Origin of the sequence: Burkholderia oklahomensis C6786, assembly GCF_000959365.1 — a bacterium.
In the GTDB taxonomy this organism is placed as follows: domain Bacteria; phylum Pseudomonadota; class Gammaproteobacteria; order Burkholderiales; family Burkholderiaceae; genus Burkholderia; species Burkholderia oklahomensis.
In genome coordinates this window covers 3,128,270-3,185,940 of sequence record NZ_CP009555.1, presented here as the reverse complement: position 1 = coordinate 3,185,940, position 57,671 = coordinate 3,128,270, and the positions used below count along the sequence as shown (strand labels likewise).

Here is a 57,671-nt window from a genome sequence, read left to right as displayed (position 1 = left end):
GCACCATCGGCCGGAACCTCGTCGGGCACGCCGAACGTGCCGATCCCGCGTACCTTGTCGAGGCCCACCACGGTGTCTTCCGGGCAGAAGTAGAGATAGACCTTGCCGCGATTGTCGCGCTCGTCGAACGTGATCCAGTTCTTGCCGCTCTTGTCCAGCCGCGTTCCTTGCGTCTTGCTCCAGTTCTGTCCGGCGCGCCCGCATGAGTGAGCCGAGTCGATCATCAGCTTGGCCAGGTCCGGAATCGTATGCGGCTCGCTTGTCACCGCGTTGACGATGTCGACCAGCGTCTTGAGCTTCGCGTGCCCGGTTTGATGGCTACCGTCCTTGGTGAACTGAAGGCTGTACGGCGTGTCGACCATGATGATGCAATCGACGCAGCGTTGACCTTGCTGCTTGAGCATCGCCTGCGCGAGCAGCGTGATGATCGTGCCCTGGCTGTGCCCCATCACGGTGATCGTTTCGTGCTGAGGATCCATTCCGTGTTCCAGCGCGAGCGCGGACGGCTGGATGGTCCGAATGGTCTTGATGAGGTTCGCCAGGCGAGCGGCGGCCAGCACGAAGTAGCGGCGATCGGGCGACTTGCCGGCGAAAATCGTATTGCCGGCAAGCGCGTTTTGCATGACCGTGCGCTCCAGCTTGTCCGGTTCGAATCCGCGGCTGTACATCTGAGGGATATTGTTCGTCGCGTTGGCGAAAAACCCGCCGCCCTTGCCGAAATGGGCGTCGAGCCGGTTCGCGTGGATGTCCTGATACTGGCCGCGCGTCAGCAGGTTGCCGTCGCTGTCCGCGACGCGGCTCTTGACCTCGCCCGGACTGTTGATCTTCGCGATCTCGTTGTCCGCCGCGCGATAGCCCCAGTAGAACGGCAGGAACATGCTGTGGGCGCCGCCACTTTCCGAACGTCGATACAGATACATGTCCGGATCGTTGGCGATTTTGCTATCGAAGAACGGGCTCTTTTGGCTTTTCGCTTTGATGGCTTCGGCATATTCGTTGCCATACTCCCCCGGCCGCAGATCGCTTCGCGACAATCGCTCGTTGAGCCCCTGGCACAGCCCGCGCTCCACGGTGAAAAAAGCCGCACCGGGATCGTTGACGCCGTGTATGAAGATCACCACGCCCGGCAGATCACGCGGAATCGGCACGGGCCGATCGCCCGGCCGATTCGCCATCGTGACGCCCGCCCCATGGGCGGCGGTGAAGCACTGATCGTTGATACCGTTCATCGTTCGCTCGGGTTCAAAGCTTCGGCTTCAGATAGTCGATCTTCGCGATACGCATCGCGTCGTCCTTGACCAGATCCGTCAGGCCGCTCGCATCGGTCTTGCCCTCGATGACGCGCCCGTCGTCCAGCGTGATCCGAAATGGCTTGTTCGCCGCCGCAGGCAAATCGCCGTCCTCGCCCGGGTAGTGCAGCTTGAAACGCTGATCCGTCGGCTGATTGTTGAACGCGGTCTTCGTCGCTTGCGCGGTCGACGGCCCGCCCCACTGATGCGACGCCGACAGCAGCTTGATGTCACCGTCCGTGCCCAACGTGACGCCGTTGCCGATCTCGATGTAGCTGCCGTCCTCCGCGACGAGCCGGATCTTCGGCGCGCTCACCAACACTTCGCTCTCGTTCGTCGTGATCTTGACGCCCTTCTGGGCATTCGCCGTCAACGTGCCGGATTGCGCCTGCAGCAGCACGGGTCCTTCGCCCGCCACCGCCTGCACGCCCGTGCCGCGAGCGAACAGCTGCATCCCCTGTCCCGCCGTCGCGTTGAACCGCTGGCCGCTCATCAGTTGCAGGTGCTGCTGCGCGACCTGGTCGATGTTCTCGCCCGCGTACGTGACATGCGTCTTCGGCGTGACATTTACCGACCCAGCCTGGGCGCCGAACGCCATCAGCGCCTGTTCGCCGGTGGCGTCCGCCGTGCCGGAGTCGGCCGCTCCCGCGCCCGTTCCCGGCGCCCAGTTCTTGAAGGTCGCGGCAACGGCCTGCTGGCCGGCCGTATCCGCCGCCTGCCCGCCGTGCTGCCCCGCGTAGTCGCCCAACGCCTTGAACAGCTCCGCGCATTCGCCGAGCAATCGAATCAGTTCGTCACGATCGAGTTGCCCGCCACTCGCCTGGGTGCGCGCGTAGGTCGTCAGCAAGATGCCTTGCGCCGCCCGCAGCGCCGCCGCCGCGTCGGTGCGCAGCTCGGCGCCTTCTCCGCGATCTTTTCCGTGGCCGTTGTCGCGCGGCTGAGTCAGGTAGCCAAGGTTCAACTGCGAATGCGCGTGTTCGCTCGCGAGCTGCGCGCTGATCTGATTGGGCGTGTCGTCGAGACGCAACTGGTTGTACCGCTGCCCCTTGATTTCCTTCGTCTTGATGCCCGATAGATAGCGGTTGCCGGGCAGCCTCCCCGTGTGGCTGAACGTCGCCGGCGGATTCGCGCCGTTGCCCAGCACCCCGATGATCACCAACCGGTCCGGATCGCCCGAAAGGCAACCCAACAGAACTTCCATGCCGACGCGCGGCAGGAACGATGCGCCGAAGTTGGTCCCGGCTAGACTCGTCGCGACGCGAATCGGCGCGCTGTCGCCCGCGTTGTCGTTGGTGCCCGCGCCCTGCGCGTGCGCGTGATCCGCCGGATCGAGGCCGTGAATCCGCACGCGCACCCGGCCGTCCTCGTCGCAGAACACTTCCTCACCCTCTGCGCCGACGATCGTGCCCGTCAGCAGATGCACGGGCGGCAAGTCGGTCCGCGGGTCGTACGCGGGCGCGAGCGGCACGCCGCGGCGCACGCAGGTGAACGTGTTCTCGTAACGCGTATCCGCATCCTTCGCGAGCGCGCCCGGCAATGCAGCGGCTGCCTGCGCGAGATTGCGACTCGCCGCGAACAGCGCCTGTACGCGTTCGTTGAGTCCTTTTGGCAGGTTGTTCCAAATATCGTGGTCGATCGACGTGATCACGAACTGGCGCTTGTCGGCAAGTTGCACGTCCCAGTCCGGGTCGCCCGTCAGCGTGATCCACGCGCCCACGGCGAGATCCCGCACACTGCTGACGCCGTCGTAGCGTTCGGCTTCGAACTCGTGCGCGAGCATGCGCGCGTGCGTGAGCCGCTCGTGATCGCTCCACGAATCGCCCGCGTGCGGGATGTCGATCGCGACGTCGGTCAGCAACCTGGCCAGGTCGTTGCCCGACTCGCCCTGATCGAGACTCGAACCGACGGTCGATTCGTCGATCCGCGCCTTCTTGTAATCCCATGACGGCCGGCCAGCCTTGCCCGGAACCAACTGCCGGCGCAGCGCGAACAGCGTCACCGTGTCGCGCTGTTCGGTGCCGGCGTCGCGCGGATGCAGCCGAACCGTGCCCGCCGGCGCCGTCGGCAGCGACATCGGATCGTCACAGCATACGAGCGTATGCACCGGCGTTTCGTCGTGAATGTTCTGCGCGCGCCTGGCCGGGCCGGCCTTCGCGAATACGGTGATCCCTTCGCGGCGCAACAGGCGACGCACGAAGTGCGCGTCCGATTCATTGACCTGGCGGGTCAGTTCGCGAAGTGGATAGCGGTCGGCGCGAAGGCTGGATAGATCGAATTCGAACGCGCGCGCGAGGGCCGGGCTGCGTTGCTGCCATTCGTTGAACAGCGTGGTGAGAATTTCGACGACGTTCCGCTTTCGAAACACCCGCGAATTGGTGCGCTTGTCCATCAACGACAGTACGTCGCACACGGTCAGCTGGTACACGCAGAGTTCGCCGTCGCTTTGTCCGATCTGGACGTCGCTGATGATCGCGTTCACCAAGTGCAGCTGTCCGCGGTCGGTCACGAGCCGGATCGAAACCGGAATGCCGAGGAACACGCCGGGCGGCAGGTCGTGGCGGGTCGACACGCAGGTCAAACGCCCCCGTATCCCGGTCATCAGTCCTTCCTGAACGCTCGCGTGCTGCAGCGCCAGGAGATGGCCGATCGCGGCATGCGCGGCGCCGAAGTGCAACGCGACTGGACGTTTATTCCAGTCGACCGCCCCCGACGCGAAACCGCGTAGCGTATCGTTCAAATTGGTCACGGCAGACTCTCAGGTTTCTGCTTGGATTCGAATTGGAGGAGTATTGATTTTCGAGGCGATTGAGGCACTCCTCACGGCGCGTTAATTTTAGCAAGATCGGGACAAAAGGCCGCCAAATTGACGAAGGTTCACGATCGCCCTGATGGTGGGGCATCGGACAAAGTGGGACCGACCTGTCAGAATTATCAGGGCAGTCCCGTCTATGGACGAGCCGAGCGGCTGCCGGACGGCCCGCGGCAGCAAAACTGAGCTTGCGGATGGATCAATTTTTGTCTACTGGCTCGGATTCTCTTATGACAGTTGCAGGCAACGTGTGGACTTGATTATCGTCCGGGCGCTCGGTTTCTGATTACGTTGACCGATCGATTAGGAATTCGTCACGCGGCAAGCCAGCCATCCATTTTGGGGATCGGCCTCGACCGCTCCACGTTTCCCCCGTCACTGGGTTTCGATACTTCGGAGAAAGCGGGCCACGTCGTTTGTCGGGTGAGCGCAGGCGCGTCCAGTTCGGAAAGATATGTTCAGGGCGAATTTCATACTTCAGAATGGCTTCGCGGATTTTTGATAGAGCTCCAGCTATTTCCCGTTGACGAGCGACCTCAGTTTCTTTATTGAGCTCATCTAGCTTAGCCTTCAGCTCATCGTATGTTGACGCCATGTTCTCTCCAAAATTTCGACCCCTCAAAAAAACTGCCGCCCCACTGATAAATTGAGATTTTTACTTAACACAATAATTACATTCTCTCAATGGTCGCAGAATAAAAAGGCAATCGCGGTAAACTGCGATCGCGAAACCGCCTGCTCGGAGGCAGAAGGAATGCGAGCAGGCATCGATCAGATAAACGCTTGAAAATTAATCCACAACGAAATGCAGTAGTATTTGGTTAAATTAAAATTTAAAATTTGACAGGACAAGAATAATCAAGCAAAAATTCGCCCCCAAGCTCTACTTACTCGATATCGTCGTGTGATCTATATGATCCGCATAGAGAATCACTACGCAACGAAGTCGCGAGACATTTAGATCGCGCCGAAAATGGCAAAGCTCAATCAAGCTTGAGACGGTAAATGTGAAAGTGATCCATCATTTACCACCATAAAATTCCACCCGACGTAATTCATAAGAACCGCTGCAAGCAAGCGAAACAACGTCAATCTTCGCGGACGCGCTTCATTGAAATTTTTTATGCAAACAAAAAATCAATAGTCAACGCAATAAATTACAATATGTTAGAGTGTTTAATGATGCATCTAATCTCGGCGTAGCGTCATACACCCCACCGGCGTCGGTAAATCGTTCTGCCTCGAAACAATTCGCCTACAGTGTGAAAGTCGTCTTGTCGAGTATGAATTTTGATATACGGAAATCATGTATCAGCCGATCTCGTTTGAGATGTTTTTAAATTCCTCAAGCGAGCCATCTTTTTGGCGACCATTTTTCCCTTCGGCCGCTCGTCCGTCAAACAACTAATATTGCAACGCATCATCAATTTCAGTGATAGCCGCCAAATTTCATATTATGAAAGAGCGCTAAATCTCCACGTGGTAGTTGCCGGTACACGCGCCTTTCGGATCGTCGACACCTCGGTGATTTCGCTTTCAGCACACGCCACAGCGTGCAATTCGTCCTCGGAGAACCCGATCGTCGCCTTTCGCCCATATGACTGTGGACCTCAATGAAACACTGACTCATCATGCAACACCCCTGACCGTCGACGATGCCAGGACGCTCGCGCGCGGCGTTTATGGTCTGCGAGCCGAGGCAACTCCATTGAGCGGCGAGCGCGACCAGAACTTCTTACTCCAACTCGAAGACGGTAGTACCTATGTACTGAAGGCTACGCATCCGGCGGAAACACCCGGCGTCACGGACTTTCAGACGCGAGCTCAACTCCACATTGAACGGGTCGCGCCGTCTCTTCCTGTAGCCAGACTGGTTCCCGCGCTGAACGGGGAGATCGTTCATTGGCACGTCATGGCAGCGTCGGAGCGTCGAGCGATTCGACTATTCACGCGGCTTCAAGGCGCGTTGGTGTGTAACGTCGCCCGCACTGCGGGCCTGCGCCGTGCCCTCGGCATTGCACTCGCGCGCCTTGACCTTGCCCTGTGTGACTTTAGCCATCCGCAGGCGGGACACGTGCTACTTTGGGATTTGCAACACATGCAGCGACTGCGCGGGCTATTGTCGTTCATCGCGGACGATGTGAAGCGCGAGCTCGCTGCGCGCTATATGGATAGATTTGAAGTCGATGTGTTGCCACGTCTTCCGTCATTACGAAGGCAGGTGATTCACAACGACTTCAACGCGCACAACGTGATGGTCCATCATTACCAACACGATCACGTGACCGGCATCTTCGACTTCGGTGATATGGTGGAAGCGCCGCTCGTTCAAGATCTCGCCGTTGCATGTGCATATCAGCTCTCGGAGAACGGCAACCCTTTGATGACCGCGGCGCAGTGCGTCGCCGCCTATCATGGAATATGCCCCCTTACCGTGGGGGAAATCGAGCTTCTACCAGATCTCATCGCTGCGCGGCTACTCGTCACCGTCGTTATAACAGGTTGGAGGGCCACCCAGTATCCCGAAAATGCCGCGTATATCCTCCGAAATAACGCCTTGTCGTGGAGCGGGCTGCGCGACTTGGCAATGCTCGACGAGTCCTGCGCGAGAGATACGCTTTATAGTGCCTGCGAAAATCGCTCCATCGTTAAGGATGACTCCCCTTGAATGCCGACAAAATCGCACCTAAAGTGTTCGACCGAACCTCACTCGGTGGCGTATCGGCCGGTCACGATGATCTTATTGATCGTCGGCATCGTGTTCTCGGACCGACATACCGGCTCTTTTACGACCAACCTCTTCACATAGTGCGGGGCGACGGGGTTTGGCTCTATAGCCACGATGGAACACGATATCTCGACGCCTACAACAACGTTGCGTCGGTTGGTCACTGCCATCCGCATGTGGTCGCGGCGATTGCACGCCAGGCGGCTACCCTCAACACACATACCCGCTACTTGCACGAGGGGATCGTGGACTATGCGGAACGGCTATGCGCCACGTTTCCGAGCGAGTTGTCGCAGATGATTTTTACCTGTAGCGGGAGCGAAGCGAACGACCTTGCGCTGCGGATTGCCCGCCGCTACACCCGCGCTACGGGAGTCATCGTGACCACGCTCGCATACCACGGAGTCACGTCATCGGTGGCTGCAGTTTCACCATCGTTGGACACTGGTGCGCCGCTTGGTCCCGATGTACGGACGGTCGAGCCGCCAGACAGCTATCGGCAGGACCCTGCACACGTGGGAGAAAAATTCGCCGCTGCCATACGGGACGCCATTGAAGATCTTGCTCGCCATGGCGCCCGTCCAGCAGCTTTGCTAATAGATACCGTCTTTTCGAGCGACGGCGTTTTTACCGCGCCTGCTGGATTTCTCGCACCAGCAGTCGCAGCTATTCACGAGGCCGGGGGAATCTTCATCGCAGATGAGGTGCAAGCTGGGTTCGCCCGCACTGGTTCGCAGATGTGGGGGTTCAAACGGCATGGTGTCGTGCCTGATCTTGTGACGATGGGTAAGCCGATGGGCAACGGCCACCCTATCGCCGGCCTTGCGGCGAGATCAGAACTGCTTGAGGAATTCGGCAAGGAGTCCCGCTATTTCAATACATTCGGCGGCAATCCGGTGTCATGCGCTGCCGCGGCTGCAACGCTCGACGTCATTGAACGCGAAGCGTTACAGACAAACGCGGCACGTGTTGGCGCCTATCTACAGGCTGGATTCCGGCGTCTCGCTGATCGGTACGATCATATCGGTGACGTACGCGGTGACGGGTTGTTCTTAGGTGTCGAAATCGTCAATACCCGTCGCGATCGCGTTCCCCAAGCCGACCTCGCCGTTCGCATCGTCAACGCCATGCGCGAAAGGCAAGTACTGATCAGTGCAACCGGCACGTACGGAAACGTGCTCAAAGTGCGCCCCCCACTGTGCTTTAGGCAAGACAACGCGGATCGCCTATTGGAGGCGGCCGACGAGGCGTTACGGGCGCTGGGCTAATAGAGAGGTGGCCGCGCAAATTCGGACGATCAGTGGAGCGGCCGAGGCCTGATACACGAGCGCACATTGCGCCGTTGGCGATCGTAGGCGGAACGCTTGCACGCCCGTGCCTCTCGAGCTTAATCGGATACACGCGCTCGCTCAAATGCCCGCACGAGACGCATGACTCCGGGCCCAATGTGTTCGAGCGGCACACCGCCATAGCCGAGTACAACCGCTGGCGTCTGGGTATCCTCCGGAATGGCCACGAAATGCGGCAAGCCGACCACGATCCCCTCCGACAACGCCGCGCCAGCTAACCGTCTGGGTGATATCCGGTCGGTCAGCCTTGCAAAAACGTGAAGTCCTGCCTTCGCATGCGACAGCTCAACCGCCCCGCCAAGTTCTCGGTTGAGCGCATCCCTAAGTAGCAGTTGGCGGCGGGCGTACTCTTCGCGCATGCGGCGGATATGATGCGCTAAGTGGCCGTCTGCAATGAAGTCGGCGAGCGCCGCTTGCTGATGTAGCAGGCCGGGACGGTAAACTTCCGCGCAAGCGTTGGAAAACGCGTTCGCGATCTGTGGGGGGACCACCAGATACCCCATTCGCATTCCCGGAAAGGTCGCTTTGCTGAACGTTCCCATATAGATTACGTGACCATGATCATCCAATCCCTGTAATGAGGGAATTGGCATGCCGTCGTAACGAAACTCACTATCGTAGTCATCCTCGATTATCCAGATGCCACGCCTATTGGCCCATCGTAATAGCTCGAGGCGTCGCACGAGGGGCATTACCAGGCCAGTTGGATACTGGTGGGACGGACTCGTCACCACCAGTCTTAAGCGCTTCGGAAGATAGCTCGATTCTGGATTTAGTCCCGCGTCGTCCAATTTACCGGCGCCAATGCGTAAGCCAGCGGAGGATAGAACTGACGGGAATGCCCAATGACAAGGATTTTCCACGATCGCGGCGTCGCCAATATCCGCTACCATTCGTGCGCAAAGATCGATCGACTGGTGGGTTCCAGAAGTGATGATGACTTGTTCAGCAGAACAAACGACAGATCGCGAAATCCTGAGGTAGTTCGCGATCGCCTCTCGTAATGGAAAGAAGCCAGCTCCATCCTTCGAATATCCGGCAAGCGATAAATTCGATTTATCGAGATAGCGCGTCACAAGGCGTCGCCAAATGTGAAACGGAAACCACGCGGCGTCGGCTACGCCGGGCACGAACGCACCACTATGCTGCCCAATTCCACCTCGACCTTTCCCGAGAACATCGCCACGCCGCGATAATGTTGGCCCGGACGCGGAAGGCGCGAGTTGTTCTGGCACCACCACACGAGGCCGGACCCCTATGTCCGCGACGAAGGTTCCGCTTCCGCTTACCGTGATCAAATAGCTTTCAGCTGCTAGTCGTTCGTATACCAGCGACACAGTAAGCCGAGAAACTCCAAGTTCAGTCGCCAAAACTCGGGTGGCTGGTAATTTCTGCCCTGCGATCAGCAATTGATCGAGAATTCCTCGGCGGATTGTCTCGTATATCTGGCTTTGCAGTGATCGGTCAGATTTCCTCGACAGCGTCTGACTCAGCAGGTCGGACAGCAACACTTCCTTCATCGAAAGCGGCCTTATAAAGAGAGTGATTATGGCTATATATGCTATAGCCAGTTGTCGCTAGTATGCTCGAAACGGCCGACAAGTCGAGGGGGATCGGAATGTCAAGCCAACACTATACCGGCGGCCGTGCACCAAATAATGGAGGAGACCCACTACCGGAATGATAATTTCCGGTAACCGAACAATTAGTGGGCGCCGCTTGCATTATGTGTGCAATCGAGGTGAATCGATTTCTTTCTCGATGCTAATAGTCCACTCTCACTTTCTGGCGCTAGCCCCACTCTGGCGCACCGCCTGCCGTAACCGTGGCCCTCGGATGTAGGCGGACTTGCCGTGCAATAATATGCACGGCTCTTTTTTATTCAGCGCTCCCGTGGGTCGTCCGCAGGAGCTAGTTTGAGATTGTGTCGCTTGAGATATAAAAACTCATTCGTCTACAAATTAAACGCAGAATGCTAGTGAACGAAGCGATGCTCTCGTTTGCATGAGGCTGGGATGACATTGACAAATCATTTTATTATGGATCGCATAGACTGGAATCTCTTGCGAACCTATAGGGTTATCATGCAAGAGAAGAGCATTAGTCGTACGGCGATTCGAATGCACCTCACCCAGTCAGCAATTAGTGCTTCACTTCGTCGCCTTGAGGAAACTGTCGGTAGTGTCCTTATTTATCGCCAAAGAGGGCAATTTAATCCCACTCCCGCAGGTCAACGAATTTATGACATTGCCAGCAACATATACGAACAGATGTCGCTTATCGAGGCAGATCTTAACGCCCACGATGATGAGAAGGTCACCGGAACGGTCAGAGTTCTATCTATCGGCGACTTGATAGCCCCGAAATATGAACATTTTCTAGCTGATTTTCGAAAAGCATATCCGCACGCGATGGTAAGCGTAGAGCTATTTCCATCTGACGACATTAGTACAGCAATAGCCCAGCGCACCGCAACTTGCGGGATAACGTTTGATCGAGAACCCAGGCTGTCGGTCGAATATGCTCCACTGGCCAGAGAGAGCTATTCGTTTTTTTGCGGAAAAGATCATCGCCTGTTTGGTATAAATGAAATATCAGTGACCGAAATTCGAGAGGAAGCGCTTGCCGTGATTGCGGGTGATAAGACAGGACGAAATTCGTGGCCACTGCAGATTGCAAAAAATAGATTTGATCTTATTGGCGATGTCGTTGCGCGATCAGAAAGCATCAATGAAGTTAGACGTCTCGTAGTAGCCGGATACGGCATCGGACTTCTTCCCAATCATAGTGTGCAGGAAGATGTCGTAAACCGTCTATTATGGAGGTTGCCCATTGAAAACTGCCAGATTGATATTGGAATAAATTTCATCTGGAACAGCAAAAAGCGCATGAACAAAAGCGAAAGAATATTTATCGATCAATTTTCTAAATTTCTTGCACATAGCAAGGCTGTATGAAACTCCGTGCATTCGAGCCGCGATGATGGCGGGAGCGGCCCGCGTGCGCCGGGTAGGCTGTTTGCCCTTAGGGAATCGGGCGCATTCAAACAGCGACCACCGGCTGCTTGCGCCGCAGAAAAATTCAACTACCCTTCTAACGTGATTTTTACAGGCAAGTAATCGTCGGCTCATCTCTCAAACGATATGATGACAGCTAGCGGCGCACATGGCCTATAATTTTATCGCGCCTCAAATGTGGGGCGCATCGACTGATAAAATCGGAGCGATACGAACGATCTCGAATGCCATTCTGGAGTCGCTTCTGTATATGAGGTACGGAATGTCGACGAATCGAGTGACACATCAATCAACGGCACGATAATTTATCGCCTTAACTTATCTGAAAATCGCGATGAGCCAAAGAGATATAGTCGTAAGTTTCCAAGGTGTACGCAAAACATATGACGGTAAGACACTAGTTGTCAAGAATCTTGATCTGGATGTCCACCGAGGGGAATTCTTGACATTACTTGGCCCTTCTGGCTCGGGTAAGACGACCTGCTTGATGATGCTCGCTGGATTCGAGTTTCCTACTAGCGGCGAAATCTGGTTTGACAACGTTTTGCTCAACACGATACCTCCACAAAAGCGAGGTATCGGCATGGTGTTTCAAGACTATGCATTGTTTCCACATATGACGGTCGAGCAAAACGTCGCCTATCCGCTCGCAGCGCGTCGAATCCCTGTCCGCAGACGCATAGAACAGGTACAAGACGCTTTAAGGATGGTTCGCATGGAGCATCTTGCCAAACGCTACCCATCGCAACTCTCCGGCGGACAACAGCAACGCATCGCCCTCGCCCGCGCGCTCGTGTTCGAACCAAAGCTTGTTTTGATGGACGAGCCACTAGGTGCCCTAGACAAGCAATTGCGTGAGCAAATGCAACATGAGCTGAAATCGTTGCATAGTAAGCTTGGAGTTACATTCATATATGTGACACACGATCAGAACGAAGCATTGGCCATGTCCGATCGAGTTGCGGTTTTCGATAAAGGTAACGTGCAACAAATTGATTCGGTCGAACGGCTGTATGAAACTCCAAGGAATCCGCTCGTTGCGTCATTTGTTGGTGATAGCAACAGATTTTACGGCACCGTGATCGAAGTAGACGGTCGCTTCTGTGGATTGCGCTTAAAAGACGGCACCAACGTGCGCGGCGTGAAAATTGGCGATATTCAGATGGGTGAGGCGGTGACCGCAATTATTCGCCCAGAGAGAATGCGGCTAGTCGACGACCATCACAAAAACGAACACAACACTATCAGCGGGAAGATTAAGCGCTCCGTTTACTTTGGCGACCATATTAGATTACACTTTTCACATTCCGGCCTGGATGACTTGTTTTTGAAAATTCCGCTCAACGCGCATATTCATAATGAACTGATTCCCGGGAAAATTATTCATGTCGCTTTTGATTGCCGTCATTTTCGGATATTTAGCTGATTCCGAATAGACATATCCATTGCTATTTTATTTTAAAAAGAGAGGGCATCGCAATGATATATTCTATTAGATGTTGGTTTATTAATCTGACTATAGTGGGCGTCTTCGTTTTGATGGTGACTGGCGCGGCGGCCAGAGGATTGACAGTTGTGAATTTCGGTGGTGCGAATGGAGCGGCTCAAGAAATAGCATTTAATCGGCCGTTTGAAGTTGAAACTGGCGTCAAGGTGCAAGCCATTGCATACAACGGCGAGCAAGCCAAAGTGAAGGCGATGGTTGAGGCGAAGCACGTCGATTGGGACGTCGTTGCAGTCGAGTCGGGAGACCTGGGGCGAGGCTGCGACGAAGGGCTGTACGAGAAACTCGATTGGTCCAAAATTGCGAGAAAGAGTGACTTGATTTCCGTTGCCCCACAAGCCTGTGGCGCGGGGATCTTCATCTGGTCTACGGCGCTTGCATATGACGCTGATAAGCTGAAGGTTGCACCTACGAGTTGGACCGACTTCTGGGACGTACGGCGCTTTCCAGGGAAGCGTTCGCTGCGTAAAGGTGCGCGCGGTAATCTCGAGTTCGCCTTAATGGCGGATGGAATCGCGCCGAAAGACGTCTACAAGGTGCTCGCGACAAAAGCAGGGCAGGATCGCGCGTTCAAGAAGCTCGACGAGTTGAAGCCGAACATCCAGTGGTGGGAGGCCGGCGCGCAGCCACCGCAATTCCTCGTCGCCGGCGACGTTGTCATGGCATCGGCGTTCAACGGTCGAATTGACGCCGCGCAAAAGGAAGGGAAGAACCTGAAGGTCGTCTGGAACGGCAGTATTTATGACCTGGACTACTGGGCGATCCCGAAGGGTTCGCCGAACAAGGCGCTCGCCGAGGAGTTCATTTCATATACGATCTCGCCGGGACCTCAGAAGGATTTTGCAAAGCGTATCGCATACGGGCCCGTCAATCTCGCGGCGATCAAGTCGCTCGACGCGAAGACGCTCGCGAATCTGCCGAATTCGCCGACGAACGGCAAGAGCGCGGTGCTGCAGAACATCACGTTCTGGACCGATCACGGCGACGAGCTCGAGCAGCGCTTCGCCGCGTGGGCGTCGAAGTGACGGCCGCGTGAGCCGATGAAGCAACCGGCCGCGCGCGTCACGGCGGCGCGCGCGGCGTTCCTCCGAACGGCGTTTCGGCCGGAGACTACCGTTGAATACGATGACGATCGCTACGCAGTCGGCGCCGCCGACTCACTCGCTCAAGCGTGAACTGAAAGCGGCCGAGGCCAGGAAGCGCGCGATGGCGTTGCTGCTCGTCGCGCCGCTCGCGATATTCCTGCTGCTCGTGTTCGTGGTCCCGATCGGCGCGCTGCTCACGCGCGCCGTGCAGAATCCCGAGATCGCGACCGCGCTGCCGCATACGGTCGCCGCGCTCGCGGACTGGGACCGCAAGGCGCCGCCCGGCGACGCCGCCTACGTGGCGCTCGCGGCCGATCTCACGCAGGCCGCCGACGGCGAGGCGATGGGCGCGCTCGCGCGGCGCCTGAACACCGAGATTCCCGGCTATCGGTCGCTCGTCGCGAAGACCGCGCGCGCGATGCCGTTGGCGGGCGACGCGAAAGCGGCGCTCACGCCCGCGCAGACGCACGCGAAGCTGATCGAGCTCGACGAGCGCTGGGGCGACCCCGCTTACTGGCAGGCGATCGCGAAGAACGGCGGCCGCTATTCGCCGTTCTATCTGCTCGCGGCACTCGATCACCGGCAGGACGGCTTCGGCCGGGTCGTGCCCGCCGATCCCGATCAATCGATCTATCTCGCGATCTTCGGGCGCACGCTCGTGATCGGCTTCGCGGTCACGCTGTTCGCGCTGCTGCTCGGCTATCCGCTCGCGTACTGGATCTCGACGCTGCCCGAGCGGCGCGCGAATCTCGCGATGATCCTCGTGCTGATTCCGTTCTGGACGTCGGTGCTCGTGCGCGTCGCCGCATGGATCGTGCTGCTGCAAAGCGAAGGGCTCGTCAATCGCGCGCTGATCGACGTCGGGCTGATCTCGCAGCCGCTCGCGCTGCTGTTCAATCGCGTCGGCGTCTACATCTCGATGACGCACATCCTGCTGCCGTTCATGATCCTGCCGCTCTACAGCGTGATGAAGTCGATTCCGCCGAGCTATCAGCGCGCGGCGGTGTCGCTCGGCAGCCACCCGTTCGCCGCGTTCTGGCGCGTGTACGTGCCGCAGACCTATCCGGGCATCGGCGCGGGCGCGCTGCTCGTGTTCATTCTCGCGATCGGCTACTACATCACGCCCGCGTTGCTCGGCGGTCCGAACGATCAGATGGTCAGCTACTACGTCGCGTACTTCACGAACGTGACGATCAACTGGGGGATGGCGTGCGCGCTCGGCGGCCTGCTGCTCGCCGCGACGCTCGCGCTGTACGCGCTCTACGGCCGCTTCACCCGCACGCAATTGAGCCTCGGCTGAGCGAAACCGGACGAACCAGGGAAACGAACATGAAACTGCTTGCGAAGCCGCTCTTTGCACCGCACGCGTCGATTGCCGAGCGTGCGTGGCATTTCGCGCTGCGCGGCCTCGTCGTGCTGACGCTCTTGTATCTGATCCTGCCCGTGCTCGCGATCGTGCCGCTGTCGTTCTCGTCGAGCACGTTCCTCGTCTATCCGATCCCGGGCTTCTCGATGCGCTGGTACGAGAACCTGCTCGCGTCCGACGAGTGGCGGATGGCCGCGAAGAACAGCTTCATCGTGGCGCCCGCCGCGACGCTCGTCGCGACCGTGCTCGGCACGCTCGCCGCGATCGGCCTGACGAAAAGCGATTTTCGCGGCAAGGGCCTGCTGATGGCGGTGCTGCTGTCGCCGATGATCGTGCCCGTCGTCGTCATGGGCGTCGGCATGTATCTGTTCTTCGCGCCGCTCGGCCTCGCGAACACGTACACGGGGCTCATCTGCGCGCACGCGGCGCTCGGCGTGCCGTTCGTCGTGACGACCGTCGCCGCGACGCTGCAGGGCTTCAATCAGAACCTCGTGCGCGCGAGCCTGTCGCTCGGCGCGAATCCGGTGACGACATTCTTCCGCGTGACGCTGCCCGTGATCGCGCCGGGCGTGATGTCGGGCGCGCTGTTCGCGTTCGCGACGTCGTTCGACGAAGTGGTCGTCACGCTGTTCCTCGCGGGCGCCGATCAGACGACGCTGCCGCGCCAGATGTTCACCGGCATTCGCGAGAACATCAGCCCGACGATCGCCGCGCTCGCGACGATCCTCATCGTCTTCTCGACCTGTCTGCTGCTCGCTTTGGAATTGTTGCGAGGCAGAGCCGCTGATCGCGGGGTAGTCTGAGACGATGCTCAAGTTATCACTTATACGCCAGATGCCAGCATCGCCCCTCGGCATCCTAAGGCTCCACAGAGGCAAGCATATTCACGACGGGCCAACTCGGTGACTGGTTCGGCGATTTCCAGTCCGTAGTCGATGAAGAACTTCTCGCCGGAAGCGACGTCTCGAGCCACCTCAATGTAGATGCTGTAGATGCGATTGACCGACTCGATAGCGCGGCAGTTTGGTTCGCATGCGTGGTTGAGCCGCCGCGTGGGCTGGCCCCTGCGAAAACCTGACATGGGGTAACGCTTAAAAGAAAAGCCCCGCAAGTCCGAGAACTTGCGGGGCTTGTTCCGCCACTTCTGGCGGAGACGGAGGGATTCGAACCCTCGATCCAGGTTTTGGCCCAGATGCTCCCTTAGCAGGGGAGTGCCTTCGACCTCTCGGCCACGTCTCCCAAACCTTCGCTCGCGCCAGGGAGGCAGCGCGACGAAACCGAGATTCTATAGGGTTACGGGGCCAAGGTCAATTTCCGCGACGCATTTTCTTTCAGTGCGTCACGGAAATTTCATCACGCCTGATCGAGCTCGAATGCCTTGTGCAGCGCGCGGACTGCCAATTCCATGTATTTCTCGTCGATCAGCACCGAAATCTTGATTTCGGACGTCGAAATCATCTGGATGTTGATGCCCTCTTCCGACAGCGTGCGGAACATCGTGCTCGCAACGCCGACGTGCGAACGCATCCCGACGCCGACCACCGACACCTTCGACACCTTCGGATCGCCCAGCACCTGCTCGGCGTTCACGTGCCCCTTCACCTGGTTCGTCAGGATGTCCATCGCCTTCTGGTAGTCGCCGCGGCCGACCGTGAACGTGAAGTCGGTCTTCCCTTCGACGCTCTGGTTCTGGATGATCATGTCGACGTCGATGTTCGAGTCCGCCACCGGGCCGAGGATCTGGTATGCGATACCCGGCTTGTCGGGCACGCCCATCACCGCGATGCGCGCTTCGTCGCGCTGAAACGCAATACCGGAAATGACTGCCTTTTCCATGGTCTCGTCTTCTTCAAAAGTAATCAGGGTGCCCGAGCGCATCTCGTCGTCGAGCGGAATCAGCGGATCGGTGAGGCTCGACAGTACGCGCGTCTTCACGCGGTACTTGCCCGCGAACTCGACCGAGCGGATCTGCAGCACCTTCGAGCCGAGGCTCGCCATTTCCAGCATTTCCTCGAACGTCACGCTATCGAGCCGGCGCGCCTCTTCGACGACGCGCGGATCGGTTGTGTACACGCCGTCGACGTCCGTATAGATCAGGCATTCGTCGGCTTCGAGCGCCGCCGCGACCGCGACCGCCGACGTGTCCGAGCCGCCGCGGCCGAGCGTCGTGATGTGGCCGTCCGGATCGACGCCCTGGAAACCCGTGATGATGACGACCTTGCCCGCGTCGAGATCGCGGCGCACGCGCTCGTCTTCGATCGAATGGATGCGCGCCTTCGTGTACGCGCTGTCGGTCTTGATCGGCACCTGCCAGCCGGCGTAGCTCACGGCCTCGACGCCGATTTCCTGCAGCGCGATCGACAGCAGGCCGACGCTGACCTGTTCGCCCGTCGCTGCGATCACGTCGAGTTCGCGCGGGCTCGGCTGGCTCGAAATCTCTTTTGCGAGGCCGAGCAGACGGTTCGTTTCGCCGGACATCGCGGACGGCACGACCACCATCTGGTGCCCGGCCTGATGCCATTTTGCGACGCGTTTCGCGACGTTCTTGATGCGCTCGACCGAGCCCATCGAAGTGCCGCCGTATTTATGTACGATGAGTGCCATTGTCGTTCAGAACTGAAGAGAGGCCGCACGGGCGTACTGGACAGACCGCGGTGCCGTTCGGTCACGCGGCTTGTGGCTGTGGACGGACGACGGAGAGAACGGCTGGGGCGCAGCACGCGGGCGTGGCGATTTGCCCGGAAAAGGCGGATCAGGCCGCGCAAACCGGGTACGTCACGCGGAAAACCTGCACAAAACGCTCGAAAATCGAGCCGAGCAAACACTTGAGCGTACCCGATCGACGGCTGCTTGACAAGCCGCGCGGACGCCGGCAGGCCGGGTCGCAACCTTTTTGTCCCGACACCGCATACGCGACCGCCGCCGCATGCGAGCAGATGCGGCGCGTTATGCGATCAGCATGTCCGGTTGCCACTCGATGCACCGCCAGCCGCCCGGCGCATCGGCGCCGTCGTGCACCGCGCGGTTCACGCCGACGCGCGGCACAAACAGCAGTCGATCGCCGACGTACAGCAGCGGCACGTCGCGCTGCCACGCCGGCACGCCGCGCTCCTGGAACAGATTCTTCAGCGTGCGTCCGGGCCCGCCCTGCCACGTGCGCATCCGCTCGCCGCCCGCGCGCGCGCGCGCATGCAGGTCGGCGGCGGCGAGCAGCGCCTCCGGCACCGCGTCGTGCTCATGCGCATGCGCGGGACGGAACACATACGTGCCGCGCCACGCGGGCAGATGCCAGACCTCCTGCCCGCGCCACACGAGCACGCTCTCCGGGTGCGACGCGGCGCGGACGGCATCGGTCGCGTCGTCGTCGTCGAGCGCATCGCGATCGGCTACTTGCGCCCCGGCGGATTGCGCAGCGGCCGATTTCGCGCCCTCGCCCGCTTCCCATTGAACGTCGTCGCGATAAAGACGCAAGCGCCAACCCGCGTGATCGACGCGCAGCGCATGCGCGTCGCGCGCCGCGCGCAACTGCTTCATCATCTCCGCAAGACGCGCGGCCGACGCGCCCGGCAGCCCGAGCGAGCGCATCCAGTAGCGCAGCAGATTCGCGCCGCGCTCGTCGTCGAGCGCGACGAGCGCATCGCGCGACAGCGCGCGGCCGTCTTCGCGTGCGACCGCGCGCAGATCGATCGCGGCGAGGTCGTCGAGCAGCCGCTGCGCGGCCGCCGCGTGCTGCGCGGTGCGGCCGAGCGCGTCGCGAAAACCGGGAAAGTGCGGCGCGAGCGCGGGCAGCACGTCGACGCGCAGCGCATTGCGCGCATAGCGCGTGTTCGCGTTCGATTCGTCGTCGATCCAGCGCAGCGCGTGCTGCTGCGCGTACCGCTCGAGCTGCGCGCGCAGCAAGTGCAGGAGCGGCCGCATGCGCACGACGTCAGTCGATGCCGGCCGATACTGCGGCGCCATCGCCGCCAGCCCGGCGATGCCCGCGCCGCGCAGCAATTGCAGCAGCACCGTCTCCGCCTGATCGTCCGCATGCTGCGCGAGCCACAGCGCGCGCGCGCCGTGCCGCGCGCACATCGTCTCGAGCGCGCGATAGCGCGCGTCGCGCGCGCTCGCCTCGACGCCCTGGCCGCTCGCGCGCGGCACGTCGACGTGCGCCGCGTCGAACCGCACGCCGAGCGCATCCGCCGTTTCCGCGCAATGCGCAAGCCATGCGTCGGCGTTCGGGCTCAAGCCGTGGTGCACGTGCAGCGCGACACAGCGCTCGGCGCCCGCGATGCGCGCGGCCGCGTGCAGCAGCACGGTCGAATCGAGGCCGCCGCTATACGCGAGCGCGATCCGCGCATCGTGCGGCAACGCGGACAGCGCGACGCCGATCGCGTCCAGCACGACGCGATCGGCGGAAAATTCATGCGGAGGGATCACAGCGGGAAGGCGCGTCGCGCCTCGTGAGTCGACGACCCGGCGCTCATGCGCCCGGCGTCGTTTCCTTGAACTTGCCGTAGGCCATCAGGCGTTCGAAGCGGCGCTCGCGCAGCGCGTCGATGCTCATGCCCTGGAACTGGCGCAGCGAATCGGCGAGCGCACGGCGCAGCAGCGCGGCCATCCCCTTCGGATCGCGGTGCGCGCCGCCGAGCGGCTCGTTGACGATCTTGTCGATGAGGCCGAGCGCCTTCAAGCGATGCGCGGTCAGGCCGAGTGCCTCGGCCGCTTCCGGCGCCTTCGCCGCGCTCTTCCACAGAATCGACGCGCAGCCTTCCGGCGAGATCACCGAGTACGTCGAGAACTGGAGCATCATCACCGTATCGGCGACTGCGATCGCGAGCGCGCCGCCCGAGCCGCCCTCGCCGATCACCGTCGTGACGATCGGCGTCTTCAGCTCGGCCATCACGTACAGATTGCGGCCGATCGCCTCGGACTGGCCGCGCTCTTCCGCGCCGACGCCCGGATACGCGCCCGGCGTGTCGACGAACGTGAAGATCGGCAGCCCGAACTTTTCCGCGACGCGCATCAGGCGCTCCGCCTTCCGATAGCCTTCCGGACGCGGCATCCCGAAATTGCGCGCGGCGCGTTCCTTCGTGTCGCGGCCCTTCTGATGACCGATCACCATGCACGCATGGCCGTTGAAACGGGCAAGGCCGCCGACGATCGACTGATCGTCGGCGAACGCGCGGTCGCCGTGCAGTTCGTGGAAATCGGTGAAGAGCTCGCCCACGTAATCGAGCGTGTACGGCCGCTGCGGATGGCGCGCGATCTGCGACACCTGCCACGGCGTCAGGTTCGCGTACAGATCCTTCGTGAGCTGCTGGCTCTTTTTCGACAGCCGCTCGATCTCTTCCGAAATGTCGACAGCCGAGTCGTCCTGCACGAAGCGCAGTTCTTCGATTTTCGCCTCGAGTTCGGCGATCGGCTGCTCGAAATCCAGAAATGTGGTCTTCATGTGTTTGAAATCCTTGAGTCTTGCGGCAGCGCGTATTCTAACCGCGCTTGCCTGCTGCAAGACCGGGCCGCAACTATCGAATAGCGAAAAGCAATAGCCCCAATCAGCTATTGGCCGTCAGCGGATCGAGACTGCGCCACATATACCAGGTGGCGACCGTCCGCCACGGCTCCCAGTTCGCCGCCACTTCGCGCGCCTCGCTGCGCGTGACGGGCTCCCCGCTGAAGTAATTGACGCTGATCGCGCGGATGAGCCCGAGATCGTCGAGCGGCAGCACGTCCGGCCGCGACAGGTTGAAGATCAGGAACATCTCGGCGGTCCAGCGGCCGATCCCGCGGATCTGCGTGAGCTCCGCGATCACGTCCTCGTCGTCCATCGTCGCCCATTTGTCGACGTGAAGCGCGCCCGACACGAAGTGCTGGGCCAGATCGAGAATATATTCCGACTTGCGCTTCGACAGACCGCACGCGATCAATTTTTCCTGGCCGAGCTTGATGACCTGCGGCGGCGCGAGCTTCGGGCAGGCGGTCTCGATCTTGACCCATACCGACTGCGCGGCCGCGACCGAGATCTGCTGGCCGACGACCGAGCGCGCGAGCGTGACGAACGAGTCGCCGCGCTTGACGAGATGCGCCGGGCCGAACTTCGGAATCAGTTTCTTCAGGATCCGGTCGCGCTTGACGAGATCGGCGCACGCCTTGTCCCAGTAAGGCGGGCGCGCGACCATCTCGGCGTCGGTGAGCTGCACCGGCACGGCGGCCTCCGACACGCGCGCCTTGCGCATGCCCGGCTCCGCTGCCGCGGCGACGGTCTCGCGCGGCAGCGCATCGGCGGCCCGCTCGCCGTCGACCTTCGCGCGCGACGACTTCGCGGCCGCCGCACGCAAGCTCGGCTTGTGCGCGGCGCCATTGGCCGCGCCGTTCGGCGCCGCGCGCTTCGCGCTCGCCTTGTGCACCGCCGGCGCACGCGCGCCGGCCCGCTTGGCCGCTATCGGCGGCTGCGCCGCCGCACGCTTAGCCGGCGCTTTTCTGGCCGTTGCCATCTAGCCTCCTACCTGGCGAGTCGATCAGTGGGACAGACAATGCGCGCTCATACGCGACGCCACTCGGTCGATCCGCCCGGTTTGTCTTCAAGTGCGATTCCGGCTTCGAGCAGCTCCGCCCGGATCCGGTCCGCTTCGGCATAGTTCTTCGCCCGCTTCGCCGCGACGCGCGCGGCGATCTTCGCTTCGATCTCTTCGGGCTCGAGCGCGCCTGCGCGCGGCGTGCCCGCCGCCTGCTGCAGGAACTCGCGCGGCTCCCGGCCGAGCAGGCCGAGCAGGCCCGCGAGCCGCCCGAGCTGGCGCGCGAGCGCCGGATCGCGCGTGCGGTTCACCTCGGTCGCGAGCTCGAACAGCACGGCGACCGCGACCGGCGTGTTGAAGTCGTCGTTCATCGCGGCCGCGAAACGCCGCGCATGCGCCTCGTTCCAATCGAGCGGCGCAGAATCGGGCGTCGCGTCCTTCAGCGCCGTGTAAAGACGCGTGAGCGACGCGCGCGCATCGTCGAGGTGAACGTCGCTGTAGTTGAGCGGCGAACGGTAGTGCGTGCGCACGATGAAGAAGCGCACGACTTCGGCATCGAAATTCTCGAGCACTTCGCGGATCGTGAAGAAGTTGCCGAGCGACTTCGACATCTTCTCACTATCGACCTGCACGAAGCCGTTGTGCATCCAATAATTGACGAAAGTTTGTCCGGTCGCACCCTCGCTCTGCGCGATCTCGTTCTCGTGGTGCGGGAACTGCAGATCCTGACCGCCGCCGTGGATGTCGAAATGCTCGCCGAGCAGCGTGCAGCCCATCGCCGAGCATTCGATGTGCCAGCCCGGACGGCCCAGGCCGTACTTCGAATCCCACGAAGCGCCCACCGGCTCTTCCGGCTTCGCGCGCTTCCACAACACGAAATCGAGCGGGTCTTCCTTCGCGTCGTTCGCGGCGACGCGCTCGCCCGCGCGCAGGTCCTCGAGCGACTTGCCGGACAGCTTGCCGTAGCCCGCGAACTTGCGCACCGAGTAATTGACGTCGCCGTCCTTCGCCTGGTATGCGTAGCCGTTCGCCTCGAGCTTCTCGATCATCCCGAGCATCTGCGGAATGAACTCGGTCGCGCGCGGCTCGATGTCCGGACGCTCGACGCCGAGCGCGTCGAAGTCCGCGTTCATCGCGTCGGTGAAGCGGCTCGTCAGCGACCTGATCGTCTCGCCGTTCTCGACCGCGCGGCGGATGATCTTGTCGTCGATGTCGGTGATGTTGCGCACGTACGTCACGCGGTAGCCGATCGCGCGCAGCCAGCGCTGGACGAGATCGAACACGACCACCATCCGCGCGTGTCCGATATGGCAGTAGTCGTAGACGGTGATCCCGCAGACGTACATCCGCACTTCGCCGGGCTGCCGCGGCACGAAAACTTGCTTGTCACGCGCGAGCGTGTTGTAGATGCGCAGTGATTCCATAGAGACGAAAGTGAGCCGAAGGAAACCGCCTGGCGATGCTCGCCGTGCATGCGGCACCCGACAGGATTTCTGGCTGGGCCGCGCGCCGTGCGCTTCCTCGGGTGACATGCGGCGATCGATCCGCAAGCGAAGCGGTGACGGCCACGAGAGGCAAAGACTATCCGCGGCTCGCCGGAACGCGCGGACGATTTGTTAGAATGGGTCGGAGTATAACATTCCGATTTGAGCCTATGAAACCTTCCCGCGGCCGTGCGCCGAGCGCTGCGACCCTTGTTGCGACCGCCGCCGTGAGCGCCGCGCTCGCGCTCTTTCCAGGCGCGGCGGCCCTTGCGCAGAAAGCGCCCGCCCCCACCGACGGCACGCCGGAAATCGACGCGTCGATCGCGAGCCGGAACTGGACGCAGGCGCTCGCCCAGCTCGACGCGCGCATCGCGTCGAATCCGCGCGACGTGCAGGCGCAGTTCAAGCGCGGCACCGTGCTCGCGCGCCTGAACCGCGACGACGACGCGATCAAGCAGTTCGTCGAGCTGACACAATCCTACCCGGAGCTGCCGGAACCCTACAACAACCTGGCGGCGCTCTACGCGAAGCACGGCCGCTACGACGAAGCGCGCAGCGCGCTCGTCACGGCGACGCAGGCAAACCCGAACTACGGCCTCGCCTACGAGAACCTGGGCGACCTGTACCTGCGCCTCGCGGCCGAATCGTACAAGCGCGCGCGCGCGCTCGGCCGTACGAGCGGCGCGACCGCGCAGCGCCTTTCGGACCTGCAGAAGATCATCACGCCGCCGAAGGCGAAATCGGCGGCCGCGCCGGCATCGTCCGCGCGCGACTATTCGGAACGGGCGGCCGCGAACGTGACGACGACCACCCTGCCGCTTTCTCCGACGTTCCAGTTCGGCGGCCCGAGCGGTACGCTCGCGATGCCGCCTTACGTCGCGCCGTCGCAATAACGCGCTGCGGCGGCCGCGTCTTTCCTTCACCCACCCAGAGGACCGTTATGAAACGTCTGTTGCTGGCGCTCGGCAGCGCCGCCCTCCTCGCGACCGCCCCCGCGTTCGCGCAATCGGCCGCGACGCATCCCGTCGTGCAGCTGAAGACCACGCAGGGCGACATCCGCGTCGAGCTGTACCCGGAGAAGGCGCCGAAGACCGTCGCCAACTTCCTCGATTACGTGAAGGCGGGCCAGTACAACGGCACGATCTTCCATCGCGTGATCAAGGGCTTCATGATCCAGGGCGGCGGCTACAAGACGAACTTCGACGAGAAGCCGACCCGCGCGCCGATCCCGCTCGAGAGCAAGAACGGCCTGAAGAACGCGACGGGCACGATCGCGATGGCGCGCACGAGCGATCCGAACTCGGCGACCGCGCAGTTCTTCATCAACACCGTCGACAACGCCGGCCTCGACTATCCGAATCCGGACGGCAACGGCTACGCGGTGTTCGGCAAGGTCGTGTCGGGCATGGACGTCGTGAAGAAGATCGAAGCCACGCCGACGACGGTGCGCGGCCCGATGCGCGACGTGCCGGAAAAGCCGATCGTGATCGAATCAGCGGCGATCGTCTCGAAATAAGTCAGCCCGAACCTCCCGCGCGGCCGCGTCGTCCAGAGCGGCCGCGCGCCGTTTGAACCCTACCCATCAAAGGAATCATCATGGTCGAACTGCATACGAACCACGGCGTCATCAAGCTCGAACTCGACGACGCGAAGGCGCCGAAGACGGTCGAGAACTTCCTCAACTACGTGAAGAAGGGCCACTACGACGGCACGATCTTCCACCGCGTGATCAACGGCTTCATGATCCAGGGCGGCGGCTTCGAGCCGGGCCTGAAGCAAAAGCCGACCGATGCGCCGATCGACAACGAGGCGAACAACGGCCTGAAGAACGACACGTACACGATCGCGATGGCGCGCACGAACGATCCGCACTCGGCGACCGCGCAGTTCTTCATCAACGTGAACGACAACGACTTCCTGAACCACTCGTCGCCGACGCCGCAGGGCTGGGGCTACACGGTGTTCGGCAAGGTCGTCGAAGGCCAGGACGTCGTCGACAAGATCAAGGCCGTCAAGACGGGCAGCAAGGGCTTCCATCAGGACGTGCCGAACGACGACGTCGTGATCGAGAAGGCCGTCGCGGTCTGAACGCAGCGTAGAGCCACGAGGCGCCGGGATGCTGCAGGAAACGCCGCCGCGAAGCGTCTTTGCGGGTGTGCCGGGCGAGCGCGGGCTCGCGCACGCGGCACGCCCGTTCCTGTTCGTCTCCGATCTGCATCTGAGCGACGCGATTCCGCGCACGGTCGCCGCGTTCGAGCACTTCGTGCGCGTGACGGCCGACAGCGCGGATTCGGTTTTCATCCTCGGCGACCTGTTCGAATACTGGATCGGCGACGACATCCTCGATCACGATCCGTTCGCCGCGCGGATGGCCGCGCTGCTGCACACGTTCTCCGAGCGCGGCATCGCGCTCTACGTGATGCGCGGCAATCGCGACTTCCTGCTCGGCAAGCGCTTCATGAAGGCGGCGGGCGCGCTCCTGATTCCGGATCCGTCCGTCGTCGTCGCGTTCGGCAACCGCATCGCGCTCGCGCACGGCGACGCGCAATGCACGGCCGACCGCGGCTATCAATGGTTTCGCCGCTTCGCGCGCAACGGCGTCGCGCAGCGGCTCTTTCTCGCGTGGCCGTTCGCTTGGCGCCGCGCGCTCGCCGAGCGGATGCGCGCGTCGAGCGAGGCCGGCCGGATGCGTCCCGCATCGCCGCGCTACGACGTGACGCGCAAGGGCATCGCCGCCCTCTTCCGGCGCAGCGGCGCGCGCACGATCATCCACGGCCACACGCACAAGCCGGCGCGGCACGTCGAAGCGGGCGGCGTGCGCTGGGTGCTGCCGGACTGGGAGCTCGACCACGGGCCGCGTCGCGGCGGGTATCTGTGCGTCGATGCACAAGGGATCCGCGCGCTGCCGCTCGATTGAGCATCGCGTAGTCGAATCGGATGGAGCGATGGCTCCTCCGCCGTCGGCAGCCGCGCGAACGCCGTCACGCAATGCCGAGCCACGCAGCGCGCTCGCGCTCCGCGTTGGAAACGCGACGAACGATGCCGCAGACCGGCATCCAAGGTGCTCCAGGACAAGTGCGCGTCGAATGCGATGCCGATGACGCTTCGCAGCCACCTGAATATTACGGCGCGTTACGAACGTGCGCAGCGAGATCGCACGCGCAGCACGTCGATCACGAGACGCCCGGCGCCGCGCGCGACTCAGCGCTCGACCGCCTTCCCGTCGAGCGCCTTGCCCTCGAACGCCGCGGACAGACGACGCAAATCGAGCCGCGCACCGTCCGCCTCCTGCAGCGCGTCCAGATGGGCCCCCAGCCGCTCGAGCGCCGCGACGATCTCGTCGATCCGCTGCGCTTCCTTCGCCGCATGATCGATGAGGCCGTGAATCGCAAGCGACATCGGATCATCGGCGTTCGGCGTGATTCCGTACGCGCAGAACGCCGTGCGCTCGGGTATGCGCTTCGCATAGGCCGGCATCACGACCCGCGCCGGATTGCCGACTGCCGTGCCGCCCGCCGGCACCGGCTTCACGACGACCGCATTCGAGCCGATCTTCGCCCCCGCGCCGATCGTGAAGCCGCCCAGCACCTTCGCGCCGGCGCCGACGATCACGCCGCGCTCGAGCGTCGGGTGACGCTTCGCGCCGCGCGTAAGCGACGTCCCGCCGAGCGTCACGCCCTGGTAGATCGTGCAGTCGTCGCCGACGACGGCCGTCTCGCCGATCACGACGCCCATTCCGTGATCGATGAACACGCGCCGGCCGAGCGTCGCGCCCGGGTGGATCTCGATGCCGGTGAGGAGGCGGCCGACCTGCGACACGAACCGGCCGAGCCAGCGCCAGTCCGAGCGCCAGCATGCGTGCGCGATCCGATGGAACACGAGCGCGTGCAGCCCCGGATAGCACGTGAGCACTTCCCAGGCGCTGCGGGCGGCGGGATCGCGCTCGCGGATCGTGGCGACGTCCTCGCGAAGTCTCGTAAACATGGTGGTGACGATGGAAGAAGAAAGCCCGGTGCGCGGCCGCCGGGCGGAGCCGTTATCGTTTCGACAGCTTTGCTTATGACGTTTGGACGATTGTAGAACGGCCGTCGCGAGCGCGCAGCGGCTGCCGCGTTCTCCCTGCCACGGCCGCGGGTATAGGGCGCCGGCAAGCGAGCCGGCGCGTTCCGTCACTCGTCTCGCCCGGCGCCTGCGTCGCCCTCGTCGTCGCCCGCGCGCACCTCCGCACCGCCCGCATTCAACAGGATGTGCTTCGCGATCCCGCGCAAGATGTTCACCTCCTCGCGCTCAAGCCCCGTTCGCGCGAAAAGCCGCCGCAGCCGCGGCATCAGCTTCTTCGGATTGCGGGGATCGAGGAAGTCGAGCGCGATCAGCGCATTCTCCAGATGAACGAACATCCGCTCGATCTCGTCGCTTTGCGCGAGCGTGCCGAGCGCGGCGTCCCGCGGCATGACGGACGCGTCGTCTTCGAGCAGCGCGACGCGCAACTCGTACGCGAGCACCTGCACCGCCTGCGCGAGATTGAGCGAGCTGTACGCGGGGTTCGCCGGGATGTGCGCGATCGCGCTGCAGCGATCGACATGCTCGTTCGACAGGCCCGTGCGCTCGTTGCCGAATACGAGCGCGATGTCGCCCGTTTGCAACTGGCGGCGGGCACTCGCGGCGGCCGCACGCGGCGCGAGCCGCGGCGGCCCGTACTCGCGCGAACGCGCGGTGAGCGCGATCGACCACTGCACGCCGTTCAGCGCATCGGCGAGTGTGGGTACCACGTGTGCGGACGCGAGCACGTCGTCGGCGCCGCTCGCCATCGCGAGCGCTTCCGGATCGCTCTGCACGTGCGGCACGCGCGGCGCGACGAGTACGAGGCGTGAAAAACCCATCGTTTTCAGCGCGCGCGCCGCCGCGCCGACGTTGCCGGGGTGACTCGGCTCGACGAGCACGAAGCGCGTCGACGTAAACCCGCCGCGCGCGGACCGCGTCGGACGGGATGGGGCCGCGCCGGCGGACGGCGCGAACGGTTTCTGCTGAGATTCCAAGACGTTCATTCGACTAATCGGGATGCCGGTATGGTATCGCCAACTCGCGGACAAACCCACTCGTCCGAACGGCCGATCGAACGGCATACGCTACCGTTTCGCAAAAAAGCGCCGCGAGTCGGGTAAAATTGCGCTCTTGACGCGGCGCCCACGCTGTTCGGCCCGCCCCCCGCTCTTTGCCAATTCGTCTTCCGTCGGCGAAACGCCCGCCTGCCGCCCCATGCGCGCCCGGCGTCGTTTCGCTGGTTCGATCACCACTCGTGGCGGCCCCGCGCCGCCGGCTTCAGGATTCAGGCCCATGCATCCCATGCTCAACATCGCTGTCAAGGCCGCTCGCCGCGCCGGACAGATCATCAATCGCGCATCGCTCGATCTCGATCTGATCGAGATCCGCAAGAAGCAGCAGAACGATTTCGTGACGGAAGTCGACAAGGCCGCGGAAGACGCGATCATCGAAACGCTGAAGACCGCCTACCCCGACCACGCGATCCTCGCCGAGGAATCCGGCGAGTCGGGCAACGAATCCGAATTCCAGTGGATCATCGATCCGCTCGACGGCACGACGAACTTCATCCACGGCTTCCCGTACTACTGCGTGTCGATCGCGCTCGCGCACAAGGGCGTCGTCTCGCAAGCGGTGGTCTACGATCCCAACCACAACGACCTTTTCACCGCGACGCGCGGCCGCGGCGCGTACCTGAACGACCGCCGCATCCGCGTGGGACGGCGCGACCGCCTCGCCGACGCGCTGATCGGCACGGGCTTTCCGTTTCGCGAGAAGGACGGCCTCGACGCGTACGCGCGCCTCTTCGCCGACATGACGCAAGCTTGCACCGGGCTGCGCCGCCCGGGCGCGGCCGCGCTCGACCTCGCCAACGTCGCGGCGGGCCGTCTCGACGGCTTCTTCGAGCAAGGCATCAACGTGTGGGACGTCGCGGCGGGCAGCCTGCTCATCACCGAGGCGGGCGGCCTCGTCGGCAACTACACGGGCGATTCCGACTTCCTGCATCAGCGCGAGATCGTCGCCGCGAACCCGAAGATCTACGCGCAGATGATCCCGATCCTGAACCGCTACACGCATACGCGGCCGGCGGAAGAATGAGCGACGTGGTCGCAGCCGCGTGACGCAAGTCGCCGCGGCGACGAGATCCGGCGGCCCGCGGCACTTCGAGCAGCCGCGGGCCGTTTCATTTTCAGGCGTGCGCGATCGGGCCGGATTGCGCCGCCGACGACGCCCTCCATCTACTCTGCATCGCCAGAAAACGCTCGCGAGCGCGCGGCATCGCCACAAAGAAACCGGCTGGCATGCGCCCGCCGGCCGGCATGCGACATCGCGACGCGAACTGCAGAAATCGCGCTCGAGCCATCTGCTTCATCGGCCGGCGTTACCGAACGGCAAAGCCTCCCATCGATGTGCCCGGCTGGCAAGTGCTCGCGTAGATATAGACCTGCTTGCCCATCACGAACGCCGAATTGATGAGCGGATACGCATCCTTGTTTCCGTTCAAGTAGGACAGGTTGCCGACGGTGACCTCCATGACCCCGTTGTTGTCGATGAAGAGCTTGTTGATCGTGCCCGACGTGCACAACGTATCCGCGTGCGCATAGGACGAAGCCAGAAGCAAGGCTGAAACGATAGCAGCGAGAGTCTTTTTCATTTCATTCTCCTTAATAAAAAGACGATATTGCGATTGAAATGCCGACTACATGCACACTTGCACTACTCAATCAACTCCACCAACACTTAGACACTCGAATATTCGTCGCCGGTCGATGCGCGGCCGGATCCGGCCTTCATGGATCGCGCGCGTCCGGCTCGCACGCGTAGCGCTCGAAGTTTGCGGACGAGACAGGACTGCCCCCCGACTCCATGGACGCGTCGTGCATTGCGATGGACTCCGAATGCCGCGACTCACGGCTGCGCCGCATTCACGATCGGCGCAGCCTGCGTCGGCAATAGGAAATTACGAATCCGTCATCGTCGCGCGATCGATCGCAAAGCGAACCACCCTGCGCATTCGCATCGAGCGCGACCCGACAAACCGAAACGATTCGATGAGACATCATGAATCCCCTTTTTTCACGGGAGACTGCCTATATGCGCGACAACGTCGCGTCGTTCTATTAATCGATTTTCCCGTTACTTCCCCGACCTCATCCGAATTCATGCCGTCTCGACATGATCAACCATGCCGAGCGGCAAATATCGGCGCCTGGAACAATTTCATTTCGGAAGAAACTCCGGACAACGCCGCATTCCAATTTTTCATCGGCCAACACCGCACGGCCTGCATTCGATCGATACGTTGACCGGACGATTTCACCATTTCGTCTCATATTTTTTGATATCGGCCACGCATCTCGCGACGCATCCGATTTCGGCGCTCGATGGAGACTATTATCTCCACACCAGCAAGACCAATAATATTATCTTATTCAGCAGATATATCGATAGCATTCGACGCCAATCGATCACGAAACAGACAATATAAACACGACCATGCAAATATTCATCGCACATGCGAAAGAAAATAATCAATAATTCGATTACAAATTCAATGCGCGATGCATCAATCGCATATTTGAATTCACGCCCGGGAATTGGTGGGCAATCACCCCGAACGCATGCAATGCACGTTCACGAGAGCAATGCGCGCTTGGAAAGCGTTCGCACGTGCATAAGCGCGGCGGCCGATCGAAGTCGCGGCTCGTTGTGTCTCGGCGAAGCACCGAGACCGCCTCGATTGATGAAGCATCCCGAATCGGGCGCGAACGATGGCCGCTCCTGGCGAACCGACCGCAGCCGTACCGTCAAAGCCGCGCGTGTGCAATGGCGAATCTTGCCTTCCGCCCGAGTCGATATCTGACGGACGCAGAATGCCGCGCCGGCCCGCCATTTCGACGTGCGGCGCGTACGAATCGGCGCTGCGCGAACGCGTTAGCCGTCCAGCCAGCTTCGCGCGGTGGCCCGACAAGGTAAACTCTCACCCAATTCCGCATACGCAGACAGATATCCGCAAGATGGCCACCCAAATCGACGCCTCCTCCGACGCAGCGGCAACGGCCGCCGCGCAGCACACGCCAATGATGCAGCAGTACCTTCGCATCAAGGCCGACCATCCCGACACGCTCGTGTTCTACCGGATGGGCGATTTCTACGAGCTCTTCTTCGAAGACGCGGAAAAAGCCGCGCGCCTGCTCGACCTGACGCTCACGCAACGCGGCGCGTCCGCTGGCACCCCGATCAAGATGGCGGGCGTGCCGCATCACGCGATTGAGCAATACCTCGCGAAGCTCGTGAAATTCGGCGAATCCGCGGCGATCTGCGAACAGATCGGCGATCCGGCGACGTCGAAGGGCCCTGTCGAGCGCAAGGTCGTGCGCGTCGTCACGCCGGGCACGCTGACGGATGCCGCGCTGCTGTCCGACAAGAGCGACGTGTTCCTGCTCGCGCTTTGCCTCGGGCACAACAAGCGCGGCGTCGCTTCGAACATCGGACTCGCCTGGCTCAATCTCGCGAGCGGCGCACTGCGGCTCGCCGAGATCGCGCCGGACCAGCTCGGCGCGGCGCTCGAGCGCATCCGGCCCGCCGAGCTCCTCGCGGCGGACGGCGCGATCGAATCGGTGCCCGCCGGCATGGGCGCGATCACGCGCGTGCCCGCGTGGCACTTCGACATCGCGTCGGGCACGCAGCGCCTGTGCGACCAGCTCGACGTCGCGAGCCTCGACGGCTTCGGCGCGCAGGCGCTCACGAGCGCTTGCGGCGCGGCAGGCGCACTGCTGATCTACGCAGCGGCCACGCAAGGCCAGCAGTTGCGCCACGTGCGCAGTCTCAAAGTGGAAAACGAATCCGAATACATCGGGCTCGATCCGTCGACGCGGCGCAATCTCGAACTCACCGAGACGCTGCGCGGCACCGAATCGCCGACGCTCTATTCGCTGCTCGACACCTGCTGCACCGCGATGGGCAGCCGCCTGCTGCGCCATTGGCTGCATCATCCGCCGCGCGCGTCGGTCGCGGCGCAAGCGCGCCACCAGGCAATCGGCGCACTGCTCGATGCGCCCGCGAACGCGAGCCTCGACAACCTGCGCTCGGCGCTGCGGCAGATCGCCGACGTCGAGCGGATCACCGGCCGTCTCGCGCTCCTGTCCGCGCGGCCGCGCGATCTGTCGAGCCTGCGCGACACGTTCGCCGCCCTTCCCGCACTGCGCGAGCGCGTCGCCGAAATCGCGCCGAACGCACCGGCGCTCGGCCGCCTCGAAGCCTCGCTCGAGCCGCCCGCCGGCTGTCTCGATTTGCTTGCGCGCGCGATCGCGGCCGAGCCGGCTGCGATGGTCCGCGACGGCGGCGTAATTGCTCGCGGCTACGACGCGGAGCTCGACGAACTGCGCGACATCTCCGAGAACTGCGGCCAGTTCCTGATCGACCTCGAAACGCGCGAGCGCGCACGCACGGGCATCTCGAACCTGCGCGTCGAGTACAACAAGGTGCACGGCTTTTATATCGAAGTCACGCGCGGCCAAACCGACAAGGTGCCCGACGACTATCGCCGTCGCCAGACGCTCAAGAACGCGGAGCGCTACATCACGCCCGAGCTGAAGACGTTCGAGGACAAGGCGCTGTCCGCGCAGGAGCGCGCGCTCGCCCGCGAACGTGCGCTTTATGACGGCGTGCTGCAAGCGCTGTTGCCGCACATCGAAGGCTGCCAGCGCGTCGCAAGCGGCCTCGCGGAACTCGACTTGCTCTCGGCGTTCGCCGAACGGGCCCGCACGCTAGACTGGGTCGCACCGGAATTCACCGACGAGATCGGCATCGAGATCGATCAGGGCCGCCACCCAGTCGTCGAAGCGCAGGTCGAGCAGTTCATCGCGAACGATTGCGCGCTGAACACGGATCGCAAGCTGCTTCTCATCACCGGTCCGAACATGGGCGGTAAATCGACGTTCATGCGACAGACGGCACTCATCGCGCTGATGGCGTACGTCGGCAGCTACGTGCCGGCGAAAGCGGCCCGCTTCGGTCCGATCGACCGCATCTTCACGCGAATCGGCGCGGCGGACGATCTCGCGGGCGGCCGCTCGACGTTCATGGTCGAAATGACGGAAGCCGCGGCAATCCTGAACGACGCGACGCCGCAAAGCCTCGTGCTGATGGACGAAATCGGCCGCGGCACGTCGACGTTCGACGGCCTCGCGCTCGCGTGGGCGATCGCGCGCCACCTGCTGTCGCACAACCGCTGCTACACGTTGTTCGCGACGCACTACTTCGAGCTCACGCAGTTGCCGGCCGAATTCCCGCAAGCGGCAAACGTGCACCTGTCGGCGGTCGAGCACGGCCATGGCATCGTGTTCCTGCATGCGGTCGAAGAAGGTCCGGCGAACCAGAGCTACGGGCTGCAGGTCGCTCAGCTCGCGGGCGTTCCGGCACCGGTGATTCGCGCCGCTCGCAAGCATCTCGCGCACCTCGAGCAGCAGTCCGCCGCACAAGCGACGCCGCAACTCGACCTCTTCGCCGCGCAACCGTCCGTCGACGAACCCGAATACGACGACGAGCCGCCGGCGGCCACGCCGCACCCGGCGCTCGAACGCCTGCTCGGGCTCGATCCGGATGACTTGAAGCCGCGCGATGCACTCGACCTGCTCTACGAGCTGCATGCGCTCGCTCGCTCAGGCGCGACGGATGCGCAACGCTGACGACACCGCGCGGCGCGCGGCGTTTCGCTCGCGTCTCGCCGCGTTCGCGCTCGCCTGCGCACTTGCCGGCGGCGCACCGGCGGCCGCGCCCGCGTCGCGGGCTGTCGGCGAGCCGTACACGTTCGCGGTGCTGTCCGGCGTGATCGCGTCCGCGGACGACGAGCCGCATGCTCGGCGCCTGCTCGATGCGATCGCGCGCGACCGCTCGGTGTCGTTCATCGTCTACGAAGGCAATCTGAAGGGACCGAAGGAAGCCTGCCGCGATCAGTTGTACGAGCAGCGCAACGTGCTGCTCACGACGTCGCGCGTCCCGCTCGTGCTGCTGCCCGGCCAGTTCGACTGGGCCGCATGCGGCACGCGCGACGCCGGCGCGTACGACCCCGTCGAGCGGCTCGATTTCCTGCGTCAGAACGTCTTCTCCGAGCCGGCATCGCCCGGCGCGAATCCGTTGCCGCTCACGCGCGAAAGCGAAGTGGCGCGCTTTCATCCGTATCGGGAAAATGTCCGCTGGGTCCGCGACGACACGGTGTTCATCGGCCTGAACGCGCCCGGCCCGAACAATCGCTATCTGACGGCGGGCGGCCGCAACGGCGAGTTCGAAGATCGCGTCATCGCGAACGCGTTCTGGATCGATCATGCGGCCGAGTACGCGAAGCGCCGCGGCGCGCGCGCGCTCGTGATCTTTCTCGAAGGCGATCCTCAGTTCGAACGCTATCAACGTTCGGAGCGCTTCGGATGGCTGCGCTTCAACCGCCCTCGCGTACGCGACGGCTTTCGTGAATTCAAGCGTGCATTGGTGAAAGCCGCGGCGGTCTTTCGCGGCTCGATCGTCGTCGTGCATCCGAGCGGCGAGCCGCTCGCGAACGGCTTCAGGATCGACCGTCCGCTACGCGACGACAAAGGGGATCTTGTCGGCAATCTGACGCGCATCGCGATCGCACCGCGCGCGCGTCTGAATCAATGGGTGCGGATCGGCGTCGACCCGGCGAAGCAGCCGATGTTCAACGTGAGCGTGCAGACCGTGCCGAAGCATCTGCCTCAACCGCCTGCGCTGCCTGTCGTGCCGCATGACGACACGCCGCTGCCCGAGATGCCGGAGATTCCGGCACCGCCGACGTTACCGGATTCAGGTGCGAGCGGCGCGGAGCCGCCCGGCTATGATGAATGGCATGGCGCGCACGACGACCATTACGATCACCGTGCGTCAGGCGCGACACCTGGCCAGCCGCCAGGCGCCCCCCGCCCGGCTCAATGCAGGGTGCGCACTGAACCGTTGCCGTCGTTGTCGTTTTCGTCGTCATCGTCCTCGTCGACGATTTCGAGCCCCTCCGCGCCGTGCGCGTGCTCATGTTCGATCTCGTCTTCCGTCGCTTCGCGCACGTCCTTGACGGTCAACGAGAAGCGCAGCGCCATTCCGGCGAGCGGGTGATTGCCGTCGAGGACGACCTTGTCCTCCGCGATATCGGTCACGGTGTAGACCAGCGAGTCGATTTCCTCGTCACCGTCTTCCGGCGTGCCTTCGAACTGCATACCGACTTCGAGCGGCTCGGGAAAACGGTCGCGCGGCTCGATCTTCACGAGTTCAGGATCGTAATCGCCGAACGCATCCTGCGGCTCCAACTGGATTTGCGCTTGATAGCCGGGTTCCTGGCCGTCGAGTTGTTCCTCGATCTTGGGGAACGTGCCATCATAGCCGCCGTGCAGATAAACCATCGGCTCATCGCTCTCCTCGATCAGATTGCCTTGCGCATCCGACAGCTTGTAAGCGACCGATACGACAGTGTTTTTTGCAATTTTCATCCAATTCTCCCAAGTACAACAGTCATTATACGATGCCCAAACGGCCACCACCCGAACCGTCCGGCCGTGTGCGCGAACGCACCCGCGCGCCGCTGTCCGAGGTGCCGACTCAGCTTCTCGGCAATCTCACGCCTGCGCAATTCATGCGCCGATATTGGCAGAAAAAGCCGCTCCTCATTCGCCAGGCCATTCCCGACATCGCACCGCCGCTGTCACGCGACGCGCTGTTCGAGCTCGCGAGCGACTACGACGTCGAGTCGCGGCTCATCACCCATTTTCGTAACAGATGGCAACTGGAGCACGGTCCGTTCGAGCCAGAGAATCTGCCGTCCGCGAAGCGCCGCGAATGGACGCTCCTCGTGCAGGGGCTCGATTTGCATGACGACCGCGCACGCTCGCTGCTCGAGCGTTTTCGCTTCATTCCGGACGCACGCCTCGACGACCTGATGATCTCGTACGCGACGGACGGCGGCGGCGTCGGCCCGCATTTCGACTCGTACGACGTGTTCCTGCTTCAGGTGCACGGCAAGCGCCGCTGGCGGATCGGCGCGCAGCGGGATCTGTCGCTGCAGGAAGGATTGCCGCTCAAGGTCCTCGAGCACTTCGAGCCGACCGACGAATGGGTGCTCGAACCCGGCGACATGCTGTATCTGCCGCCGCACGTCGCGCACGACGGCGTCGCGATCGGCGAGTGCATGACGTGCTCGATCGGCTTCAGAGCCCCGTCCGCAGGCGAATTGCGCACACAGTTCCTCTACCACCTGGCCGAGCGCGGCGGCTTGCGCACGGGCGCGCGCGACGACGCGCCGTACCGCGATCCGGCGCAGTCCGCGGTCGACGCCCCGGCGATGCTGCCCTCGGCAATGGTCGAGCGCGTCGCCGCGATGCTCGCCGGGATCAAATGGGACGAGCGCGATATTGGCGATTTTCTCGGCTGCTACTTGAGCGAGCCAAAATCGAACGTCGTTTTCGAGCCCCCTGCCCGGCGGCTGGGCGAAGCCGCGTTCGCGGCCCAGGCCGCGCGCCGCGGCATCCGACTCGACAGGAAAGCGGCGTTGTTGTATAACGCGCGCTCGTACTTCATCAACGGTGACGCGTATCCGCTCGCAACTGCGGCAAAATGGCTGCCGGAACTGGCCGATACGCGCCAGATGGAGGCGAAACGGTTTGTAACACTCTCCCAGGCCCCCTCCATGACAGCCTTGCTGCACGAATGGTATTGTGCGGGCTGGATACGGGTGGGCAACATGGAGTAAAGTTGCCCGGCCGTACACCCATGCAAATGCGTGTTTTTGTATGGGAAAGACAACGTATTGACCCCGCATTTGTCGACGGTCGATAGGAAAGTGCATATAATTTCCGCCCAAGCCGTAGGGAAGATTCACGCTCTAGAAGTGCATCTCCACCAGCGGCCCAGGTCGGTGTTGGAGCACATTACCGGTATCGTTTCGCGCTGTTGCTTACCTTTAACCATAAAAGGACGTGATCATGAAGAAATCCCTCCTCGTAGCTTCCCTGTTGGCTGCCGTTGCACTGGCTGCGTGCAACAAGAGCTCCGAGCAAGCTGCTTCGTCGGCTGCTAGCGACGCTACCGCCGCCGCTGCTTCGGCTGCCTCGGGCGTTGCCGCTGCTGCTTCGGAAGCGGCTTCGGGCGTTGCTGCCGCTGCGAGCGATGCAGCTGCTGCTGTGGCGTCGGCTGCTTCGGCAGCGACGGCTGCTCCGGCTTCGGGCGCAAGCCAGTAAGTCGCGTCAGCATCAGCTGAAAAAAAACCGGCCCGCGGGCCGGTTTTTTTACGTCTTCAGCACGACTTTCCTGCGGCCTCACGGCCCTTTGCCCGGGCCCGTAACGCCGCAGCGGATGCGTGCGCCCGCCGACGTCAGGTCAGCGCAGGCTGAGCCAGCCGAAGCCGTCGTCCTGAGACGCGACGAGCACGTCGCCCGCGCCTCCCCCCAATGCCGCCGACAGCGCCGTTTGCGCGAGCGCCGGCGAATTGTTCTGCTGACTCAGATGCGCGGCCACCAGATGGCGCAGCCGGCTGCGATCGAGCTCGGCTAGGATGGCCGCCGCCGCATCGTTGCTCAGATGGCCGCGGGGGCCGCCGATACGCGCCTTCAGCGACGCCGGGTAGCGGCTCGCCGCGAGCATCGCGACATCGTGGTTCGCTTCGAGCACGAGACCGTCACAGCCGCCCAGGACGGCGCCGATGTGCGGCGTCGACATGCCGACGTCAGTCAGCACGCCGAGGCGCGCCGCGCCGTCGCTGAAGACAAACTGGAGCGGCTCGCGCGCGTCGTGCGGGACCGTATAGGGCAGCACGCACAGATCGCCGAGCGCCGCCTCGTCGCCGCTCCAGAGGACGTGGAGGTCGACGTCGGCGTCGTCCGCGCCGACCGCGCGCGCGGTGCCCCAGCTCATGTACAGCGGCAGCGATGCGCGGCGGGCGAGCGTCAGCGCGCAGCCGACGTGGTCGCCGTGTTCGTGGGTAACGAGGATCGCGTCGAGCTCGTCGACGCGCAAATCGAGGCGCGCGAGCCGGCGTTCGAGCTCTTTCGCCGAGAAGCCGCAGTCGAGCAGGACGCGCGTCGTCGTCGCGCCATTCGACGCTTCGACAACGAGCGCATTTCCTTCGCTGCCGCTTCCGAGGCTCGCGAATCGCACGCGCTTAGTTCAACTGCGCGTGCAGCAGCGAGATGAGCCGCTGCGCGTCGGACGAGCTGTCGATCTGGCCGTTCGCGTCGACGACGGCCACTTGCGTCTTCGCGTCGCCCTGCGGACGCACGTTGACGAGGAACTCCTTGCCCTGCTTCGCGGCCGTCGGACCGCCGTAGAACAGCTTGCCGAACAGGCCGTCGCGCTTCAGCTCTTCCATCGAATTCGCATAGCGCACGTAGTAGAGGCCCTTCGCGCGATCGCGGTTGTCGACCGTGAAGTTCGTCCGGTCGAGCGCAAGGCCGACACGCAGCCACGCGCGGTCGAACGATTCAGCCAGATCGAGCGTCGACGCGCCGGCATCGGTGCCGACGACGGTCGCGGGCGCCGTCGCCGGGCGCGCATCGGCGAGCAACTGCTTCGCCTGCGCATCGGTCAGACCGAATTTCTCCATCAGCTTCGCGAGAAACACCGCTTCGAGCACCGGGTTGCGCGGACGCTCCTCCCAGCGCGACGACGTGCCGCCCTGCGCGCCCGTCAGCTTCTCTTCCATCGCGCTATGCGTGATCGAGATGTCGGTATTGCCGCCCGAGGTGCGCGTGACGAGCGTGCGGAAGCGATCGCGGGTGCCCGACGAATAGGCGAAATCGATCACGCGGCCGATCGTGCGGCGAAACCAGTCGTCGGGGATGTTCGCGCGGTTTTCCGCCCAGTCGGTCGCCATGATGCCGGTCGAGGGCGCGTCCGTCTTCAGCACGAAGCCGTTGTCCTGCCAGAACTCCTTCAGCTGCGGCCAGAGCTGCTCGGGCGTGCGGCCGTCGACGACGAGCCAGCGGCGGTCGCCGTCGCGCTCGACGTGCATCCCGAACGGATCCTGCGCGCTCGGCTGCCCTTCCGTCGTGTTGCCCGCGGCCGTCACCGCGCGCGTCGGCGCGGAGCCCAGGCCCGAATTCGTCGGCGGCGCGACGTACGACGGGCTGAGCGGCACGGCCGTCAGATCCTGCGGCACCTGCAGCGGCGGCGCCGAGCCGGTCGACTTGTAGTTGACCCGGTCGGGCGCGAGATAGTCGTTCAGCGTGTCGCAGCCGGCGAGTGCGCCCAGCGCGAGCGCCAGCACCGAAATCTGGATCGCGCGAGAGGAAAAGGCGGAATGTTTCATGAAGTCCTTCGTCTTGCTAGAACGCGTGTCACGCACGACGCCGGGAGCGGCCGGGTCGGTGTCGGATCGATCGGGATGCGGCGCGGCCGCACGGGCGGCCGCGTCCGGCCTCACAGGAGGCCGGCCTCGCGAAGCGCGCTGCGCACGGCTTCGTGGCAGCGCTCGTCGAGGGGCGTGAGCGGCAGGCGGATGCCGCCCGCGATCTTGCCCATCTGTTGCAGCGCCCACTTCACGGGAATCGGGTTCGCCTCGATGAACAGATTCTTGTGCAGCGCCAGGAGCTTCATGTGAATCTCGCGCGCCGTCTTCGCGTCGGCGGCGAGCGCCGCGCGGCACAGTTCGCTCATCGCGCGCGGCGCGACGTTCGCCGTCACCGAGATGTTGCCGTGGCCGCCCAGGAGCATCAGCGCGATCGCGGTCGGATCGTCGCCGCTGTAGATCGAGAACTGCGCGGGCGCCGCCTTGATCAGCTGCGCGGCGCGATCGATATTGCCCGTCGCGTCCTTCACGCCGATGATGCCCGGCACCTGCGCGAGGCGCAGGATCGTTTCGTTCGACATGTCGGCGACGGTGCGGCCGGGCACGTTGTACAGGATCACCGGCAGGTCGACCGCTTCGGCGATCGCCTTGAAGTGGCGGTACATCCCTTCCTGCGTCGGCTTGTTGTAATACGGCACCACTTGCAGCGTCGCGTCGGCGCCCACCGCCTTCGCGTGCTTCGACAGCTCGATCGCCTCGGCCGTCGAGTTGCCGCCCGCGCCGGCGACGATCGGAATCCGCTTCGCCGCGTGCTTGACCGCGGTTTCGATCATGAGGACGTGCTCGTCGACCGAAAGCGTCGCCGATTCGCCGCTCGTGCCGACCACGACGAGGGCATCCGTCCCCTCTTCGATGTGCCAGTCAATCAGCTTGCGGAAGGCCGCCAGATCGAGGCCGCCGTCCTCGAGCATCGGGGTGACGATCGCGGGGACGCTGCCGCGGATTTGAATGCCGTCTTGAGTGCCGTTAGCCATGAAACAAACGCGATGAAAAATCGGTAAAAGTCGATTGTAGCGGATTAGTCTGCCAGTCCGTAACGCGGAAATCCCGCCCCTGCCTCCGGCGCTGCGCGCTCGCGCACTGCGCAGATTCGTTGGACGAATGCGTCGCGCGGCGCGGCCAGGAATCCGTCCTCGAACGCGACGACGCGCAACTGCCCGCGCACCGCGTCGAGCAACTCGCCCGGCGCGAGCAGGAACGCAGGGTTGGACGGCTTGCCGACCGTTTGGTTGCCTTGCGCGAACGTCTCGTACAGCAGCACCCCGCCCGGCGCGACTGCGGCGACGAGACGCGGCAGCAGCGGACGATGCAGATAATGCGTCACGACGACCGCGGCGAAGCGCGCGTCGTCGGCGAGCGGCCAACGCGCGCCCTCGAGATCGGCCGCCTGCGCAGCGACGCCCGGCAGCGCGCCGAGCGACGCGAGCGCGGCCGGGTCGCGCTCGAGCGCGCACACCGGATGGCCGCGCTCGGCGAACCAGCGCGCGTGCCGGCCGTGGCCCGCGGCGACGTCGAGCACCGCGCCGCCCGCCGGCACCAGACGCGACCACTCGCGCACCCACGCCGACGGCTCGGCCGTCGCGCCGTGCGAGCCCGCGTGCGGCGCGCCGTCGACCGCAATCGTCAGCACTTTCAACTGTACGACAGTCCCATCGCCTCGCGCACGTCGCGCATCGTCTCGGTCGCGTACTTGCGCGCCTTGTCGCAGCCGTCGGCGACGATCGCGCGCAGCAGTGACGGATCGTCCATATACTTCTGCGCGCGCTCGAGCATCGGCTGCTGTTCACGCAGAATCCCTTCGACGACCGGCTGCTTGCAGTCGAGACAGCCGATGCCCGCCGAGCGGCAGCCCTGCTGCACCCACTGATGCGTCGCCTCGTCGGTATAGACCTGGTGGAGCTGCCAGACCGGGCACTTGTCCGGATCGCCCGGATCGGTGCGGCGCACGCGCGCGGGATCGGTCGGCATCGTGCGGACCTTCTTCGTGATCGTCTCCGCGTCCTCGCGCAAGCCGATCGTGTTGCCGTACGACTTCGACATCTTCTGGCCGTCGAGGCCGGGCATCCGCGACGCCGCGGTCAGGAGCGCCTGCGGCTCGACGAGGATGATCTTGCGCGCGCCTTCGAGATAGCCGAACAGCCTCTCGCGGTCGCTCATCGACAGGCTCTGCGACTCCTGCAGCATCGCGCGCGCCTGTTCGAGCGCCTCGTCGTCGCCTTCCTGCTGATACGCGTTGCGCAGCTCGTGATAGAGCTTCGCGCGCTTGCCGCCCAGCTTCTTCGCCGCTTCGAGCGCCTTCTCCTCGAAGCCCGGCTCGCGGCCGTACAGGTAGTTGAAGCGGCGCGCGATCTCGCGCGTCATCTCGACGTGCGGCACCTGATCCTCGCCGACCGGCACGAGCGAGCCGCGGTACAGCAGGATGTCGGCCGCCATCAGCACCGGGTAGCCGAGGAAGCCGTACGTCGACAGATCCTTGTCCTTCAGCTTCTCCATCTGCTCCTTGTAGGTCGGCACGCGCTCGAGCCAGCCGAGCGGCGTGCTCATGCCGAGCAGCAGCGCGAGCTCCGCGTGCTCGGGCACCTTGCTCTGGATGAAGAGCGTCGCCTGCGCCGGGTCGATGCCCGACGCGAGCCAGTCGATCAGCACGTCCCACACGTTCTTCTCGATCACCTCGGGCGTTTCGTAGTGCGTCGTCAGCGCGTGCCAGTCGACGACGCAGAAGAAGCACGGGTACTCGGACTGCAGCTTGACCCAGTTCTTCAGCACGCCGTGATAGTGGCCGAGGTGGAGCGACCCCGTGGGTCGCATGCCGGAAAAGATACGGTCTGGGAACATGATTGTCGTTAGAAAAGCGAGGCGAAAGGAGTCAGGATGGCCGTCACGACGGCGTAGCCGGCGCCCACCAGCGGCCGCAGCCAGAATTTCGTCAAGAGCCCCGTCGCGACGAGCGCGAGCACGATGAAGAAGCCGTACGGCTCGAGCCGCGACAGCGCGATCGATTGCTTCGGCGGCAGCAGCGCCGCGAGAACGCGCCCGCCGTCGAGCGGCGGCAGCGGAAAGAGGTTCAGCACCGCGAGCACGAGATTCACGCCGACGCCCGCGCCCGCCATCCGCGTGAAAAACGGCTCGTCGACCGCGAGCGCGGCGAGGCCGATGCTCACGAAGCCCCACAGGAGCGCCTGCACGAAGTTGCAGCCCGGCCCCGCGAGCGCGACCCACAGGCTGCCCCAGCGCGGATCGCGCAGATTGCGGAACGTGACGGGCACGGGCTTCGCATAGCCGAACAGGAACGCGCCGCTCGTCAGGAAGTACAGCACGAGCGGAATCACGATCGTGCCGAACGGATCGATGTGGCGCATCGGGTTGAACGACACGCGGCCCATCATGTACGCGGTGTTGTCGCCGAGCAGGCGAGCGACGTAGCCGTGGGCAGCCTCGTGCAGCGTGATCGCGAAGACCACGGGAAGCGCATAGACGGCAATCGTCTGTATCAGGGAAGAAGCATTCATATCGCGCTATTGTAACAAGCGGGAAACGCGCGAACGGCGCGCGTGCATGCGGACCGAAACGGCGGCCGCTCCGAAGCGCCGGGACGGCGCGGCGCCGCTCACGCGGCGAGACCGAACGGCTCGAGCGGGCCGCGCCCCGCCCGCACGAGCTGCGGCTCGTCGCCCGTCAGGTCGATCACGGTCGACGGCTCGCGCGGGCACGCGCCGCCGTCGATCACGAGGTCGGCCTGCTTTTCGAGACGCGTGCGGATTTCCTCCGGGTCGTTGAGCGGCTCGTCGTCGGGCGACAGGATCAGCGTCGTGCCGAGGAGCGGCTGGCCGAGCGCCTCGAGCAGCGCGAGCGTGATCGCGTGCGCGGGCACGCGCAGCCCGATCGTCTTGCGCGACGGGTGCGACAAGCGCCGCGGCACCTCCTTCGTCGCCTGCAGGATGAACACGTACGGCCCCGGCGTCACCGACTTGATGAGCCGATATTGCCGGTTGTCGACCATCGCGAACGTCGCGAGCTCGGACAGATCGCGCACGAGCAGCGACAGGTGCTGCTTCTCGTCGAGCCCGCGGATGCGGCGCACGCGCTCGACCGCGTCCTTGTCGTCGAGATGGCACGCGAGCGCGTAGCTCGAATCGGTCGGCAGCGCGATCACGCCGCCGCCCCGCACGATTTCGGCCGCCTGCTTGACGAGGCGCGGCTGCGGATTATCCGGGTGAATCCTGAAGAATTGGGACATGGGGACAGAGGGTATGGATCGGCGCGCACGCCGGCCTGCGGCCGGACGCGCTGCCGGCAAACGCCGCTACAGCCAGCGTTCCCAGACGGGTTTGAGATCGGACGGCAGCGGCGGCAGGCTGCCGAGTTCGGTGCGCCCTTCGCCCGGCGCGTGGAAATCGGAGCCGCGCGACGCCTCGAAGCCGAAGCGACGCGCGACGTCCGCGTACTCGCGGTACTGATCGGGCGTGTGGCTGCCCGTCACGACCTCGATCGCGACGCCGCCCAGATCGATGAACTCGCCGAAGAACGCGTCGAATTCGACGGGCGTGTACGCATAGCGGCCCGGATGCGCGACGACCGCCTCGCCGCCCGACTGCCGGATCCACGCGACCGCGTCGGACAGCTTGGCCCAGCGGTGCGCGACGTAGCCCGGCTTGCCGTCGCCGAGGTAGCGGTCGAACACGTCGGCCGTCGACGCCGCATAACCCTTGTCGACGAGAAAGCGCGCGAAGTGCGTGCGCGAGATCAGGTCGGGATTCGAGACATGCTCGAGCGCGCCTTCGTAAGCCCCTTCGATGCCGACCGCAGCAAGCGCGTCGCCGATCGCGACCGCGCGCGCCGCGCGGCCGTTGCGCGTCCGGTAGAGGCCGTCGACGAGCACCCGGTTCTCCGGATCGATGTTCAGGCCGACGATGTGCACGGTGCGCGACGCCCACGTCACCGAAATCTCGACGCCGTGCAGATAGCGCATGCCGAGCGCCTCGGCGGTTTCGCGCGCGGCGCGCTGACCGCCGACCTCGTCGTGATCGGTCAGCGCCCACAGCGTGACGCCGCCCGCGTGCGCGCGGCGCGCGACATCGGCGGGAGAAAGCTGACCGTCGGAGACGTTCGAATGGCAGTGGAGATCGGCGTTCATCGCGGGCATTGGGGACTAGGCGTTCATTCTACTGCAATGCGCAAATTCGCCGCAGCCGCGCCGGTGGAGGCGGAACGGCCGGGGCGGCGGTTCTCGGCGCGTCGCCTGTCGCCTGTCGCCTGTCGCCTGTCGCCTGTCGCCTGTCGCCTGTCGCCTGTCGCCGCCTTGCCGCCTTGCCGCCTTGCCGCCTTGCCGATCTGCCGACCCGCCGATTCGCCCGATCGCCGAACCCGCGGTCAGCTCACGCGCAGAACGCTTCGATCAGCGCGGCGATCTGCTCCGGCTGGTCGTGATGGACCATGTGCCCCGCATCCTCGACGAGCTTCTCGCGCCAATCGGCGAACGCGGCAAAGCGCGCCTTGAATTCGGGAATCGGAATCTCGCCCGCAAGGAACGCGAGCGTCGGCGAATCGACGGCCTCGACGTGCAGCACCTTCGCGCGCACCTTCGACCAGATCGCCGTCACCTCGTCGAGCCGGTACAACAGCGGGCCGCGCAGCTTGTGCGCGGGATCCGCGAGGAGCCGGTACTGGCCGTCCCCATCGCGCGCCGACCAGTGCGCGGCGAGAAACGCCGCGCGGCGGGCGTCGAGGCGCGGATTCGTCTTGACGAGGCGCGCGGCGACGTCCTCGAGCGACGCGTAGCGCTTGAGCGTCGGCGGCATGCGCAGCTCGTCCAGCCACTGCGCGAGGCGCCGCGGCGCCTGCTCGGCGCGCGCGGGCGCAAGCCCGAAGCCCTCCAGGTCGACGACCCGCCGCACCCGCTGTGGCCGCGCGCCCGCGTACAGGCACACGACGTTCGCGCCCATGCTGTGGCCGATCAGGTTCACTTCGCCGTCGGGCGTGTAATGGTCGACCAGCGCGTCGAGGTCTGCGAGATATTCGTGGAACCAGTAATGGCCGCCGCCCTGCGCGGCGACCGGCCAGTCGGACAGGCCGAAGCCGCGCGCGTCGGGGGCGATCACCTGCCAGTCGCCCGCGAGCGCGTCGACGACGAACTGGAACGACGCCGCGACGTCCATCCAGCCGTGCAGCATATAGAGCGTCGGCGCGTCGGGCCGCCCCCAGCGGCGCACATGCAGCTTCACGCCGCGAACCGTGACGAAATCGGAGACAGATTGAGTGGAGTGCATCGCAGCCGCCAAAAAAGAATGACCGTTCGATTATATCGATCCGGCTCGTCCGGCGTGGGCCGCGCGTCGAGCGTGTGTGCGTGTCGAGGCACTTCTCTAGGCGGGCCCGGTCGGAAATAAGCAAGTACTTGATGGGGTCAAATCTGGTGACGCGAATCAGATCAGGCCGGCTGAAATCGCCGAACGCGTCGCGGACGGTTCGGATGTCCGCCGTCTTCGGTCGCGCTCCGATGCCGATCAAATCAAACGCGAATCCGGCAACCGACGCACCCTGCCTGCGAAGCGTCTTCGACCGGTCAGCCAGTCATCCACGGCCTTGCGCAGCCGATTTCGTCGCCCCACGCCCGCGTCGGCCCCGACGATCCGCTCCCGCCCTCGATTGACCCCGCGGCCAACCCGCACCCGCGATGCGCTCCGCCCGTCAAGCCTTCGGCTCGACGTCCTGCGCGACGAGCGCGTTCAATTCATCGTCGCTGAAACCCGCCGCGCGGCGCGCATCGAAGTTGAACGGACCGCGCAGCCGCGGCGCGCGATACTGCGCGGCGAGCCGTTCGTAGGTCGCGTGCGGATCGAGCCCCGCCTCGTCGCACAGATGGCGAAACCAGCGATTGCCGATCCACACATGGCCGATCTCGTCGCGCAGGATCACGTCGAGAATCGCCGCCGACGCGTGATCGCCCGCCTGCTGAAGCCGCGCGCGGATCGGCGGCGACGCATCGAGCCCGCGCGCCTCGAGCGTGCGCGGCACGAGCGCCATCCGCGCGAGCACGTCGCCCGCCGTGCGCTCACACATCTCCCAAAGGCCGTCGTGCGCGGGAAAATCGCCGTACGCGTGCCCGAACTCCGCGAGGCGCGCGGCAAGCAGCGAATAATGATGCGCCTCCTCCGCCGCGACTTTCAGCCAGTCGGCGTAGAACGCAGCCGGCATCCGCGCAAAGCGCCACACCGCGTCGAGCGCGAGATTGATCGCGTTGAACTCGATATGCGCAAGCGCGTGCAGCAGCGCCGCGCGCCCTTCCGGCGAGCGCATGCTGCGCCGCTCGAGCCGGCGCGGCTCGACGAGCTCCGGCCGCGCGGGCCGTCCGGGCAAGCCGCGCTCGGGCGCGCTCAGCTCGCGCTCCGGCAGCGCCGCCGCGCGTCCGTCGAGCAGCGCGGCGCGCAGCTCGCCGACGAGCACGGCCTTGCGCGCAGGATCGGGCTCGCAAAGCGCAGCGAGCGCATCGCTGCGCGCGCAGCGCAGGGGTCGTGACGACGAAATCGGGACGAATGACATGAGAAAGCGACATGCCCGCGCGCGGCGAGCGCGCGCGAACGACCGGAACAACCGTTTACAATAAAGGATTCGATCGCGCCGCATCCAAGCGCGACGCAACCGCGCGCCATTGTACCGGCCGCCCAGACCAGCCCCAAGGGAGACACCGTGACCATCTACAAGCTCGGCGACAACGCCCCGTCCATCCACGAAAGCGTGTTCGTCGCGGACAGCGCGGCGATCGTCGGCAAGGTCGTGCTCGAAGAGAACGCGAGCGTCTGGTTCGGCGCGACGATCCGCGGCGACAACGAGCCGATCACGGTCGGCGCGGGCAGCAACGTGCAGGAAGGCGCGGTGCTGCACACCGATCCCGGCTGCCCGCTCTCGATCGCGCCGAACGTGACGGTCGGCCACCAGGCGATGCTGCACGGCTGCACGATCGGCGAAGGTTCGCTGATCGGCATTCAGGCGGTGATCTTGAATCGCGCGGTGATCGGCCGCAACTGTCTCGTCGGTGCGGGCGCGGTGATCACCGAAGGCAAGACGTTCCCCGACAATTCGCTGATTCTCGGGGCGCCGGCGAAGGTCGTGCGTACGCTGTCCGACGAGGACATCGCGCGGATGCACATGAACACGAAGAGCTACGCGACGCGGCGCGCGTATTTCAAGGAGCAGCTCGTGCGGATCGGCTGAAACGCCGCGCACGAGCCGTTTGATTGTCGAGGGAAAAAAGTGAGCGACCAGTTACAGAAATTCATGTTCAACGCGGCCCCGGTGCGCGGCGAGATCGTCTCGCTGCGCAACACGTGGCAAGAGGTGCTCACGCGCCGCGACTATCCGACGCCCGTGCGCAACGTGCTCGGCGAGATGATGGCAGCCTGCGCGCTGCTGTCGGCGAACCTGAAGTTCGACGGCACGCTCATCATGCAGATCTTCGGCGACGGCCCGATGAAGATGCTCGTCGTCCAGTGCAGTTCGGACCTCGCGATGCGCGCGACTGCGAAGTTCTCGGGCGACGCCGCGCAGACGATCGGCGAGGACACGTCGTTCGCCGACCTGATCAACGCGAGCGGCCACGGCCGCTGCGTGATCACGCTCGATCCGACCGACAAGCGGCCCGGCCAGCAACCGTATCAGGGGATCGTGCCGTTGAACGGCGAGGACGGCCCGCTCGCGTCGATTGCCGACGTGCTCGAGCATTACATGCGGCATTCCGAGCAGCTCGACACGCGGCTCTGGCTCGCGGCCGACCACAATCGCGCGGTCGGCGTGCTGCTGCAGAAGCTGCCGGGCGACGGCGGCATCGTCCCGCGCGTGGAGGAAACCGACATGGACACGTGGGAGCGCGTCTGCACGCTCGGCGGCACGCTGTCGTCGAAAGAACTGCTCGAAGTGGAACCCGAGACCGTGTTCCGGCGTCTGTTCTGGCAGGAGAATGTGCAGCACTTCGAACCGACGAGCACGCGCTTCCATTGCACGTGCTCGCGCGAGAAGGTCGGCGGGATGCTGCGCATGCTCGGACGCGTCGAGATCGACGGCGTGATCGAGGAGCGCGGCCACGTCGAGATCCACTGCGAATTCTGCAATCAGCGCTACGAATTCGATCCGGTCGACGTCGCCCAGTTGTTCTCGACGCCCGAACTCGGCGCAAGCGTAGCGCCCGCCGCCGAGCGACGACACTGATTCGTCCGCGTGCGCGCGGGCAACGCGCCGCGCGCGCCGTCCGGCGGGCAAGTCGCCGGCACAAGCCAGGAGGCAGCAGCATGAAACCGATCCTTGTTCGCGCCGCACCGCTCGCGGCGCTCGTTGCGGCCGCGTCGCTGAGCGGATGCGTAGCGCCGCCGCCGATGACGGTCCTGAGCCGCCTGCCCGAGCAGGCAGGCACGACGTCGCACACGCTCACGCCCGACGAACGCAAGCGCTACGACGAGATCGACCGGCAGGTGCTGCGCGAGCAAAACGCGGCGATCGCAGCCGACGAAGCCGCACGCGCTTGGTCGTACTACTATCCGCCGCCCATCACCTATTACGGCGGCTATTACGGCGGAGGCTGGGGGCATGGCTGGGGCACGGGCTTCAGCTACGGCTACCCGGGCTGGTGGTGGTGAAAACGCCGGATTCCGATCGATTGAAAATCAGCAGGAAACAAAAAAGCGCGGCCGAAAGACCGCGCTTTTTTGTTAGGCGCTCCGAAGCTTCATCATCGCGCGAAGCTTGCGATGCTCGGCCCGCCGAAGCCGGCAACGCGAGCGACGACGCGCGTCCGGCCAAGCACCTGTGCAACGCGTCGCGCTCGGCGGCGCATCAGCCGTGCGCCGGCTTGTGCGCCTTGTCGCCGCCGTGCCGCTTTTCAGGCTTCGCGCGCGACACCGGATTCGGCACGACGCGCACCGGCGCGGCCGACACCTCGCCGCGCGTCGACGTCGCCGGCTGCGCATTGCTCTGCGCCGCAGACGCCGGCGAATTCGGCGACACGAACTGCACGAACACTTCGCCGTCCTTCACCATGCCCATCTCGTAACGCGCACGCTCCTCGATCGCCGAGGTGCCGCTCTGCAGATCCTGCACTTCGCCCGCGATCCGCTCGTTGCGCAGCTTCGCGTCGGCGTTCTTCTGCAATTGGTCGTTCAGTTGCTGCCGAAGCTCGTGCACTCGCAGCCAGCCGCCATGCCCCCACCACAATGGGTACTGAATCACGACCAGCAAAGCAATCAGGACGACGGTAACGAGCCGCATGAATAAGCCGCAGATATAAGAAGCGCCGCTTCACGAGATCGCGAAGCGGCGTCATCGATGAACAAAACCGATATTAACGCGTTAGCGCGCGTCAGCGCAGGTTATAAAACGCCGACTTGCCCGGGTAGCTCGCGATATCGCCGAGATCTTCCTCGATGCGCAGCAGCTGGTTGTACTTCGAGATGCGGTCGCTGCGCGACAGCGAGCCCGTCTTGATCTGGCCGGCGTTCAGGCCGACTGCGATGTCGGCGATCGTCGAGTCTTCCGTTTCGCCCGAGCGGTGCGAGATCACGGCCGTGTAGCCGGCGCGCTTCGCCATCTCGATCGCCGCGAACGTTTCGGTCAACGTACCGATCTGGTTGATCTTGATGAGGATCGAGTTCGCGATGCCCTTCTCGATGCCTTCCTTCAGGATGCGCGTGTTCGTGACGAACAGGTCGTCGCCGACGAGCTGCACCTTCTTGCCGAGGCGCTCGGTCAGGCGCTTCCAGCCGTCCCAGTCGCCTTCGTGCATGCCGTCTTCGATCGACACGATCGGGAACTTGTCCGCGAGCGTCGCGAGGTAGTCGGTGAACTCGGCCGACGACAGCTGCAAGCCTTCGCCCGCGAGCTGGTACTTGCCGTCGTGGTAGAACTCCGACGCCGCGCAGTCGAGCGCGAGCAGCACGTCTTCGCCCGCGCGGTAGCCGGCCTTCTCGATCGCCTGCAGGATCGTCGACAGGCATTCGTCGTTGCTGCCGAAGTTCGGCGCGAAGCCGCCTTCGTCGCCGACCGCCGTGCTCATGCCGCGGTCCGACAGAATCTTCTTCAGCGCGTGGAACACTTCCGCGCCGCAGCGCAGCGCTTCGCGAAACGTCGGCTGGCTTACCGGCACGATCATGAATTCCTGGATGTCCAGGCTGTTGTTCGCGTGCGCGCCGCCGTTCACGATGTTCATCATCGGCACCGGCAGTTGCATCGCGCCCGAGCCGCCGAAGTAGCGGTACAGCGGCAGGCCGGCTTCTTCAGCCGCGGCCTTCGCGACCGCCATCGACACGGCGAGCATCGCGTTCGCGCCGAGGCGCGACTTGTTGTCGGTGCCGTCGAGTTCGAGCAGCGTCTTGTCGAGGAACGCCTGCTCGGACGCGTCGAGGCCCATGATCGCTTCGGAGATCTCGGTGTTGATGTGCTCGACCGCCTTCAGCACGCCCTTGCCGTTGTAGCGGCCGGCTTCGCCGTCACGCAGCTCGATCGCCTCGCGCGAGCCGGTCGATGCGCCCGACGGCACCGCCGCGCGGCCCATCGTGCCCGACTCGAGCAGCACGTCGCACTCGACGGTGGGATTGCCGCGCGAATCCAGAATCTCGCGGCCGATGATGTCTACGATTGCACTCATGGTTTCCTCTGAAAATGACGATGGATTCTGTTTTCAGCGATGGCGGCCGGCGCGCACGCGAAAGCCGCTTTCGCTACTGACGCGCGCGAGGGCCGCCGAGTTCATCTCAATTGAAATCGTTTTCCAGGAACGGCGCGCGCTTCACCGCCCGATCGAGCGTGACGAGCGTCTCCAGCAGCGCGGCCATCCTGCCGAGCGGCACCGCGTTCGGGCCGTCCGACCGGGCATCGGCCGGGTTCGGGTGGGTCTCCATGAAGAGCCCCGCGACGCCCGTCGCCACCGCCGCGCGCGCGAGCACCGGCACGAATTCGCGCTGGCCGCCCGAGCTCGTGCCCTGCCCGCCCGGCAACTGCACCGAATGGGTCGCGTCGAACACGACGGGCGCGCCCGTCTCGCGCATGATCGCGAGCGAGCGCATGTCCGACACGAGGTTGTTGTAGCCGAACGACACGCCGCGCTCGCACGCGAGGAAGCGGTCTTCCGACAGCCCCGCGTCGCGCGCGGCGTCGCGCGCCTTGTCGATCACGTTCTTCATGTCGTGCGGCGCGAGGAACTGGCCCTTCTTGATGTTGACGGGCTTGCCCGATTGCGCGCACGCGCGGATGAAGTCGGTCTGACGGCACAGGAACGCGGGCGTCTGCAGCACGTCGACGACGGCCGCGACAGGCGCGATCTCGTCGATCTCGTGCACGTCGGTCAGCACCGGCACGTTCAGCTGGCGCCTCACCTCGGCGAGGATCCGCAGGCCCTCGTCCATCCCGAGCCCGCGAAACGACTTGCCCGAGCTGCGATTGGCCTTGTCGTACGACGACTTGTAGATGAACGGCACGCCGAGCTTCGCGCAGATCTCCTTCAGCCGGCCCGCGGTGTCGATCGTCATCTGCTCCGATTCGACGACGCAGGTGCCCGCGATCAGAAAGAACGGCTTGTCGAGCCCGGCTTCGAATCCGGCGAGATTCATGCTTTCACTCCGGCGCGCGACTGCTGAAACGCGAGCGCGGCCTGGACGAACGACTTGAAGAGCGGATGACCGTCGCGCGGCGTCGACGTGAATTCCGGGTGGAACTGGACGCCGACGAACCACGGGTGCATCGCCCGCGGCAGCTCCATCATTTCCGGCAGATCCTCGCTCGGCGTGCGCGCGCTGATCACGAGGCCGCCCGCTTCGAGCTGCGGCACGAAGCGGTTGTTGACTTCGTAGCGGTGACGGTGACGCTCGTTCACGTCCTTGCCGTAGATCTCTTCGGCGAGCGTGCCCGCCTTGATCGGGCAGCGCTGCGAACCGAGCCGCATCGTGCCGCCGAGATCCGAATCCTCGGTCCGCTTCTCGACCTTGCCGTCGCGGTCGTACCACTCGGTGATGAGCGCGACGACGCGCTCCGGCGTGTTCGCATCGAACTCGGTGCTGTTCGCCTGGGCGAGGCCGACGACGTCGCGCGCGAATTCGATGACGGCGAGCTGCATCCCGAGACAGATGCCGAGATACGGGACCTTCGACTCGCGCGCATGGCGGATCGCCGCGATCTTGCCTTCGGTGCCGCGCCGGCCGAAGCCGCCCGGCACGAGGACCGCGTCGAGATGCGCGAGGCTCGCGGTGCCGTTCGCCTCGAGCTCTTCCGAATCGATGTACTCGATGTTGACCTTCGTCGACGTGTGGATCGACGCATGGCGCAGCGCTTCGATCAGCGACTTGTACGATTCCGTCAGGTCGACGTACTTGCCGACCATCCCGATCGTCACCTCATGCTTCGGATGCTGAAGCTTCTCGACGAGATCCGACCACATGCGGAGATCGGCCGGCTTCGGATCGAGCTTGAGCTCTTCGCAGATGATCTTGTCGAGGCCCTGGTCGTGCAGCATCTGCGGGATCTTGTAGATGCTGTCGACGTCCCACACCGAGATCACCGCGTCTTCCGGCACGTTCGAGAAGAGCGAGATCTTCTTCGATTCGTCGTCGGGGATCGGGCGGTCGGCACGGCAAAGCAGCACGTGCGGCGAAATGCCGATCTCGCGCAGCTTCTGCACGCTGTGCTGGGTCGGCTTCGTCTTCAGCTCGCCCGCCGTCGCGATGAACGGCACGAGCGTCAGGTGAACGAAGCATGCGCTGTTGCGGCCGAGGCGCAGGCTCATCTGGCGCGCCGCCTCGAGGAACGGCAGCGACTCGATGTCGCCCACCGTGCCGCCGATCTCGACAATCGCGACATCCGGCTCGCCGCAGGTGGCCGACGCCGCGCCGCGCTCGACGAATGCCTGGATCTCGTTCGTGATGTGCGGGATCACCTGGACGGTCTTGCCGAGGTAATCGCCGCGACGCTCCTTGCGGATCACCGATTCGTAGATCTGACCGGTCGTGAAATTGTTGGCCTTGCGCATCTTCGTGCTGATGAAGCGCTCATAGTGGCCGAGGTCGAGATCGGTTTCCGCGCCGTCTTCCGTCACGAACACTTCGCCGTGCTGAAACGGGCTCATCGTGCCGGGATCGACGTTGATGTACGGATCGAGTTTGAGGAGGGTGACTTTGAGACCGCGCGATTCGAGGATCGCGGCGAGAGAAGCGGCGGCAATGCCCTTGCCGAGGGAAGAAACTACGCCGCCGGTGACGAAAACATATTTGGTCATCGCTGGATGCTCGCGGGAAAAACGGATTATACCGTAAAGGCCGCGCGTCACTCAGCAATCGACGCTCGATCGCCCCCTTTCCTTCTCCCTTCCGGGCTCACGCGAGCCCCTCCCCGGCCGTTCCGCGCGGCGCCCCGCCGCACGTCGCGCAAACCTGTCGCGCGGACCTTGCGTCGCGCGCTGCGTCCGCCCCTGTTGCGCACCGCGGCACGCTCGAGGCGGACGCCGCCCCGATCACGCGCGCCGCGCGTCGGCGCCGCCGCTCTCGGCGGCGCGCAGCGCGTTGATCATGCGCTGCAGCGCTCGCGCGGTCTCGAGCGGCCGCTCCATCGGGAAGAGATGGCTGCCCTCGAGCCAGTCGATCCGGCCGCGCGCCGCCCGGCGCGTCGCCGCGAGCCCGATCTGGCGGATCTCGCGCGAACGCGTGCCGGCGAGAAAGCCGATCGGCACGGGCGCGCCGTGCGCAAGCCGCGGGCCGAGCGTATGCGGCAGCGTCCGGTAGATCATGTATTCGATCTGCCGATCGAACGCGAGCGCGCGCTCGCCCGCCGCACTCGTCTGCGGAATGCCGTAGTCGATGTAATCGGACAGCATCCGCTCGTCCCAGCGCGCGAACGACTGCTTCGCGCGAAAGTGCCGCCAGGCGTCGTCGCGGCTCGCCCAATGGACGCGACGGTTGCGCGTCGCGGCGGCGGGCGACAGGCGCTCGTCGAGCCCCGTCCATTGACTCACGCGCAGCGCGCTGCTGCGCCAGCCCGCGATCACGGGCGAATCGAGCATCACGACGCCGCGCACCCATTGCGGGCGCTTGAGCGCCGCCATCAGCGACAGGTAGCCGCCGAGCGAATGGCCGACGAGCCAGACGGGCCGCTCGTACGTGCGGCCGACGTCGTCGAGCAACTGCTCGACGAGGTGCGGCCAGTCGCGCGTCACCGGAAAGCGGCGGTCATGGCCGATCCGCTCGATGAAGCGCAACTCGTAATCGTCCGCGAGCTCGGCGAAGATCGTCCGGTACGTGGATGCCGGAAAGCCGTTCGCATGCGAAAAATGGATGATGTCCTTCAAATGCCGCCGTCTCCCTGTCGTAGCCTCCGCGTCGCATCACCGGCCCATCCAGTAGCGCCGGTGCGCATCCCGGTATCGGATCGGCACGGGGGCCGCGCCGTTCGACGCCACGTCGATGCGCACCGCGCCGTCGCGGTCGGTGCGCGGCAGCTCGATGCCGCGCCCGACATAGCGCGCCCAGACGGTCGGATGCGGATGCTGGAACCTATTCGCGTAGCCTACCTGAAATACGGCAATGCGCGGCTCGACCGAATCGAGGAAAGGTTCGGTCGACGACGTGCGGCTGCCGTGATGCGGGACGACGAGCACCTGCGCGGCGAGCGCCCCGCGCGATCCGGCGACGAGCGTGCGCTCGGAGCGCGCGTCGACGTCGCCCGTCAGGAGCGCCGCGCGCGCGCCCGCCGATACGCGCAGCACGCATGACTGCGCGTTCGTCGCACCGCCCGCCCGTGGGCCGCCGTCGGGCCAGAGCGTCGCGAATTCGACGCCGTCCCAGCGCCAGCGCTGCCCCGCCGCGCACGGCAGCGCATCCGTCACGCCGGCTGTGCGCGCGGCGCGCCAGAGGCGATTCGAAGGCGGCAAGCCGCCCGTCATCTGCGCGACCGCGACCGATTCGAGCACGGCGGGCGCGCCGCCCGCGTGGTCCGAGTCCGCGTGGCTCACGACGAGCGCGTCGAGCGCGCGCACGCCCTGCGCGCGCAGGAACGGCACGACGACCCGCTCGCCCGCGTTCGACGCCTCGGGCCCCGGGCCCGCGTCGAACAGCAGCGCGTGCCGCGCGGTCTCGATCAGCACCGCGGAGCCCTGCCCGACGTCGAGCGCCGTCAGCCGGAACGCGCCTTCGGGCGGCGCATGCGACGCCGGCGCGAGCAGCGGCAGCCAAGCAAGCGGCGCCGCGTGACGCAGCGGCCAGCCGCGCGGCGTCAGCGCCCAGACGACGCCCGCCGCCGCCGTCGCGAGCGCGAGGCCGCCCGGCATCGGCAACATCCAGACCGTGCGCCCCGCGCCGGCCGTCGCCTCGAGGAGCCGCATCAACGTCGCGACGAGCGCATGTGCGAACGCGAAGGCGATAGCATCGAGCGGCGCGGGAAGCACGACGCCTGCGAGCACCGTCGGCGTGACGAGCGAGCCGACCCAGGGGATCGCGAACGCGTTCGCGAGCGGCCCGGCGAGCGGAATCTGCGCGAACCACAGCACGGTGAGCGGCGCGAGCGCGATCGTCACCGCGTACTGCGCGCGTGCGGCATCGCGCACCCGCCGGGCGAGTCGCGTCATCGCCCGCGCGCACGCCGTGCGCAACCGCGCGGCGCGCGACGGCGGCACGCCGTCGCCACCATCGATTGCGACGCGCGCTCCGCGCCCATCGTTCGCCTCACGCGCATCGCGCGCGGCACTCCGCCCCGACGACACGAACAGGATCGCCGCGACCGCGCCGAACGACAGCCAGAATCCCGGCGCCGTCACCGCCCACGGATCGACGAGCAGCACGCAGCCGAGCGCCGCCGCCAGCACCGACGACGGCGCGAGCGAACGCCCGCCCAGATACGCGACGCCCGCGGCGGCAAGCATCCACCACGCACGCTGCGCGGGCACGTTGAAGCCGGCGAGCGCAGCATAGCCGGCGCTGCCGGCGATCGCGCCGATCGCCGCGACCTTCTGCGCGGGCAAGACGAGCGGCCAGTTCCGCCCGACGCAGCCCGAGCGCCGCCAGAACCCGCCTGCGAGCCACGCGCACAAGCCGCCGACCATCCCGACGTGCAGCCCGGAGATCGCGACCAGGTGGCTCGTGCCGGTGTCGCGCAGGACGCGCCAGTCGTCGTCGCCGATGTCGCCCTGCGCGCCGATCGCGAGCGCGACGACGATTCCGCGATGCGCGGCGTCGCCGAGCACGTCGACGATCCGGCCGCGCAGCCGCGCGCGCAGCCGGTCGATCGCGGCGGCAATGCCGGGCGCCCCGCTCGCCAGCCGCCGCGCATCGCGCGGCGCGGACACGTAGCCGAGCGCCCGGATGCCGCGCGCGAGCCATGCCGCCTCCGCGTCGCGCACGCCGAAGTTCGCGTTGCCGTGCGGGCGCTTCAGACGCACGCGCAGCCGCCATCGGTCGCCCGGCACGAGCTCGGGCGGCAGCGCCGTGCGCCCGAACGCGTACCAGGCGAGCGACAGCGTCGCGGGAAACCGGGCGACGCCCGCGTCGTTGCCGTCGACGTCGAACAGGAAACGCACGCCGTTCGCGTCGCGCGACGGCAGCCCGCGCACCGCGCCAGTCACGACGATGTCGCGCCCTTCCCACGGCTCGGGCAGCGCATCGCTCAGACGCCACTGCGCGCGCGCCGCCGCGTAGCCGAAGCCCGCGAGCGCCGCGGCGCAACAGCACGCGCAGAAACCGGCCCGCCGCATGCGCGCACGCGCATCGCCGCGCAGCGCGGCCGCGAGCCATACGCACAAGCCGAACGCGAGCCCGCCGCCCGCCCATGCCGCCGCGCCCGGCAGCGCCGCCTGCTGCTGCAGCGCGACGACGCCGAGCGCGAACGCGCCGCACATCGCCCGCATCGCGCCTCCGTCTTTCGCGCCGCCGGGGCGGCGCACCTGGTCACGGATCGATTATGCGGACGAAAGCGCGAGGCGCGGCAGCGCGGCGAGCGCGTTGGCCGAAGTGGATAGCGAAAGTCGGGCGACGTCGATGCCGCGCAGCGCGGCGATCGCCGCGCCGATGAGCGGCACCTGGTCGGGCGTGTTGCGCTGCTTGTAGCGCCATTCGGGAGGAATGTCCGGAGCGTCGGTCTCGACGACGAGCGCGTCGAGCGGCAATTGCCCGGCGAGCCGCCTGATCTGCAGCGCGCGGCCGAACG

50 protein-coding genes, 1 tRNA gene and 1 pseudogene (2 of these 52 running past the window's edge) are annotated in these 57,671 nt (G+C 64.6%); 20 read left to right on the top strand and 32 right to left on the bottom strand.

Features of this window, described 5'->3' with window-relative positions; genetic code table 11:
- The 3 genes from BG90_RS14320 to BG90_RS32815 all read right to left on the bottom strand — a co-directional run.
- Positions 1–1,229, bottom strand: partial view of a DUF3274 domain-containing protein gene (locus tag BG90_RS14320; protein ID WP_045568185.1) — the 5' portion only. The gene continues 1,012 nt to the left of window position 1, outside the view; 1,229 of the gene's 2,241 nt are visible here — the first part of the coding sequence; its start codon is at positions 1,227–1,229; the stop codon falls past the left edge of the window.
- A gap of 13 nt (positions 1,230–1,242) precedes the next feature.
- Positions 1,243–4,035 (bottom strand): type VI secretion system Vgr family protein, encoded by a 2,793-nt coding sequence (locus BG90_RS14315; protein WP_045568184.1) that lies wholly within the window; start codon positions 4,033–4,035, stop codon positions 1,243–1,245.
- Positions 4,036–4,384: 349 nt separating this feature from the next.
- The gene (locus BG90_RS32815; protein WP_010110979.1) at positions 4,385–4,693 is read right to left on the bottom strand and encodes an H-NS histone family protein; all 309 of its coding nucleotides are present in this window, start codon (positions 4,691–4,693) and stop codon (positions 4,385–4,387) included.
- A 1,002-nt stretch (positions 4,694–5,695) separates the two neighbouring features.
- Here BG90_RS32815 and BG90_RS14310 point away from each other — a divergent pair.
- Positions 5,696–6,766, top strand: a complete 1,071-nt coding sequence (locus tag BG90_RS14310) for a phosphotransferase (RefSeq protein WP_045568183.1) — start codon at positions 5,696–5,698, stop codon at positions 6,764–6,766.
- An 11-nt stretch (positions 6,767–6,777) separates the two neighbouring features.
- Positions 6,778–8,094, top strand: coding sequence for an aspartate aminotransferase family protein (locus BG90_RS14305; protein ID WP_038802183.1), 1,317 nt, complete (start codon positions 6,778–6,780; stop codon positions 8,092–8,094).
- A 119-nt stretch (positions 8,095–8,213) separates the two neighbouring features.
- On the opposite strand, the gene pdxR is transcribed toward BG90_RS14305, so the two are convergent.
- A complete protein-coding gene (pdxR, locus tag BG90_RS14300; RefSeq protein WP_025990545.1) occupies positions 8,214–9,695 on the bottom strand; it encodes a MocR-like pyridoxine biosynthesis transcription factor PdxR in 1,482 nt (493 codons plus the stop codon).
- Between the two features lie 495 nt (positions 9,696–10,190).
- Between pdxR and BG90_RS32810 the strand changes: the two genes are divergently transcribed.
- The 5 genes from BG90_RS32810 (at position 10,191) to BG90_RS14285 (ending at position 15,950) form a co-directional block, all read left to right on the top strand.
- The gene (locus BG90_RS32810) at positions 10,191–11,132 is read left to right on the top strand and encodes a LysR family transcriptional regulator (protein ID WP_081470029.1); all 942 of its coding nucleotides are present in this window, start codon (positions 10,191–10,193) and stop codon (positions 11,130–11,132) included.
- A 394-nt stretch (positions 11,133–11,526) separates the two neighbouring features.
- Positions 11,527–12,618, top strand: coding sequence for an ABC transporter ATP-binding protein (locus tag BG90_RS32805; RefSeq protein WP_010122378.1), 1,092 nt, complete (start codon positions 11,527–11,529; stop codon positions 12,616–12,618).
- Positions 12,619–12,731: 113 nt separating this feature from the next.
- A complete protein-coding gene (locus tag BG90_RS14295; protein WP_045568182.1) occupies positions 12,732–13,721 on the top strand; it encodes an ABC transporter substrate-binding protein in 990 nt (329 codons plus the stop codon).
- Between the two features lie 100 nt (positions 13,722–13,821).
- Positions 13,822–15,081: an ABC transporter permease gene (locus tag BG90_RS14290; protein ID WP_045568181.1), complete on the top strand. Its 1,260-nt coding sequence runs from the start codon at positions 13,822–13,824 to the stop codon at positions 15,079–15,081.
- A gap of 29 nt (positions 15,082–15,110) precedes the next feature.
- Complete coding sequence (locus BG90_RS14285; RefSeq protein ID WP_045568180.1) at positions 15,111–15,950, top strand: ABC transporter permease; 840 nt, start codon at positions 15,111–15,113, stop codon at positions 15,948–15,950.
- A 20-nt stretch (positions 15,951–15,970) separates the two neighbouring features.
- On the opposite strand, the gene BG90_RS32800 is transcribed toward BG90_RS14285, so the two are convergent.
- The 3 genes from BG90_RS32800 to BG90_RS14275 form a co-directional block, all read right to left on the bottom strand.
- A complete protein-coding gene (locus tag BG90_RS32800) occupies positions 15,971–16,228 on the bottom strand; it encodes an SET domain-containing protein-lysine N-methyltransferase (protein WP_081469794.1) in 258 nt (85 codons plus the stop codon).
- 64 nt (positions 16,229–16,292) lie between these two features.
- A tRNA-Ser gene (locus BG90_RS14280) sits at positions 16,293–16,386 on the bottom strand.
- Between the two features lie 114 nt (positions 16,387–16,500).
- Complete coding sequence (locus BG90_RS14275; RefSeq protein ID WP_010104872.1) at positions 16,501–17,751, bottom strand: aspartate kinase; 1,251 nt, start codon at positions 17,749–17,751, stop codon at positions 16,501–16,503.
- On the opposite strand from BG90_RS14275, the gene BG90_RS32795 reads away from it, so the two are divergent.
- A complete protein-coding gene (locus BG90_RS32795) occupies positions 17,734–17,976 on the top strand; it encodes a hypothetical protein (protein ID WP_010116139.1) in 243 nt (80 codons plus the stop codon). The two genes, BG90_RS14275 and BG90_RS32795, sit on opposite strands and share 18 nt — an antisense overlap.
- A gap of 117 nt (positions 17,977–18,093) precedes the next feature.
- On the opposite strand, the gene tilS is transcribed toward BG90_RS32795, so the two are convergent.
- The 4 genes from tilS to cysS form a co-directional block, all read right to left on the bottom strand.
- Positions 18,094–19,569 (bottom strand): tRNA lysidine(34) synthetase TilS, encoded by a 1,476-nt coding sequence (tilS, locus tag BG90_RS14270; protein ID WP_010116141.1) that lies wholly within the window; start codon positions 19,567–19,569, stop codon positions 18,094–18,096.
- Positions 19,570–19,612: 43 nt separating this feature from the next.
- Positions 19,613–20,584 carry an acetyl-CoA carboxylase carboxyltransferase subunit alpha gene (locus BG90_RS14265; protein WP_010104876.1) on the bottom strand — a complete coding sequence of 324 codons (972 nt, stop codon included), beginning with the start codon at positions 20,582–20,584 and terminating at the stop codon, positions 19,613–19,615.
- A 103-nt stretch (positions 20,585–20,687) separates the two neighbouring features.
- Positions 20,688–21,626, bottom strand: a complete 939-nt coding sequence (locus BG90_RS14260) for a DNA-3-methyladenine glycosylase family protein (RefSeq protein ID WP_025989898.1) — start codon at positions 21,624–21,626, stop codon at positions 20,688–20,690.
- A gap of 47 nt (positions 21,627–21,673) precedes the next feature.
- Positions 21,674–23,071, bottom strand: coding sequence for a cysteine--tRNA ligase (cysS, locus tag BG90_RS14255; RefSeq protein ID WP_010104883.1), 1,398 nt, complete (start codon positions 23,069–23,071; stop codon positions 21,674–21,676).
- A 230-nt stretch (positions 23,072–23,301) separates the two neighbouring features.
- Here cysS and BG90_RS14250 point away from each other — a divergent pair, with 230 nt between their 5' ends.
- The 4 genes from BG90_RS14250 (at position 23,302) to BG90_RS14235 (ending at position 26,048) form a co-directional block, all read left to right on the top strand.
- Complete coding sequence (locus tag BG90_RS14250) at positions 23,302–24,024, top strand: tetratricopeptide repeat protein (protein WP_038801982.1); 723 nt, start codon at positions 23,302–23,304, stop codon at positions 24,022–24,024.
- Positions 24,025–24,071: 47 nt separating this feature from the next.
- Positions 24,072–24,647, top strand: coding sequence for a peptidylprolyl isomerase (locus BG90_RS14245; protein WP_010104887.1), 576 nt, complete (start codon positions 24,072–24,074; stop codon positions 24,645–24,647).
- 80 nt (positions 24,648–24,727) lie between these two features.
- Positions 24,728–25,219: a peptidylprolyl isomerase gene (locus tag BG90_RS14240; protein ID WP_010104888.1), complete on the top strand. Its 492-nt coding sequence runs from the start codon at positions 24,728–24,730 to the stop codon at positions 25,217–25,219.
- Between the two features lie 28 nt (positions 25,220–25,247).
- Positions 25,248–26,048, top strand: a complete 801-nt coding sequence (locus BG90_RS14235) for a UDP-2,3-diacylglucosamine diphosphatase (protein WP_010116147.1) — start codon at positions 25,248–25,250, stop codon at positions 26,046–26,048.
- 284 nt (positions 26,049–26,332) lie between these two features.
- Here BG90_RS14235 and cysE read toward each other — a convergent pair whose 3' ends face one another.
- A complete protein-coding gene (cysE, locus tag BG90_RS14230) occupies positions 26,333–27,115 on the bottom strand; it encodes a serine O-acetyltransferase (protein ID WP_010116148.1) in 783 nt (260 codons plus the stop codon).
- Between the two features lie 185 nt (positions 27,116–27,300).
- Positions 27,301–28,167: an RNA methyltransferase gene (locus BG90_RS14225; protein ID WP_038800939.1), complete on the bottom strand. Its 867-nt coding sequence runs from the start codon at positions 28,165–28,167 to the stop codon at positions 27,301–27,303.
- Positions 28,168–28,465: 298 nt separating this feature from the next.
- Here BG90_RS14225 and BG90_RS14220 point away from each other — a divergent pair, with 298 nt between their 5' ends.
- Positions 28,466–29,269 (top strand): inositol monophosphatase family protein, encoded by an 804-nt coding sequence (locus BG90_RS14220; protein ID WP_010104895.1) that lies wholly within the window; start codon positions 28,466–28,468, stop codon positions 29,267–29,269.
- A 283-nt stretch (positions 29,270–29,552) separates the two neighbouring features.
- On the opposite strand, the gene BG90_RS14210 is transcribed toward BG90_RS14220, so the two are convergent.
- On the bottom strand, positions 29,553–29,825 hold the full coding sequence (locus BG90_RS14210) for a hypothetical protein (RefSeq protein ID WP_010104897.1): 273 nt from the start codon (positions 29,823–29,825) through the stop codon (positions 29,553–29,555).
- 1,363 nt (positions 29,826–31,188) lie between these two features.
- Between BG90_RS14210 and mutS the strand changes: the two genes are divergently transcribed.
- Complete coding sequence (gene mutS / locus BG90_RS14205) at positions 31,189–33,861, top strand: DNA mismatch repair protein MutS (protein WP_038801983.1); 2,673 nt, start codon at positions 31,189–31,191, stop codon at positions 33,859–33,861.
- A pseudogene (locus BG90_RS14200) lies at positions 33,848–35,130 on the top strand (hypothetical protein). The gene mutS and the pseudogene BG90_RS14200 overlap by 14 nt, the downstream one beginning before the upstream one ends.
- Here BG90_RS14200 and BG90_RS14195 read toward each other — a convergent pair.
- Entirely contained in the window at positions 35,110–35,661 is a 552-nt protein-coding gene (locus BG90_RS14195; protein WP_010104911.1) for an FKBP-type peptidyl-prolyl cis-trans isomerase, read from the bottom strand. The pseudogene BG90_RS14200 and the gene BG90_RS14195 overlap by 21 nt on opposite strands.
- A 68-nt stretch (positions 35,662–35,729) precedes the next feature.
- Here BG90_RS14195 and BG90_RS14190 point away from each other — a divergent pair, with 68 nt between their 5' ends.
- Together BG90_RS14190 and BG90_RS37860 are read left to right on the top strand one after the other, a co-directional pair.
- On the top strand, positions 35,730–36,917 hold the full coding sequence (locus BG90_RS14190; RefSeq protein ID WP_010104913.1) for a cupin domain-containing protein: 1,188 nt from the start codon (positions 35,730–35,732) through the stop codon (positions 36,915–36,917).
- A gap of 57 nt (positions 36,918–36,974) precedes the next feature.
- The gene (locus BG90_RS37860) at positions 36,975–37,244 is read left to right on the top strand and encodes a hypothetical protein (RefSeq protein ID WP_009904701.1); all 270 of its coding nucleotides are present in this window, start codon (positions 36,975–36,977) and stop codon (positions 37,242–37,244) included.
- A 299-nt stretch (positions 37,245–37,543) separates the two neighbouring features.
- Here the strand turns inward: BG90_RS37860 and BG90_RS14185 are convergent, their stop codons facing one another.
- The 10 genes from BG90_RS14185 to BG90_RS14140 form a co-directional block, all read right to left on the bottom strand.
- On the bottom strand, positions 37,544–38,320 hold the full coding sequence (locus tag BG90_RS14185; RefSeq protein ID WP_010104918.1) for an MBL fold metallo-hydrolase: 777 nt from the start codon (positions 38,318–38,320) through the stop codon (positions 37,544–37,546).
- Between the two features lie 4 nt (positions 38,321–38,324).
- Positions 38,325–39,470: an outer membrane protein assembly factor BamC gene (gene bamC / locus BG90_RS14180; protein ID WP_010116154.1), complete on the bottom strand. Its 1,146-nt coding sequence runs from the start codon at positions 39,468–39,470 to the stop codon at positions 38,325–38,327.
- A 110-nt stretch (positions 39,471–39,580) separates the two neighbouring features.
- On the bottom strand, positions 39,581–40,483 hold the full coding sequence (gene dapA / locus BG90_RS14175; protein ID WP_010116155.1) for a 4-hydroxy-tetrahydrodipicolinate synthase: 903 nt from the start codon (positions 40,481–40,483) through the stop codon (positions 39,581–39,583).
- Between the two features lie 44 nt (positions 40,484–40,527).
- Positions 40,528–41,139, bottom strand: coding sequence for a class I SAM-dependent methyltransferase (locus BG90_RS14170; protein ID WP_374189763.1), 612 nt, complete (start codon positions 41,137–41,139; stop codon positions 40,528–40,530).
- 2 nt (positions 41,140–41,141) lie between these two features.
- Positions 41,142–42,344, bottom strand: a complete 1,203-nt coding sequence (locus BG90_RS14165) for a tryptophan--tRNA ligase (protein WP_010104925.1) — start codon at positions 42,342–42,344, stop codon at positions 41,142–41,144.
- Between the two features lie 8 nt (positions 42,345–42,352).
- Positions 42,353–43,018 (bottom strand): site-2 protease family protein, encoded by a 666-nt coding sequence (locus tag BG90_RS14160; RefSeq protein ID WP_010104926.1) that lies wholly within the window; start codon positions 43,016–43,018, stop codon positions 42,353–42,355.
- Positions 43,019–43,116: 98 nt separating this feature from the next.
- Positions 43,117–43,746, bottom strand: a complete 630-nt coding sequence (locus BG90_RS14155) for an L-threonylcarbamoyladenylate synthase (protein ID WP_010116161.1) — start codon at positions 43,744–43,746, stop codon at positions 43,117–43,119.
- A 66-nt stretch (positions 43,747–43,812) separates the two neighbouring features.
- A complete protein-coding gene (locus BG90_RS14150; protein WP_025989901.1) occupies positions 43,813–44,643 on the bottom strand; it encodes a 3',5'-nucleoside bisphosphate phosphatase in 831 nt (276 codons plus the stop codon).
- Between the two features lie 241 nt (positions 44,644–44,884).
- Positions 44,885–45,775 carry an alpha/beta fold hydrolase gene (locus tag BG90_RS14145; RefSeq protein WP_010116178.1) on the bottom strand — a complete coding sequence of 297 codons (891 nt, stop codon included), beginning with the start codon at positions 45,773–45,775 and terminating at the stop codon, positions 44,885–44,887.
- A 421-nt stretch (positions 45,776–46,196) separates the two neighbouring features.
- The gene (locus BG90_RS14140; RefSeq protein WP_045568316.1) at positions 46,197–47,015 is read right to left on the bottom strand and encodes a ferritin-like domain-containing protein; all 819 of its coding nucleotides are present in this window, start codon (positions 47,013–47,015) and stop codon (positions 46,197–46,199) included.
- Positions 47,016–47,195: 180 nt separating this feature from the next.
- Here BG90_RS14140 and BG90_RS14135 point away from each other — a divergent pair, with 180 nt between their 5' ends.
- The 3 genes from BG90_RS14135 (at position 47,196) to BG90_RS14125 (ending at position 49,135) form a co-directional block, all read left to right on the top strand.
- Positions 47,196–47,720, top strand: coding sequence for a gamma carbonic anhydrase family protein (locus tag BG90_RS14135; RefSeq protein ID WP_010104935.1), 525 nt, complete (start codon positions 47,196–47,198; stop codon positions 47,718–47,720).
- Positions 47,721–47,759: 39 nt separating this feature from the next.
- Positions 47,760–48,710, top strand: a complete 951-nt coding sequence (hslO, locus tag BG90_RS14130; protein WP_010104937.1) for an Hsp33 family molecular chaperone HslO — start codon at positions 47,760–47,762, stop codon at positions 48,708–48,710.
- Positions 48,711–48,790: 80 nt separating this feature from the next.
- Positions 48,791–49,135 (top strand): hypothetical protein, encoded by a 345-nt coding sequence (locus BG90_RS14125; protein ID WP_010104939.1) that lies wholly within the window; start codon positions 48,791–48,793, stop codon positions 49,133–49,135.
- Positions 49,136–49,331: 196 nt separating this feature from the next.
- Here the strand turns inward: BG90_RS14125 and ftsB are convergent, their stop codons facing one another.
- The 7 genes from ftsB to BG90_RS14090 form a co-directional block, all read right to left on the bottom strand.
- Positions 49,332–49,763: a cell division protein FtsB gene (gene ftsB, locus BG90_RS14120; protein WP_010104941.1), complete on the bottom strand. Its 432-nt coding sequence runs from the start codon at positions 49,761–49,763 to the stop codon at positions 49,332–49,334.
- 91 nt (positions 49,764–49,854) lie between these two features.
- Positions 49,855–51,138: a phosphopyruvate hydratase gene (eno, locus tag BG90_RS14115; RefSeq protein ID WP_010104942.1), complete on the bottom strand. Its 1,284-nt coding sequence runs from the start codon at positions 51,136–51,138 to the stop codon at positions 49,855–49,857.
- Positions 51,139–51,244: 106 nt separating this feature from the next.
- The gene (gene kdsA / locus BG90_RS14110; RefSeq protein ID WP_010116186.1) at positions 51,245–52,099 is read right to left on the bottom strand and encodes a 3-deoxy-8-phosphooctulonate synthase; all 855 of its coding nucleotides are present in this window, start codon (positions 52,097–52,099) and stop codon (positions 51,245–51,247) included.
- Positions 52,096–53,757, bottom strand: a complete 1,662-nt coding sequence (locus BG90_RS14105) for a CTP synthase (protein ID WP_010104945.1) — start codon at positions 53,755–53,757, stop codon at positions 52,096–52,098. The genes kdsA and BG90_RS14105 overlap by 4 nt, the downstream gene beginning before the upstream one ends.
- Positions 53,758–53,991: 234 nt before the next feature.
- Positions 53,992–54,822: an alpha/beta fold hydrolase gene (locus tag BG90_RS14100; protein WP_010104946.1), complete on the bottom strand. Its 831-nt coding sequence runs from the start codon at positions 54,820–54,822 to the stop codon at positions 53,992–53,994.
- A 36-nt stretch (positions 54,823–54,858) separates the two neighbouring features.
- Positions 54,859–57,372 carry a DNA internalization-related competence protein ComEC/Rec2 gene (locus tag BG90_RS14095; RefSeq protein ID WP_045568315.1) on the bottom strand — a complete coding sequence of 838 codons (2,514 nt, stop codon included), beginning with the start codon at positions 57,370–57,372 and terminating at the stop codon, positions 54,859–54,861.
- Positions 57,373–57,423: 51 nt separating this feature from the next.
- Positions 57,424–57,671: the final stretch of a TatD family hydrolase gene (locus BG90_RS14090; RefSeq protein ID WP_010116194.1), read on the bottom strand. 541 nt of this gene lie beyond the right edge of the window; only the last 248 of its 789 coding nucleotides appear in the window; its start codon lies beyond the right edge, outside the window; its stop codon occupies positions 57,424–57,426.

What these genes read in the sequence shown, in the direction of transcription:
- BG90_RS32800 (WP_081469794.1), bottom strand. Translation starts at nt 16,228, where the DNA reads ATGTCAGGTTTTCGCAGGGGCCAGCCCACGCGGCGGCTCAACCACGCA.
- BG90_RS14310 (WP_045568183.1), top strand. Translation starts at nt 5,696, where the DNA reads ATGACTGTGGACCTCAATGAAACACTGACTCATCATGCAACACCCCTG.
- kdsA (WP_010116186.1), bottom strand. Translation starts at nt 52,099, where the DNA reads ATGAATCTCGCCGGATTCGAAGCCGGGCTCGACAAGCCGTTCTTTCTG.
- BG90_RS14285 (WP_045568180.1), top strand. Translation starts at nt 15,111, where the DNA reads ATGAAACTGCTTGCGAAGCCGCTCTTTGCACCGCACGCGTCGATTGCC.
- BG90_RS14095 (WP_045568315.1), bottom strand. Translation starts at nt 57,372, where the DNA reads ATGCGGGCGATGTGCGGCGCGTTCGCGCTCGGCGTCGTCGCGCTGCAG.
- BG90_RS14220 (WP_010104895.1), top strand. Translation starts at nt 28,466, where the DNA reads ATGCATCCCATGCTCAACATCGCTGTCAAGGCCGCTCGCCGCGCCGGA.
- BG90_RS14235 (WP_010116147.1), top strand. Translation starts at nt 25,248, where the DNA reads ATGCTGCAGGAAACGCCGCCGCGAAGCGTCTTTGCGGGTGTGCCGGGC.
- BG90_RS14275 (WP_010104872.1), bottom strand. Translation starts at nt 17,751, where the DNA reads ATGGCACTCATCGTACATAAATACGGCGGCACTTCGATGGGCTCGGTC.
- eno (WP_010104942.1), bottom strand. Translation starts at nt 51,138, where the DNA reads ATGAGTGCAATCGTAGACATCATCGGCCGCGAGATTCTGGATTCGCGC.
- BG90_RS14145 (WP_010116178.1), bottom strand. Translation starts at nt 45,775, where the DNA reads ATGCACTCCACTCAATCTGTCTCCGATTTCGTCACGGTTCGCGGCGTG.
- BG90_RS14295 (WP_045568182.1), top strand. Translation starts at nt 12,732, where the DNA reads ATGGTGACTGGCGCGGCGGCCAGAGGATTGACAGTTGTGAATTTCGGT.
- BG90_RS14265 (WP_010104876.1), bottom strand. Translation starts at nt 20,584, where the DNA reads ATGAAGACCACATTTCTGGATTTCGAGCAGCCGATCGCCGAACTCGAG.
- BG90_RS14290 (WP_045568181.1), top strand. Translation starts at nt 13,822, where the DNA reads ATGACGATCGCTACGCAGTCGGCGCCGCCGACTCACTCGCTCAAGCGT.
- BG90_RS14245 (WP_010104887.1), top strand. Translation starts at nt 24,072, where the DNA reads ATGAAACGTCTGTTGCTGGCGCTCGGCAGCGCCGCCCTCCTCGCGACC.
- ftsB (WP_010104941.1), bottom strand. Translation starts at nt 49,763, where the DNA reads ATGCGGCTCGTTACCGTCGTCCTGATTGCTTTGCTGGTCGTGATTCAG.
- BG90_RS14160 (WP_010104926.1), bottom strand. Translation starts at nt 43,018, where the DNA reads ATGAATGCTTCTTCCCTGATACAGACGATTGCCGTCTATGCGCTTCCC.
- BG90_RS14240 (WP_010104888.1), top strand. Translation starts at nt 24,728, where the DNA reads ATGGTCGAACTGCATACGAACCACGGCGTCATCAAGCTCGAACTCGAC.
- BG90_RS14165 (WP_010104925.1), bottom strand. Translation starts at nt 42,344, where the DNA reads ATGTTCCCAGACCGTATCTTTTCCGGCATGCGACCCACGGGGTCGCTC.
- mutS (WP_038801983.1), top strand. Translation starts at nt 31,189, where the DNA reads ATGGCCACCCAAATCGACGCCTCCTCCGACGCAGCGGCAACGGCCGCC.
- BG90_RS14125 (WP_010104939.1), top strand. Translation starts at nt 48,791, where the DNA reads ATGAAACCGATCCTTGTTCGCGCCGCACCGCTCGCGGCGCTCGTTGCG.
- BG90_RS32810 (WP_081470029.1), top strand. Translation starts at nt 10,191, where the DNA reads ATGACATTGACAAATCATTTTATTATGGATCGCATAGACTGGAATCTC.
- cysE (WP_010116148.1), bottom strand. Translation starts at nt 27,115, where the DNA reads ATGTTTACGAGACTTCGCGAGGACGTCGCCACGATCCGCGAGCGCGAT.
- BG90_RS14105 (WP_010104945.1), bottom strand. Translation starts at nt 53,757, where the DNA reads ATGACCAAATATGTTTTCGTCACCGGCGGCGTAGTTTCTTCCCTCGGC.
- BG90_RS14150 (WP_025989901.1), bottom strand. Translation starts at nt 44,643, where the DNA reads ATGAACGCCGATCTCCACTGCCATTCGAACGTCTCCGACGGTCAGCTT.
- BG90_RS32805 (WP_010122378.1), top strand. Translation starts at nt 11,527, where the DNA reads ATGAGCCAAAGAGATATAGTCGTAAGTTTCCAAGGTGTACGCAAAACA.
- BG90_RS14210 (WP_010104897.1), bottom strand. Translation starts at nt 29,825, where the DNA reads ATGAAAAAGACTCTCGCTGCTATCGTTTCAGCCTTGCTTCTGGCTTCG.
- BG90_RS14260 (WP_025989898.1), bottom strand. Translation starts at nt 21,626, where the DNA reads ATGGCAACGGCCAGAAAAGCGCCGGCTAAGCGTGCGGCGGCGCAGCCG.
- BG90_RS14195 (WP_010104911.1), bottom strand. Translation starts at nt 35,661, where the DNA reads ATGAAAATTGCAAAAAACACTGTCGTATCGGTCGCTTACAAGCTGTCG.
- BG90_RS14250 (WP_038801982.1), top strand. Translation starts at nt 23,302, where the DNA reads ATGAAACCTTCCCGCGGCCGTGCGCCGAGCGCTGCGACCCTTGTTGCG.
- bamC (WP_010116154.1), bottom strand. Translation starts at nt 39,470, where the DNA reads ATGAAACATTCCGCCTTTTCCTCTCGCGCGATCCAGATTTCGGTGCTG.
- BG90_RS32795 (WP_010116139.1), top strand. Translation starts at nt 17,734, where the DNA reads ATGTACGATGAGTGCCATTGTCGTTCAGAACTGAAGAGAGGCCGCACG.
- BG90_RS14155 (WP_010116161.1), bottom strand. Translation starts at nt 43,746, where the DNA reads ATGTCCCAATTCTTCAGGATTCACCCGGATAATCCGCAGCCGCGCCTC.
- cysS (WP_010104883.1), bottom strand. Translation starts at nt 23,071, where the DNA reads ATGGAATCACTGCGCATCTACAACACGCTCGCGCGTGACAAGCAAGTT.
- BG90_RS32815 (WP_010110979.1), bottom strand. Translation starts at nt 4,693, where the DNA reads ATGGCGTCAACATACGATGAGCTGAAGGCTAAGCTAGATGAGCTCAAT.
- dapA (WP_010116155.1), bottom strand. Translation starts at nt 40,483, where the DNA reads ATGGCTAACGGCACTCAAGACGGCATTCAAATCCGCGGCAGCGTCCCC.
- pdxR (WP_025990545.1), bottom strand. Translation starts at nt 9,695, where the DNA reads ATGAAGGAAGTGTTGCTGTCCGACCTGCTGAGTCAGACGCTGTCGAGG.